Below are 55,926 nucleotides of genomic sequence, written 5' to 3'. Positions count from 1 at the left end.
GTCGGAGGTCGCCTGCGACGGATCGTCAGGTACCAGTGTCACCTGCTCCGGTTGGGTCTTTTCGCAAAGAACGAGGAAATCCTCGGTCGGATAACCTTCGATGTTGAATTCCGCGCCGGGAAAACTGTCGTCGATCAGGGCGCGCAGCACCGGCAGATCGGAAAAGCGGATATGGCGCTGATCCGGCCGCGGGTGTACAGTCAGCCCGCTTGCCCCCGCCGCCAGTGCAATATGCCCGAAATGCGCGACATCCGGCCATGGAAGATCGCGGCGGTTGCGTAACATGGCAATTGCGTTCAGATTGACAGAAAGTTTTGCGGGCATGGCATCGGGGCTCCGGTTCGGAATTGACATCCTGTTTCACGCAGGTTGAGGCCAATCGCAAGAAGGCCGGCGAATTTTTTATTATTGCGGGAACGAAAACAGGCAATACACGTTACGGTTCTGATGTAGCGTTTGGTATGAGGTCTTGATCGGAAAACATGTCCGTCTTGGGGGAACAAGCAACGGACACCTTTAAAAAGGCAGGCACACTGTCAAAGAGCGCGAAGGGGGAGACAATGCAGGATGGCCGTATGCCGTTCGAAAGTCACGGCGACGAGGACAAACCCAATCTAAGGATCAGCAGCTTTCTACCGGATATAAGCCTGCCCTCCTCCCTGCCCGCGGAACCCGTGCCCATCGCCGACATGGCCAATATCTTCGGGGTGACCCACCGGACGCTGCATTTTTACGAAGAAAAGGCGCTGCTGACTTCAAAGCGCATCGGCCAGATGCGGGTCTATACCCACCGCAATGTCCAGCGCATGGCCGTCATCAACGTCTGCCGCGAAGTGGGCATTTCCGTCGCCGCCATTACCGAGATCATGGAAAAATTCGTCCGTTCGCTCTCGCAGAGCGAGGCGGACGATATATTCCACGCCGCGCTGCGGCAGCGGAAGCGGGAATTGACAGCCGAGCTTTCCACCCTTCAGCGCCAGGCCCAGCAGATCGAGGAACTGCTGGTCGCCGACACGGATGCGGACGGCACGGATGGCGCGGAACGGGCCCCGGCAAAGGACATCGCCCTAACCGACACAGAACGAAAATGTCTGGAACTGATGGCGGAGGGTTACGCCCCGGTGAGGCTCGCCCGCGCCCTTGGTCTTTCAGGCAGCGATCTCAATGTTCTCGAGGCGAAGATCATCGGCAAGTTCAATGCCAGCAACCGCTTTCAGGCGGTCGCCAAGGCGGTTCTGCTCGGCGTCATCCGTGCATAGTCACGATCAACGAACGATTGTCAGTGTCTCCGCCGCACGGGTAATGGCGGTGTAAAGCCACCTCTCGCGCGAGTCCCGGAAAGCATAGCTCTCGTCGAAGAGAACCACATTGTTCCACTGCGAACCCTGCGCCTTGTGCACGGTCAGCGCATAGCCGAAATCGAACTCGTCATAACGCTTACGCGTGGACCACGGAATTTCCGTCTCCACATCCTCGAAAGCCGCCTTCAACAATTTGATTTTCGCAGCACCACGATCCATATCGTCGTCTTCGGGCCGGATCATCAGGTTGATGCCGGGCTTCACCGTCTCGCGCGATGAACTCATCACCTGCCAGAGCGAGCCGTTGAGCAGCCCCTTGGCCGGGTCGTTCCGGAGGCAAACCAGCTTGTCGCCGGATTGCGGGTAATCGGCGGTAAAACCCTTCAGCTCGCGAAGCCGCTGATTGTAACGGCGGCGGGTGCGGTTGGTACCGACCAGCACCTGATCGGCATCGAGAACCAGCGACTGCGTCACCTCGGATTTGGAAATCACCTGCGCGGTCCCGTAATCGCCGCGCATGATCTCCCGGCCCTCCCGCACATCCATGGCAAGATGGATGATGGGATTGTCCTTGGCCTGGCGATGGATTTCCGACAGCAGATAATCCGGCTCCTGCTCGGTAAAGAAGCCGCCGCCCGAAACCGGCGGCAACTGGCCGGGATCGCCAAGCACGAGGATCGGCGTGCCGAAGCTCATCAGGTCCTTGCCCAGCTGCTCATCCACCATCGAACATTCATCGATGATAATGAGCGCCGCCTTGGCGAGCGGGCTCTGGCGGTTGATGGAGAACATCGGCGCAATCGAAGTTTTGCCTGTTTCCTCGTCTTCCACCGTTTCTTCGCCGCGCGGGCGATAGATCAGCGAATGGATGGTGCGGGCATTGGTCGCCCCGCGTGAGCGCAGCACCTGCGCCGCCTTGCCGGTGAAGGCCGCAAACAGCACCTCGCCATCGACATTTTCCGCGAAATGCTTGGCAAGCGTCGTCTTGCCCGTTCCGGCATAACCGAACAGCCGGAAAACCGGCGTCCGGCCTTCCTTCAGCCAGCGGGAAACAGCCTTCAGCGCTTCGTCCTGTTGCGGTGAAAATAACATGCGCCCTCATCGCAGGATTCGAGCGTGGTGCGCAACAGAAAAAGAACGAAAGATGAATCGCCGTGTGAGAATGCGGCAATAAAACACGGCTGGTTTTTAAGCCGTGGTCGCTATCATCCCTCGTATGAAGATATTGATTCTCGGCGCAACAGGTTTCATCGGTTCGGAGGTTCTCAAAAGCCTGCACCTCCGCGGGCATGCCGTGACGGGGCTGGCGCGTTCAGTCACCCGCGCCCGCGACAAATGGCCTTTCGCCAACTGGATCTCAGCCGATCTTTCCAGGATGACGCACGCGACAGACTGGTCATCGCTCGTCCATGACCATGACGCCATTGTCAATTGCGCGGGCGCGCTGCAGGACGGCCTGTCGGATGACCTTGCCGCGACGCAGGAAAAGGCGATGCTGGCGCTTTATGAAGCAGCGGCGCAGGCGGGCGGCAGACGGATAATCCAGATATCGACCCGCACGGCGGGGGCCGCATCCGGCCTGCCCTTCCTCGCCACCAAACGCCGCGCCGATGAGGCGCTCGCCGCAAGCGGTCTGCCTCACGTCATTCTGCGCCCCGCGTTGGTGGTTGGGCGAAACGCGCACGGCGGTACGGCACTTGTGCGCGCGCTTGCAGGCTTTCCCTTCGTGGTGCCGCTCGTCAATGGACAAATCGCCGTCCGGACGGTCGCGGTGGAGGATGTGGCAAGCGTGGTATGCGCGGCGATCAAGGGCGAAATCCCGGCGGACAGCGATCTCGAACTCGCCGCGAAGGAAAGGCTGACGTTACAGGACGTGGTCGCCAGACACCGGCAATGGCTGGGCCTGCCCCGTGCTCCGGTCATAAATCTTCCCGCCGCCTTCATGCGCCCCGTCGGCCTTGTGGCGGATGCAGCAGGCAAACTCGGCTGGCGGTCGCCGCTGCGTTCGACCGCCATGACGGTCATGTCGGAAGGCATCGTGACGGAGAATGAAGCTGGACCGGCGATGGCCTCACTAAAGACCCTGGAACAGACGCTGGCCGCCCACCCTTCCGGTGTGCAGGACCTGTGGTTTGCCAGATTATATCTGCTGAAACCCCTGAACGTTCTCTGCCTGTCTTTATTCTGGCTGCTGTCCGGCCTCATACCGCTGCTGAATATCACTGGAGCAGCGGCGCATTTCCTCCCCTTTATGCCGCAGACGTCGGCCATCGCCCTCACACTCGCCACCTGCCTCATCGATATAGGCCTCGGCATCGCCGTTCTGTTGCGGCCGCTCGCCAGAAAGGCGCTTGTCGGCATGCTGCTGGTCAGCGCCGCTTATCTGGCCGGCGGCAGCCTGCTCGAACCGACCCTTTGGCTCGATCCACTCGGTCCTCTGGTCAAGGTTCTGCCTTCCATCGCCCTGACGCTCGTTGCCCTCGCCACCTTGGATGAACGCTGATGACGCTTGAGGAACTGCTGCGGCTTGCCCATGTCATCGGCGCGACGGTGCTGTTCGGCACTGGCGCCGGCATTGCCTTTTTCATGGTGATGGCACGGCGGACGGCCAGCCCGGCGCTGATCGCTCATGTCGCAGGCACTGTCGTCATCGCCGACACGGTCTTTACCGCCACCGCCGCGATCATCCAGCCTGTCACCGGATATTTTCTCGCGCGCATCATCGGCTGGCCGCTGACCGAAGGCTGGATCGCGCTTTCGCTTGCCCTTTATGTTTTCACCGGCATTTTCTGGCTGCCGGTGGTGTGGATACAGATCAGGCTGCGCGATATCGCCCGCGACTGCGCTGCCACCGGACAGGCCCTGCCCGCGCAATGGTTCCGCCTTTACCGCATCTGGTTCGCCTGCGGTTTTCCCGCCTTTTTCGCGGTTCTCGGCATCATCTGGCTCATGCTCAACAAGCCGGATATTCCCCTGTTCGGCTGATGCGGCTCAATTGACCGCCTGTCGCTCGACAAGCTGCGCCAGCTGCTCCGCAACCGTGTTCCAACCGTCGAAGAAGCCCATCTCCGCGTGCCTGTCGCGATCCTCAGGGTTGTTGTGCATGGCATAGGCCACATATTCCATGCCGTCGGGGTGATCGCGAAATGTCATCACGGCGGTGAGGAACGGCTGGGCGGAGGGGCGAAAACCCGCCGTCAGCGCATCGGTAAAAACCAGACGCTGCTCATGATCCACCGCCAGAAAACATCCTTTGACATGCGGACCGAAGGCCGTGCCGTCCTCGCTGTAGCGCGTTTCGAAGGCGCCGCCGGGATGAAGCTCCATGCGGTCGACCCGGCATTGGCCGGGATGCGGCACCCACCATTGTTCGAGGCTGGCCTTGTCCGTCCAGGCATTCCAGACGAGCCGGCGCGGCGCCCTGATGATGCGTGAAATCTTCAGGTCGAGATCGGGATTGAAAGTCTCGTTCATTGGTCATTCTCCCCTTTACTGGACATCCTGTCCTGTTGCGCCATGACGAATTGTTCGAGCCGGTCGGTGCGGCCTTCCCAGATGGCGCGTTGTTGCGACAACCAGCCATCGAGCATGGAGAACCTCTGTTTCTCCAGCGAGCAGAACCGGACGCGCCCCTGCTTGCGCGTCACGATCAGCCCCGCCTCTTCCAGCTGGCGGATATGTTTCATGAAGGATGGCAGGGCCATGTCGAAGGGTTCGGCCAGCATTCCGATACTCGCCTCCCCGCCGCCCAGCCGCAGGATCACCGCCCTGCGGGTCGGATCGGCAAGAGACTGGAAGATATCGTCGAGCGCGTCTGAATAGTTTTCCATAAGGCTAACTATCATATCGAAATAGTTAGCTCAATGGATAAGTTTAAAAATCGCGAAAATTCGTTGCCGCAGGGAATAATCCATCGGGTTGCGGTGTCTCTTGATGTGCTGGCGGCAGAGGCCGCCCGAACCAAGGAGGATATGTCCATGAAGATCCGCTTTATCGTTCCCGCCCTCGTTCTGGCTTTTGCCGGAACGGCCTATGCCGCCCCTATGGTCGAAACCGTCAAGACCGCCAAGGGCGATGTGCTGGCGGGCGAAAAAGGCATGACGCTCTACACTTTCAAGAACGACAAGAAGGGCGTATCCAATTGTTATGACAAATGCGCGGTGAACTGGCCGCCGTTTTTCGCAGCCGCCAGCGACAAGGCCGAGGGCGCCTATTCCCTCGTGAAGCGCAAGGACGGCAAGATGCAATGGGCGAAGGATGGCATGCCGCTTTATTACTGGGTCAAGGACACGAAAAAAGGCGACGCCACCGGCGACGGTATGAACGGTGTATGGGATGCCGCAAAACCCTGATGGCATGACGGATGAAAAGCGGGGGAACCATTCCCCCGCAGCCGGCAGCTTCGAAACGGAGATGCTGGCGCTGATGCCCATGCTGCGCCGTTATTCCCGCAGCCTTTCCCGTTCCGATGCCGATGGCGAAGACCTCTTGCAGGACTGCGTGGAAAAGGCGTTGGCCAATAAAAGGCAATGGCGCGGAACGGGTTTGAAATCATGGGCTTACACGATAATGACGAATCTTTATCGTAACCGCCACCGCGCCGAGAAACGCCACCCGTCCGAGAGCCTGGACGGCCATGAGAGCATCGCCGGCGCGGAGACGCTCTCCGACACGCTGGAGAACGACCGGCTGCATGGCGCACTCGCCCTTCTTTCGCCGGACATGCGCGCCGTGCTGATGCTGGTGACGGTGGAAGGCTACAGCTATCAGGAGGCGGCAGAGACATTGTCGATCCCGCTCGGCACCGTCATGTCCAGATTGTCCCGCGCCCGCGAAACCCTTCGCCAGCATCTGGCGGCGGATAATATCATTCCCCTGCGGAGACCAAGATGACACGGCTAGAGGCCATAACCGAAGACGATTTGCACGCCTATGTCGACGGACTTCTTTCCGACGATGACCGCGCGGCTGTCGAGGCCTGGCTGGCGGAAAGGCCGGAGGAGCAGGCCCGTGTGGAGGAATGGAGAAAACAGGCCGATATTCTGCGCAATGCCTTCGCCTCCTATGCCGCCGCACATCCGCATGACGCATCGATGCTCACCCCGCAAAAGAGGGACCGCGCATGGCGGGCAAAACCGGTTCTCCTGCAAACAGCGGCCGCCCTTTTGATATTCGTGGCGGGTGCTGCGGCGGGCAGGCTTCTGCCGCCGTCTTTTTCCACGCCGCAGGACGTGACCCTGGCGTCGCTGACCACGGATATTCCGGCGCAGGCGAAATCCGCCTATCTCATCTATGCTAGCGAGGTGCGCCATCCCGTCGAAGTCGGCGCGGGAGAACAGCAGCATCTCGCCACATGGCTCGGCAAGCGGCTCGGTTACCCCTTCACCATCCCCGATCTCTCAAAGATCGGATACGACCTCGTCGGCGGGCGTCTTATCCCCGTCAGCGGTAAACCGGGCGCGATGCTGATGTATCAGGACAAGACAGGCCGTCGGGTGACGGTGCTGATCGGCCACAACGAGGAAAACCGCACCACCAGCTTCCGCATGGCCAGCGCCGACGGCATCGAGACCTTCTACTGGATCGACAATGAACTGGGTTACGCCGTGTCCGCCGAGCTGACGCGCGACGAGGTGCAGGCAATCGCCGAGGAATGCTACCGGCAGTTCCCGACGTGAAGACCGTTATTTCAGCATCGGCCAGAGGCTGATGACGAGAAGTACGGCCATGGTGATATTGAACCATTTGAGCCGGACCGGCACCGCCAGCCATTCCCGTAATGCCGAGCCGAAACCCGCCCAGGTGGAAACGCTGGGAAGATTGACCGCGGCGAAGGCCACGCCAACGAGAAGGACGGTGAGGAAATATTGCCGCTCATCCGTATAGGTCGCCATTGCCGTCACCGCCATCACCCACGCCTTGGGATTGACCCACTGAAAAGCGGCCGCGGCAAGGAAACTCATCGGCTCCGCTGCGGCCGAACCCTCGCTCAGGCTGCGGGAGGTGCCGATCTTCCACGCGATCCAGACGAGATAGAGCCCGCCTGCGAATTTCAGCCCGGTGTAAAGCACGGGCACCGAATGCAACAACGCGCCGAGACCGAAGCCGACCCCGATCAGCAGCGACAGGAACCCCGCCCCGATGCCCAGCATATGCGGGATGGTGCGGCGGAAACCGAAATTCACGCCGGAAGCAAAAAGCATCATATTGTTCGGGCCGGGCGTGATGGATGTGGTGAAGGCAAACAGCACCAGCGCGACAAGAGTTTCGACAGTCATGGTTTCTCCTTGAGCCGAAATCCTATCCGCCGGGCCAACATCAGGCCACCCCGCCGGATTGATGGCCGAGGTCAATTTTTTTGATGGATCGATCCTCTCCATGCCGGCTTTGAGAAGTCGGAACAAAGTTCTATTGTCCGATCATCAACCGCTGGAGCGAACCCATGTATGACGATATTCCTTCCGTCACCCTGCCCTCCGGAAAAGAGGTTCCGGCCCTTGGCCTCGGCACCTGGAACATGGGGGAGACGAGATCATCCGCGCCGCAGGAGGTCGAAAGCATTCGCAAGGCGATCGATCTCGGCATGACGCTGATCGACACTGCGGAAATGTATGCGGATGGCAGATCGGAAGAGGTGGTCGGCGCGGCCATCGCCGGCCGTCGACAGGACGTGTTTCTGGTCAGCAAGGTCTACCCCTGGAACGCCAGCGAAAGAGGCACGACGGAGGCCTGCGAGCGCAGCCTTGCAAGGCTCGGCACCGACCATATCGACCTCTATCTGCTCCACTGGCGCGGCGAGCACCCGCTTGCGGAAACCGTGGCGGCTTTCGAAAGGCTGAAGAGCGACGGCAAGATCGGCGACTGGGGCGTCTCCAATTTCGACACCGACGACATGGAGGAGCTTTTCGCGGTTCCCGGCGGCAAGAACTGCGCCGCCAATCAGGTTCTCTACAATCTGTCCCGGCGTGGGCCGGAGTTTTCGCTGCTGCCCTGGTGCCAGGAGCGCGGCGTGCCGCTGATGGCCTATTCCCCCATCGAACAGGGCCGCATCTTGAAGAACCACGAACTCATCCGCATCGCCAAGGCCTATCAGGCGACACCGGCGCAACTGGCGCTCGCCTTTCTTCTTGAGAGGGACGGCGTCATCGCCATCCCGAAATCCGCCAGCGTTTCCCGCGTCGAGGAAAATCGAGGCGCGACCGATCTTGAAATAACCGAGGAAGACTGGGCGGCGCTGGATGCCGTCTTCCCGCCGCCAACGCGCAAGACCTCGCTGGAAATGCTGTGAGGTAACAGAGGGTTACGAAACACTTCGGAATCAATCGCTCAAGCGGTTGAATCGGAATATGAACGCCACGCCGAAAAGCAGGCCCGTTGTGCGGGGATGCGACACTAGGCATGGACCGCAAGAAACGGCGCGACAAGCCGCGCCGTCAGATCATGAGAACGCACCGCGCTTCATTACGGTATGCGGTGCTCATATTCCTCTTTCAGCCCCAGCCAGGTATCCCAGAAGGGTTCCGGCTCCTCTTCCTGAAGCCGGGCAGCGAGAATATCGAGGTGCACGTGCCAGCCGGCGCTGACATTGAGCTTGGTCGTGCGATCCGCAAGCCGGCGATGAACCAGCGTCAGAAGCACGTCCTTGCCCAGAGCCTGAAGCTCGATGGACACCTCCGCGCCCTCGCCCCAACTGAAGACAAGGCGGTGCGGCGGAACGACGGTGATGATGCGGGACGCCATCCTGTGCTCTTCGGAAAAGCCTTCCGGGCGACGGCCCGGCGGATCGGAAAGCTCATCGTTACGCCAGACGAGTTCGAACGGCGCATCGGGCGCAAGCCGCATTTCGCCGGAAGCCAGCCAGCGACGGCGAAGCTCGCTTTGTGTCAGATAGGCCCATACCCGCTCGATCGGCCCCGGCAGCAGCCGTTCGATCTTCAGGGTCGTCGGTTCGACAAGACGGCCATAGGCGTCAGGCATTGCGATATCAGCCATTGTCATTTCCTCCATCTGCAGGGATTTTTCCCTGATCATCCTCCCTGAGCATTTGCTCAAGAATATCGAGGCGGCTGCCCCAGAACTGTCGGTAGAAATCGAGCCATTCATGCGCCTCTGCCAAGGGTTCCGGCGCAAGACGGCAGACATGGATGCGCCCCCTCACCTCGCGGCGGATAAGCCCCGCATTTTCCAGCGCCTTGATATGTTTCGAGGCGGCGGCGAGCGATATGTCGAACGGCCGGGCCAACTGGCTCACCGTTCTCTCACCAAGGGAAAGATCGCGTAGCATCGTGCGTCGCGTGGCGTCGCCGAGGGCATGAAAGACAGTGTCGAGATGTGAAGCGGATAATTCAACCATATTGTTGAATATAGACTGTCGACCCAGAAAGTCAACCATATGGTTGAATATATGCCGATCCGGGCGAAGCCATAAAAAAACCCGCGGCGAACCGCGGGCTTATATTCCAGCATATGCTGCGGATATGGAGGTTACATCCCCTGCGGGCCGCGATTCATCGCCGCGATACCGGTGCGGCAAATCTCGATCAGGCCGAGCGGCTTGATGATCGCCACGAACTGGTCGATCTTCGACGACTTGCCGGTGATCTCGAAGATGAAATGCTCCACCGTCGCATCCACCACCTTGGCCTGAAACGCATCGGCAAGGCGCAGCGTCTCGGCACGGTCCTCGCCGGAACCGGCGACCTTGATAAGCGCCACTTCGCGCTCGATAGGCCGCTCCTGCCCCAGTTCGCGGGCGCGAACGGTGAGATCGAGAACCCGGTGCACCGGCACGATGCGCTCAAGCTGCGCCTTGATCTGCTCCAGCACGATGGGCGTGCCGCGCGTGACGATGGTGATGCGCGACAGATGCGCCTCATGTTCCGTTTCCGAAACCGTCAGGCTCTCGATGTTGTAGCCGCGGCCGGAGAACAGGCCGATGACCCGGGCGAGAACGCCCGGCTCGTTGCTGACGAGAACCGACAGCGTGTGATTTTCAACGGCGGCCGTTTCCTTCTGGATGAAATAGGCCGAGCCGGTGGGTTGTAGGTGTGCGTTCATGTCCTTTTCCTCTCCCGGCTCAGACTAGCTGACGGCCCTTGGCGTCAATGGCGTTGGCAACCGCTTCATCCGTCGCCTCATCCGGCAACAGCATCTCGTTATGAGCCTTACCAGACGGAATCATCGGGAAGCAATTGGCAAGATTGGCGACGCGGCAATCGAAGATGACCGGCTTCTTGACCGCGATCATTTCTGCAATCTTGTCGTCCAGTTCCTTTGGATCGTCGCAATACATGCCGACCGCGCCATAGGCTTCCGCCAGCTTGACGAAATCGGGCATGGCTTCCGTATAGGAGTTGGACAGGCGGTTGCCGTGCAGCAGCTGCTGCCATTGGCGCACCATGCCCATATACTGGTTGTTGAGGATGAAGATCTTCACCGGCAGACCGTACTGGATGGCGCAGGACATTTCCTGAATGCACATCTGGATCGAGGCGTCACCGGCAATATCGATGACCAGCGCGTCCGGATGCGCGACCTGAACGCCGATGGCCGCCGGCAGGCCGTAACCCATGGTGCCGAGACCGCCCGAGGTCATCCAGTGGTTCGGCTCCTCGAAACCGAAGAACTGCGCCGCCCACATCTGATGCTGGCCGACTTCGGTGGTGATATAGGTGTCGCGGCCCTTCGAGGCCTCATAAAGCCGCTGCAAGGCATATTGCGGCATGATGACATCGTTGGAATTCTTGTAGGCGAAGGAGTTGCGGGCGCGCCAGCGCTCGATCTGCGCCCACCAGTCGGCCGTCTGCGCCTTCTCAACCTTCTTCGGCAGAGCGCGCCACAGGCGAACCATATCTTCCAGAACATGGCTGACATCCCCGATGATCGGCACGTCGACGCGAACCGTCTTGTTGATCGAGGACGGATCGATATCGATATGGATCTTCTTCGAATTCGGCGAAAACGCATTGATGCGGCCGGTAATTCGGTCGTCGAAACGCGCGCCGACGCAGACCAGAACGTCGCAATCATGCATCGTCATATTGGCTTCGTAGGAACCGTGCATGCCCAGCATGCCGAGCCAGTTCTTGCCGGAAGCCGGATAGGCGCCGAGACCCATCAGCGTCGAGGTGATCGGGAAGCCGGTCAGCTCCACCAGTTCGCGCAGCAGCCGGGTTGCCTCCGGACCGGAATTGATGACGCCGCCGCCGGTATAGAAAACCGGCTTCTTCGCCTTCGACATCAGGTCGATGGCGGCATGAATGGCGTTCAGATCGCCCTGAACCTTCGGCTTGTAGCTCTCGTGCTGGGTGGCGGCGGAGGGCGGCGTATAGGTGCCGGTGGCGAACTGGATGTCCTTCGGAATATCGACGACGACAGGACCGGGACGACCCGTCTGCGCGATACGGAAGGCTTCATGGATGATGCCCGCCAGCTCGTTGACGTCCTTGACCAGCCAGTTGTGCTTGGTGCAGGGGCGCGTGATGCCGACGGTATCGCATTCCTGGAACGCGTCGGAACCGATGAGCGTGGTGGGGACCTGACCGGACAGGCAGACGAGCGGAATGGAATCCATCAGCGCATCCTGCAGCGGGGTGACCGCATTCGTCGCACCGGGTCCGGATGTGACGAGCATAACGCCAACTTTGCCGGTGGAGCGTGCATAACCTTCGGCCGCATGGCCAGCGCCCTGCTCGTGGCGCACGAGGATATGCTGGATGTCTTCCTGCTGGAAAATCTCGTCGTAGATCGGAAGAACGGCACCGCCCGGATAACCGAAGATGTGCTCGACGCCATTGTCCTTCAGCGCCTGCAGAACGATCTCCGCACCTGTCATGCGATTGCTGTTTTCCGTATTGTCCTTATCCGTCATTGCCTGTTTCCATCCCGCTTTGGCTTTGGATATCGAGGAGCCCGAGGGCCTGTTTGAAGACATAAAAAAAGGCCCCTAGAGGAGCCTCGTTCAGCGCATGGGTGCTTTCGCCGGATGGTTACACCATCCTGCCCATGCGCCGTCCCACCACGATAAGTACGTTAAGATTTTTCATGGGCCGGAGTGTTAGCCACAAAAGCCCCAGCCGTCAACGCATATTGCAGGAAAAAATCGCCGTCGCCTTCTTTTATTACCTGAAAGGCTGCTTGCGCGAAATTTTCGAACGCAGCCGATACACATGTTGTTAAGCATAATCTTTTAATATCGAGAACGCAGATACTGCCCGAACCACCGCGATCATCCGCATGTACCGGGAAAAAATGTGAGTAACGACACGTTTCATAGTGCGTCCCGCATGGACGAAAACGAACGGCGATCCGGCCAGCAGCCGGCGAACCGCATGCTGGGCCGCGTCATCGCCTGTAACGGTGCGCATGCCACCATCGCCGCCGAAACGGAACCCGGCACCACCGATGTCTCGCAACTCTGGTCCGTCGGACGCCTGATCTCCATCGAGATGGGTACGAGCCGTGTCGCAGCGCTGGTTTTTTCCATGCGAACCGGCGAGGACTACTGGGCGGCGGACAGGCCGAACAGGCTGCTGGTCGAGGTTGAACTGATTGGCGAAGTCTATCGCACCGAGGATGGCAGCGAGCGCTTTTCCACCGGCATCTCCCGTTACCCCTATCTGGGTGCGGTGGCGCATCGCATCCGCACCAGCGATCTTGCCAAGATTTACGACAGCGGCAAGCGCGACGCCTGCACGATCGGCAGGCTGACGCAGGACGATACGATCAACGCCACCATCAGCATTCCCCAGATGCTTTCCAAACATTTCGCCGTCGTCGGCTCGACGGGCGTGGGCAAGACCACCGCCGTCTCGCTGCTTCTGAACAAGGCGATCGAGACCGACCCGAAGCTGCGTGTCCTCATTCTCGATCCGCATAATGAATTCGCGGCCGCCTTTCCCGACCATTCGGTCGTCATCGACACGGATACGCTGGATCTTCCCTTCTGGCTGATGCGCCTTGAGGAATTTGCGGAAGTGATTTTCCGCGGCCGCAAACCCGTGCCGGAAGAAATGGATGTCCTTCGCGACCTCGTTCCGGAAGCGAAAAAGGCATTTCGCGGCACCGAGGGTTCCGCCGTGCGCCGCACCTCCGACAAGAGCGCGATCACGCCGGATACGCCGGTACCCTATCGCATGGCCGATCTCCTCGCCCTCATCGACGAGCGTATCGGCCGGCTGGAAGGGCGTGGCGAAAAACCCGCGCTGCGCTCGCTGAAAGGCCGCATCCTCTCGGCCATCAACGACACGCGCTATAATTTCATGTTCTCCAGCAATACGATCAGCGACACCATTCTGGAGACGGTCGCGCATATTTTCCGTATTCCCGGGGAAGGCAAGCCGATTTCGGTGTTCCAGCTTTCCGGCATCCCCTCCGAAGTGGTGAATTCGGTGGTCTCCGTCCTCTGCCGCATGTCCTTCGAACTGGCGGTGCTGGCGCGCGGCTCGCTGCATATGCTTGTCGTCTGCGAGGAAGCGCACCGTTATGTGCCCGCCGACCCCGAGCGCGGCTTTTTCCCCACCCGGCAATCCATTGCCCAGATCGCCAAGGAGGGCCGCAAATACGGCATTTCGCTCGGCGTCATCAGCCAGCGGCCAAGCGAACTGGACCAGACCATCCTGTCGCAATGCTCGACCGTTTTCGCCATGCGGCTGTCGAACGAGATCGACCAGAAGATCATTCTCTCCGCCGTACCGAACGCATCGACCTCGACCACCAGCTTTCTGTCTTCCATCGGCAATGGCGAGGCCATCGCCTTCGGCGAGGCCGTCAATGTACCGATGCGCATGCGTTTCGACCGCGTGGCCACCGCCAAATTGCCGAAGGCGAGCGGCACCATCAGCCATACGAACCATGAAACCCCGGACACGGTCGATCTGAACAACATCGTCACCCGCATGCGCGCCACGGCCAAGCCTGTCATCACCGGCTTCCAGCAAAGCGTCGAAGCAGCCTTTTCCGATCTGCCGGAGCCGGCAGCCGCACCACGGGAGACAGACGATATCGACCGCTGGAAGCGGGAACTGGGAACGGCCGCACCGGAGGGATACGAGCCGTACCGCCCGGACATGCTGCCCGGCCGCACACTCTCCGCATCGCCAAATCCGGCGGCACCCGATGCGGCCTCCGGCGCCGTCAACGAATTGCGCAAGGCGAGTTTCCAGATGCAGGCACAGAATGGCCCACCGCCCGGCGATGCACGTCCTTCGCTCCGCGAAAGCCTGCTGAAGAAACCGCTCGGCAGTCTCTACCGGAAAGACTGATGGGCGCTCTCACGGCTGGATACGTGTCCAGTCGTCCCCCATCTGGTTGCGAAACCAGGTCATCTGCCGTTTGGCATATTGACGTGTCGCGGCCGCCGATTTTTCGATCACCTCCGCCTCGCCGATGCGCCCGGCCAGCATATCGGCAATCTGGGCAACGCCGATCGCCTTCATTGCGGTGGCATCGGATGCGAGGTTGAGCGCGAGAAGCGCCTGCACCTCCTCCACTGCCCCGCTATCCATCATCATCTCGAAACGCCGGTTGATGCGGTCATGCAGCACCGGCCTTTCCGGCAGGACGACGAATTTTTGCGCGCGCTCGGGATCGACGATCATCGGGCCGCTGGCGCGCTGAAAATCCCGGATCGACTTTCCGGTCGCCTTGAGCACCTCCAGCGCCCGGACGATACGCTGGCCGTCTCCCGGCTGCAGCATATCCGCCATGGCCGAATCGTGCCGTGCGAGTTCGGCATGGAGCGCAGCCGCCCCCTCCCCGATCAGCCGGGCGCGCAGCCCATCGCGGATGTCATCGGGAATGGCGGGCATATCGGAAAGCCCACCCGTCAGCGCCTTGAAATAAAGCCCCGTACCGCCGACGATGACGGGCAAACGCCCCTGCCCGCGCAAATCCGCAAGCAGGGCGGAAATCTCCCGCAGCCATTCGCCGGTTGAGTAGAGGCTGCTCGCCGGCACATGGCCGTAGAGAAGATGCGGCACGCCCTCCATCTCGTCTTCGGACGGCCGCGCGGTCAGCACCCGCAGCGTGTCGTAAACCTGCATGCTGTCGGCATTGATGACGACGCCGTCCCGCTCCCGCGCCAGACGAAGCGCAAGCGCGGACTTGCCGCTTGCCGTCGGGCCGGTTATCAGGATCGCATCAAAATTCTCATCAAGGTTTTTCATCATGGCTCTCGTTGCCACGCTTATCGCCAATCCGTCAAATCCTGTTCTGACACCGGCCCTCGGCGAGGCGGCCGCAAAGGCCGTCAACGCATCGGGCCTTTATTGGCTGGCCGATGGCATCGCCTGCGATATCGCCCTGCCTTCCGGCACCGCAGCCGAGCAGGCTCGCAGTGCCATTGCAGCCGAGCTTGTCGGAAAACCGATCGATATCGTCATCCAGGAACAGGATCAGCGCCGGAAGAAACTGCTGATCGCCGATATGGATTCGACCATGATCGGCCAGGAATGCATTGACGAGCTGGCCGCCGAAGTCGGGCTGAAGGAAAAAGTTTCCGCTATTACCGCCCGCGCCATGAATGGCGAGATCGCCTTCGAACCTGCATTGCGGGAACGTGTGGCGCTGCTGAAGGGCCTGCCTGTCTCGGTTATCGACGATGTCATCGAAAAGCGCATCACGCTTACCCCCGGCGGCAGGGAGTTGATCGCCACCATGAAGGCCAAGGGCTATTATACCGCCCTCGTTTCCGGCGGCTTCACCGTCTTCACCGGCCGTGTCGCCGCCATGCTGGGTTTCGATGAGGACCGCGCCAATCTGCTCGGCGAAGCCAATGGCGAACTTGACGGCACCGTTGCCGAACCCATCCTTGGCAAGCAGGCCAAGGTGGATGCGCTGAACGATATTGCCGCAAAGCTCGGCATCTCGCCGGAAGAGGCGATGGCGGTCGGCGATGGCGCCAACGATCTCGGCATGCTGCATCTCGCCGGCGCCGGCGTTGCCCTGCACGCCAAGCCGGCAGTGGCCGCCGAGGCGCAGATGCGCATCGACCATGGCGACCTGACCGCGCTTCTTTACATCCAGGGCTATCGCAAGACGGATTTTGTCACTCCATGATCATCCGAGAGACGCCACGACTCATTCTGCGCGAGTGGAAGGAGAGCGACCGTGACCTGTTCCGCGAAATCAACGCCGACGAAAAGGTCATGGAGTTTTTCCCCTTCCGCCGCAGCCATGCGGAAGCGGACGCCGTGCTGGAAACCATCAACGGCATGATCCGCGGCAGCGGCTATGGCTTTTATGCCATGGAGCTGCGTGAAACCTGCGAAGTCATGGGCTTCTGCGGTATCTCCCCGGTCATGAACCTCGATCCCCCCTTCCCGGTCGGCACCATGGAGATCGGCTGGCGGCTCGCCACCCGCTTCTGGGGGAATGGCTATGTCACGGAAGCGGCGCAGTCGCTGCTCGTCATGGCCTTCGATGAAAAGGAGACGCCGGAAATCGTCTCCTTCGCCGTCCACAACAACCACCGTTCGACGGCGGTGATGGAGCGCATCGGCCTGAAGCGCGATCCTTCCCGCGACTTCGACCATCCGCGCGTGCCGGAAGACACGCATCCGCATCTGCGGCCGCACGTCACCTATGCGCTGACGCTGGAAGAATGGCGGGCGCGATAAGAGACCTGCCCGCCAGTTCCCAAGGTCATTTCACCGCGGCATTGCCGCCATCGGCGAACAGAGCGGCACCGGCAACGAAGCTCGCCATGGGGCTCGCGAGGAAAAGCGCTGCCCGCGCAATTTCCGGCGGCTCAGCGATACGTTTCATCGCGTGCAGGCCGGCGGCCCATTCCTTCTGGGCGTCGTCTCCCGCAGCAGCTGTATCGACCCCGCCGGGCAGTAGCGCATTGGCGCGAATGCCTTTGACCGCATAATCGGCGGTAATGCCTTTCACCAGCCCCATCAACCCCGCCTTGGCCGCGCCATAAGCCGCCATGCCCGGTATGCCGGCGCTGGTGCCGACAAAGCTCGAGGTGAAGACGATGGAACCGCCACCCCGCATCAACATCGGCGGAATCTGGTAACGCGCGCCCAGAAAGGCGGAGGTGAGATTGACATTGAGCGCATGATCCCATTCCGCAGTCGAAATCTCCGCCAGCGGTTTCATGGCTCCCACCGCTCCGGCATTGTTGACGGCAATATCGAGGCCACCGAAGACGCTTATGGCCGCATCCGCCAACCGGGCATGGGTTTCGGCAATACCGGCATCGCCGGCAACCGTGTGGACGCAACCGCCGGCCTCACGAATGTCTGCGGCAACCTCATGCAGGGCCTTTTCGCCGCGCGCATTGATGACAACGGCCGCACCTTCGGCGGCAAACAGCATCGCCGTCGCCCGGCCGATGCCGGATGACGCGCCGGTGATGATGGCAACCTTGTTTTCGAGTAATTTCATATTCTTGGCCTCCGTTCGATGGAGACCAAGAATTAGAGAGCAGCCGGGATCACAACCACCCGATTCCTGCCTGACCGGGCGGAAAACGCCTTATTCCAGCGGCAGCGCCACGACGCGCAGATTACCCTGCGCATCGGCCACCATCATATGCGCATTCTTGCGGCCCTCGGACTTCAGGCCGTTGACGCGCACCAGCACGTCACCCGGAACCTCCATGAAATCCTGCCCGACCTCGACGATGATATCGCCGGCCTTCATGCCCTTCTGCTCGGCGGGCGAGCCCGGATCGACGCTCGCCACCAGCACGCCTTCGACGCTTTCGGCAATGCCCTTTTCGGTGCGCAACTCGTTGCTCAGCACCACGAGGTTCATGCCGAGCACGCTTTGCGGCGCCTCGCGCACTTCCGGCGTCTGGTCCTGCGCCTGATCGTCGGCGCCGCCATCATCTTCCGGGGCAACCACACCGCCATCGCCGTCTTCACTCTGCTGATCTTCGGCCGAGGCCTTTTCGTCGGTCGTATCCTGCAATTGCCCGAGCTTGACCTTGACGGTTTCCTCCTTGCCGTCACGCAGGATCACCACATCGACCTCCTTGCCGACCGGGCTTTCCGCCACGATCCGCAAGAGGTCGCGCATTTCATGAATATCCTTGCCGTCGAATTTCAGCACGACATCGCCGGCTTGAATCGGGCCGTTCTCCACCGGTCCGCCCTTGGCGACGCCGGAGATCAGCGCACCTTTGGCGCTGTCCATGCCGAGGCTTGCCGCCACATCGTCGGTGACGGGCTGAACACGAACGCCGAGCCAGCCCCGGCGCGTCTCGCCGAACTCGATGAGCTGCTGGACGATATTCTGGGCAAGCTCCGTCGGCACGGCGAAACCGATGCCGATCGAACCGCCGCTCGGGGAAATGATCGCCGTATTGATGCCGATAACCTCACCCTTCATGTTGAAGAGCGGACCGCCGGAATTGCCCTTGTTGATGGCCGCATCCGTCTGGATGAAATTATCATAGGGACCGGCATTGATGTTACGCCCGCGCGCGGAAATGACACCCACCGTCAGCGAGCCGCCAAGCCCGAAGGGGTTGCCGATGGCCATCACCCAGTCGCCGATGCGCATGCTGCGCGAATCGCCGAACTTGACGGCCTTCAGCGGCGTTTTCGGTTCCACCTTCAGCACCGAAAGGTCGGTCTTGGTATCCGTGCCGACCAGCGTCGCCTTGAGCTTCGAGCCGTTCGGGAAAATCACCTCGATAGCGTCGGCACCCTCGATGACGTGGTTGTTGGTGACAACGTAGCCGGCCGGATCGATGACGAAACCCGAACCCAGCGAACTCACCTTTTCGCCACCCTCGGGCTTCTGGCTGTCGAAATAATCCTTGAAGAATTCCTGAAAGGGCGAGCCCTCCGGCAAACGCGGCGGAACCGGGCCCTTGCCGTCGGTCTTGACGTTCTGCGACGTGGAAATATTCACCACCGCATCGAGAAGCGGCTCGGCGAGATCGGCCACCGATTCCGGCCCATGGCTCTGCGCTCTCGCAGCAACCGGTGCCGTCAGGCTACCTGCCACAAGCGCGATGCCCGCGACTGCGGCGATGCTGCTGCGAAAAGGCGAAAGAAGGGTCACGGCCATAAGCGTCCTCGCGTTTCAAATAGTCTTGCCCTGCATATATCGGCAAAGCATAAGGCGGAATGATGAAGTGTAAAAATACCTTTTCGTGAACAGGCGGGGGACGCCTTGCCCTTAGCCACAGCATTGGCACGAAAACGGACCAAAAAGAAAGGGCCGGTAAAACCGGCCCCTCCAAAATCATTTCTTCCGCTATCAGTTCGCCGGCGCTGGCGCAGGGGCAGCCGGAGCGGCAGGGGCCGCACCGTCGATATTGTTGAAATAACGAAAGAAGGTCGAGTCCGGGGACAGAACCAGCGTCGTGCCGTTGCCGTTCAGCGCATTGGCATAGGCCGACATGGAGCGATAGAACTCAAAGAAGTTCGGATCGCGCTGGAAAGCCTCACCGAACACCTTGTTGCGCTCCGCATCGCCTTCACCGCGCAGAACTTCGGACTGACGGCGGGCGTCGGATTCCAGCTCGACGACCTGACGGTCGGCGATGGCGCGGCGGCGCTGCGCCTCTTCGTTACCGCGGGCGCGGATCAGTTCGGCCTCGGCCAGACGTTCCGACTTCATGCGCTCGAAGGTCTGCTGCGAGACTTCCTGCGTCAGGTCGGTACGGCGGATGCGGACGTCGACGATGCTGATGCCGAGCGACTCCGCATCGGGACGCAGATCGTCACGCACTTCCTGCATCATCGATGCACGTGCGTCCGAAAGCGCCGATTCGAAGCCGCGCAGACCGTAGACCCGGCGCAGCGAGGCGTCGAGACGGGTACGCAGACGCGATTCCGCCGACATCTGGTCACCTGAGACCGTCTGCCGGAAGCGGCGCGCATCCGTGATGCGATAGACCACGAAGGCATCGACCTCGTAGAACTTGCCGCCGGAAACCTGAACGCGAATATTGTCGTGATCGAAGCGCAGCGCCCGGTTCTCGATATATTGCACCCGGTCGGCATCCATGAAGGCGAAGGGCAGCTTGAAATAGAGGCCCGGCGCGGTTTTCACATCCTGGATTTCACCGAAGCGGACAACGATGGCCTGCTGGCGCTCGTTGACGACGAAGATCGACGAGTAACCGAGGAAAAGCACGACGGCGAGGCCGACGAGAATGGCAGAAAGACGGTTACCCATATCAGTTGCCTCCCTGCTGTGCTGCGCCCGGATTGTTGCGCATGATCTCGTTCAGAGGCAGATAAGGCACCACGCCCTGTTTTTCGTCGATGATGATCTTGTTGGAACCCTTCAGGACCTGCTCCATCGTTTCCAGGAACATGCGCTGGCGGGTCACGTCCGGCGCGGTGCGATACTGGTCATAGATGGAGACGAAGCGCTGCGCCTCACCCTGCGCCTCGTTAACGACGCGCGACTTGTACGCATTCGCTTCTTCGAGGATCTGCGCGGCCTGACCGCGAGCGGCGCCGAGCTTCTGGTTGGCGTACTGGTTGGCTTCCTGAACGAAGCGGTCTTCGTCCTGTTCTGCACGCTGCACTTCGTCGAAGGCATCGGCCACTTCGCGCGGCGGCGCCGCATCTTCGATGGCCACGGCATTGATGGAAATGCCGGCGCCATAACCATCCATGGTGGACTGGATGATGGTGCGCACATCCGCCGCAATCGCCTGACGGTTATCGCGGAAAATGTCCTGTGCCGGACGACGGCCGACGACTTCGCGCATGGCGCTTTCGGAAACCTGCTGCAGGGTTTCGGCCGGGCTGTCGACGTTGAAGAGATAGGATTTCGGATCGGAAACCGTATAGAGCACCGAGAACTGCACGTTGACGATGTTCTGGTCGCCGGTCAGCATCACGCCGCTAGACGAAGACGATGAGGCGCGCGAGCCGATATTCTGCTGCTGCTCGGTGACCTTGACGATTTCAACCGTCTCGATCGGCCACAGATGGAAATGCAGACCGGGCATCGAGATTTCGTCCTTCGGGCGGCCGAAACGCAGTTCCACGCCGCGCTCGTCCGGCTGGACGGTATAGATGGACTGGATGCCGAGGAAAACCAGCACGACGAGAACCACGATGGCAACTGCGCCGCCGTTGAAGCCGCCGGGCAGCACATTCTTGAAACGGTCCTGGCTGCGCCGGATGATCTCTTCCAGATCGGGCGGGCCGCCATTGCCGCCGCCACCGCCGCGAGGCCGGTTAGGCCCCTGCCCCCATGGGCCGCCACCGCCGCCCTGGTTGTTTCCTCCACCGCCGCCGCCCCAAGGGCCGCCGCCGCCATTCTGATTGCTCCAGGGCATCAATACCTCTTTATAAAAGCCTCTCCCGGTTCCGTTCGAAAGCGATTGCTCGCGTGCGGCGGGAATATCGACCCGTTATAGGAAGGAGAAGCGTTCGTTTCAACGCAGAGGTGGTAACTAAATACCCAATCAGGGTAAATAGTTCACTTTGACGCGGCTCTTCGCACATAAGTGGTAAACAGAACCGGATAATTGTCCTTTTCCCCTGCGGGAGCAGGGATTTCCTCGGTTTTCTCAAAAACGGCAGGATCGATTTCCGGAAAAAAAGTGTCGCCATCGAGCTTTACCGCGACATGGGTGACGGAAAGTTGATCGGCGAAGGGCATGGCCTGACAGTAAATCTCGCCGCCACCGGCCGCAAAAAGTGGTCCCTACGCCTTCAATTGGTCAATAAGATCGAGCTGCGCTTGTTCAATAGAGCGCTCCTCTTTTATGAAATCGTCTGACGCATAGTCGTCCCATCGACGATCAAACATCGAGTTGCTTTTCTTAAATTCCTCAATGAAGCGCATACGATGCTCAGGTTTACGGCGCACCAAATATGATATGCGAAAAGAATGATCATCCACCTCCGACTTAGGAAACTCCTTCTCGTATTTGAACATCCACTCGGTGGTATCGAAATCATAGTCAAACTTCGCGTCGCCGTTTATTGGGCCCGTGTTTACATCTGTTAAAAAGATCTTGTTAATATACTTATCAAAAATACCATATATATTCTCGCCGCCAATAACAAAGAATTGCTTCTTTCCCATGCAAATCGAGTAAAAATCTGCAAGCAAAAGTGCGGTTTCAGGGTTTTGAGCCCACTTCACATTCTCAGTGTCAGGAAGCTGCTCACGAGATAGAACGATATTCACCCGACGGGGCAGTGGTCGACCGAGAGACTCGAAAGTTTTTCTTCCCATTATTATGGCATGATCCAAGGTCAAGGCCTTGAAGTTTTTCAAGTCAGTGCCGAGCCGCCACGGCAATCTGTTTTCTATGCCGATAATCCGGTCTGGATAGCTTCTGGCCACCACGGAAACCGCGGAGGGCATCTTCGCTCTTTTTTTATTCGACACGAATTTACTTTCTGACTTTCAATGTCCGATATTTTTATCAGACCACCGGCGCCTGTGTGTCAGAATTGTCATCTTATGACAACACTCACTTACAGTGATAAACAAAACGACTGCGAGTCGCATCTTCATACCGCGATCGGCGCCTTGATGCTTGAATCGGCCTCGTAGTTTTCCAGCGTAAAGTCTTCGAACTTAAAGGCGAAAAGGTCCTTCACATCCGGGTTGAGGCGCATCGTCGGCAGGGCCTTGGGCGAGCGGGTCATCTGCAGCTTCGCCTGCTCGAAATGATTGGCATAGATATGCGCATCGCCGAGCGTATGGACGAAATCGCCCGGCTTCAGGCCGGTGACCTGCGCCACCATCAGCGTCAGAAGCGCATAGGAGGCGATGTTGAACGGCACGCCGAGGAAAATGTCGGCCGAGCGCTGATAGAGCTGGCAGGACAGCTTTCCATCGGAAACATAGAACTGGAACAGGCAATGGCATGGCGGCAGCGCCATCTCGTCCACCAGCGCCGGGTTCCAGGCCGAAACGATGTGACGGCGGGAATTCGGATTGGTTTTCAGGCTCTCGATCAAAAGCGCGATCTGATCGACATGGCGACCGTCCGGCGCGGGCCAGGACCGCCACTGCGCACCATAGACCGGGCCGAGATCGCCGTTCTCGTCGGCCCACTCATCCCAGATGGAAACGCCGTTTTCCTTGAGATAGGCGATATTGGTATCGCCCTTAAGGAACCACAGCAGTTCATGAATGATGGAGCGCAGATGCAGCTTCTTGGTGGTGAGAACCGGAAAACCTTCGGAAAGGTCGAAACGCATCTGGTAACCGAACACCGAGCGCGTGCCCGTACCGGTGCGGTCTCCGCGGTCGGAGCCGGTTTCCATCACATGCCGGAGAAGATCGAGATATTGTTTCATGCGTTCTGCCGCCGATTCCCTGATATCAGGGCAATATAATAGCACAGGGCGGCAGAACCAATCATCTAATGCGGGCTTATCCCCGTTAAATCAAAGCGACTGGAGTTTGCCCAGTTCCTTGGCGACCAGATAATAAAAGGTCACGCGCGATTTGGAGCGGTCCGCAGCCATGGCCTTGGCAACGGCATCGATTGCCTGATCGGCCGTGCCGTCGGTCACGCCGAGCTTCTTGCCGCACCAGCTCGCCTTCACACGCGCAAGCTCTTCCGGATCGGAAGCGGACACCAGCGAGGAATCCCGGTTGCGCAGGGCGATGCCGAGATGCTTGACGATCTTGCCGACCACCGCTTCGTCGGCTGCTGCGTCGTATTTCTTCACATCTGCGAGATAGTCAGTCATGTCCACTCCTTCGTGTGTCCCCGGCCCGGTGTTGCTTCTGGTGACCGGTTGCATGGACAATGGGACAGCAATCCCTCGTCGTCAAGAATTGTCTAAAGTGCGGGCCGCAATCACGAAACCTTTTCATGGAATTGTCATCACCCCCCTTTTCTCAGGCGGTCGAAACGCCTATATGAGCCTTGCCGGGGCAACCCGGCTATGGCGATAAACGGTCGGTGTAATAAACCTATTGGACCCGGGGGCGGTACCCGGCGCCTCCACCAAAAACCGGCGGACTTTCATGAAACGAAGGCCGGCTTTTGATGGGGGCGAAATAGGATCGACAAGGGCGTAAAGATCGAACTTTTGCTCGGCATGATACCGCCGTTATCGGGTCACAAGTGTAGTTGCAAACGACAACAACGCTAAGGAATATGCTCTCGCTGCCTAATGGCGGTGCGGGAATTCCGCTCTAAAGTCCTCACGGTTAGCCCCGTGAGGCGGGGTTCGGAGGTACCTGGCAACAGAAACCTCCACCTTCTCCATTTTGCCTGAATTGGTTATATGATAGCTGACTCGCAATAGGCATCGGCTTTTCCGTTGCTGCCGTTCAGGACATTGCGTATACTTAGTCAACGCGTGAGCGTCAGGATCGGAAATGATCCCGGCTCAAGGATTACGCGAAGATTCAAAGTGTTACAGCGTCCTTGGCGCGCAAGCCGCGCCGTGCATTAAAAGACGTTCGAATAAGGGAAAGACAGGACCGCATGGGGCAGGATCATATCCGTTACGACATTCTCGCACAGGATGCCCTTCGCGGCGTTATTCGTAAGGTTTTAGGTGAAGTGGCCGCAACCGGCCGTCTGCCCGGCGACCACCACTTTTTCATCACCTTTCTGACCGGCGCGCCGGGTGTGCGGATTTCCCAGCACCTCAAGGCGAAATATGCCGAGCAGATGACCATCGTTATCCAGCATCAGTTCTGGGACCTGAAAGTAACCGAAACCGGCTTCGAAATCGGCCTGTCCTTCTCGGATACCCCGGAAAAGCTGGTGATCCCTTATAACGCCATTCGCGGTTTCTACGATCCTTCCGTCAATTTCGAGCTCGAATTCGACGTGCCTCTGGCCGAAGAGGAAGAAATCGAAGACGCAGAGATCACCGCTTATCCCGTTTCCCATGAGGCCAAGCCCGCTGCCGCTTCCGAGACGCCCAAATCCGGAGAGGAAAAGAAGGAAGGCTCGGTCGTTTCGCTGGATGCCTTCCGCAAGAAGCAATAACGGCTTTTACGCAGCGCTTACGAAACCCGAGGAGACATATCCCCATGGCGGCCGATATCGTCAATCTGCGTCAGTTTCGCAAACAGAAAGCCCGTAGCGAAAAAGAAAAGCAGGCGGAGCAGAACCGCCTGTCCTTTGGCCGCACCAAGACCGAAAAAAATCTCACCTCGGCCCTGAACGAAAAGGCCGAAAAGGCGCTCGATCAAGGGCGGCTCGAAAAAAACGATGACGGGGCCGGCAAAGACTGACAGGCCGGCCGGACGCCGCTGATTTCGGGACTATCGGAAAAGAATCGCAAACAGGGACTTGCCGGGGAGACATGATTCAGACCTCCAACCGGTTTCACCGGAGACCGATCTGATGATCCGCAAGCACTCCGCGACGTTGCACGGCCACCGCACTAGCATTTCACTCGAGGACGCATTCTGGGACGAGCTGAAAACCATTGCGGAAAGACGCAAGATCAGTTTCGCGGCCCTGCTTGCCGAAATAGACGACAACCGCTCCGCCGACAGCAATCTGTCCTCGTCACTGCGGGTTTATGTGCTGAACTGGCTGAAAACCCGCTGAGGTTTTCCGGCGTGAGTAAAGATACGCAATCGGTCACGGCCTGTGGATGCCTCTGTCCGCATTTGTCCCTCCGGACTACAAAAATTACTGCCAAAAACTCGTAACGCCGTGAAAGCATTCATTAAACATTGGCGGCCTAGTCTGCGCTGCAAGGCATTTCCCGTATTGCGTAGCCTTGCTTTCAAATACTGTTCCCCGACCTATCACATCCACCGCGAAGCGTTCCCGGGTTTCCGCCGTTAGGGAACGAGTTTATCATGAGATTCTCGACTCATGCTCGAGGATGATGCAACGTTCCGGGACAGGTTTCCCCACTTTCGCAATATGAAGACCGATCAGCCCTCCCCTACCCGCAAGCTCACGGCGTCGCGGGAGCATTTTCCGGCGCCAGTTGCCGGATGGCATTTTCCGTCGGAGGCACCACCAGAACCGGCGCGGACTGCCGCTCGGGCGTCGGCTGTTGCCCCTGTTCCTGCTGTTGCTGTTGCTGCTGTTGCTGCTGCAACCGCTCCTGCTGTTCCTTTTCCTGACGCAGACGTTCTTCGGCCGCAGCCTTCAAACGCGCCTCTTCTTCGGCCTTGGCCTTGGCTTCCGCCTCCGCCCGTTCCTTCTCGGCCTGCCGCTCGGCCGCCTGCGAGCGATAAAGGGCCACTTCGCGGCGCAGACGCTGCTTTTCGAGAACGCTGGCCTGCATAGCCTCCACCCGGCGACGCTCCTTTTCGAAAGCCCGGAGCGACAGGTAGTTGCTGAGCGCCGAAACGTCGGTCGTCAAAGCCGGCGCCGCAAGCGGGCCGTTATAATTCAGGCGCACCGAAGGCTCGGCCCCCGCAACCGTTTCGGTGCCGGGATTGAACAGGAGATCGAGGTCGCCATTCACCGTCGAAGCCGCAAGATCGACCGTTGCATCGGCCGTCAGCGTTACCGGATCGATCCCCGCACGCAAATTCTTGAAATGAAGCGCGCCGCCATTCAGCGAGAACGGCAAGGTCACATCGCCGAGGCCAATTTCACCCTGCCACAGGCTCTGGTCCACCAGCGGCCGCACCTTGGGCGCGTCGATCGGCTGCTGCAAGCCGTCCGCCGCCTGCAGGATCGGCGGCAGAGTGCCGGGATTGAGCCCCTTCAGCACCAGCCCACCGACCCGGATTTCACCCGAACCGCCTGCCGATTTCAGCATTTGACCGACGCTCTTGCCGGTCGATTCGGCCGTCAGGTCGATGGCGACCCGGCCCGCCGCGACCGGCCCGTTGGCATTCGCCCACAGGATCGGCTCCGGATTGGCGTCGGCGACCGCGATCTTGGTGCGGAAAATGCCCGCCCCCTCGCCCGTCGACATGGCGAGCCGTCCCGTCAGCTTGCCGCCCATGAAGGTGCCGGCAACATCGTCGAGCGACAGGCTGCCCGCATCATGCGTGACCTTGGCCGAAACACCCGTGACCGTGCCGAAAGGGCCGGCCTCGAAGCTTTCCGCTTTCAAGGCAAGCGAAGCCTTGAGCTGCGGGAAGGCGGCCATGGCCAGAGGCTTGGCGTTGAGCGCCCCGGCTTCCGGATCGATTACCGGCCCATAGATCGCATCACCCAGCCAGGCGAGATCGGCGGTTCTGACCGCAAGATCGCCGGTGACGGGATAGGGCGCGGCGCGCTGGAAGGTCAGATTGCCCGAGAACGGATTTCCGCCCGCCTGCCCGCCTATCGAGGAAAGCGCGATCTTTTGCCCATCCACCGCCACTTTCGCGTTGGCCTTCAACGCCATGCCCCCGCCAAGCTGCGGCAGGCCAACGGCGTTCATGATGAGATAGGGCTCGATGTCGGCGCTTTCGAGCGCCACGTCGGCGCTGCCCTCACCGAAATTGGCGGACGAAACGGCAAAGGAACCGTTCATCGAAAAATGCGTGCGCTCCGTCGAGAAGCGCAGTTCCGTCTGGGCGGGCGAGCCGAGCGTGCCGTTGAGCTTGATGGACAAAAGCCCCTCGCCATCCGCATCGAAGGGCAGCGGATCGAGCCCCGCCTGCCCGAACAGGATGGCCGTCGACTGGTTTTTCAGAACCGCTTCCAGCGACATGGCGGTATCATCGGTGATCGACAGGAAATCCGGCATTTTGGCCACAGCCGACAGCCGGCTGCCATTGACGGTACCGGAAACGGCGACATTGGCGCCGCCATTTTCGCTATTGACGGAAACGTCCATTGCCAGGTCGGAATTGGCGTACCACGGCGCACTCGCCGCCAGACGGCTGAGGAATGGATGGTTCGGCAACTTCTGCTGCAGCATGGTGAAGAACGGCTGCATATCCGCCGCATGCAGGTTCACCGTGCCCTTGCCCGCATATTTCAGCAGCGAACCCTGCAGCTCACCCCTTGCCCTGACTTCCGCACCGGCGATGTCTCCGGCCGTCATGTTCTCCAGCGAGAGAACGCCGCCTGCCATGGTGAAGGCGGTCTCGACATGATTGGCGGTCACACCGGCCATGTTGAACCGGTCGGCCTTGAATTTCGCGGTAATGCGGTGGTCGAGCACGGAACTGCCGACCTGATCGCCAAGCGCCAGACTGCCGAGCGCCTTCAGCGCATCGAGATCAATTTCATTGCCGGCAAGATCGATGGAAAGATTGGAAGTCTTGCCGTCGGAGCGCCGCTCCAGCTCACCCTTCAGAGACGCATCGCCGACTGCAAGCTCCAGATTGTCGAAGCGCTGGTTGAGCGTCGTCAGCGAGACATCGGCGGAAAAACCGGCGGCATTGAGCTGGCGGATCGCCGGATCGACGGAACCGGAAAGCCAGTTCGCCAGACCCGAGGGCTGATTGGAAGCGAGAAGCAGATTGCCGTTGAAGGCAGGGCCGCCGAGAAGCGTCAGCGACCCCTTGGCTTCGAGCTGCGTCCGGCCCGGCAGGGTCGCAACCGCATTCACCACCTGCCAGCCGCTGCCCTCAGGGCGCACGTCCAGCCTGATGTCGCGAATGGTCGTGTCATCGGAAACGAGCGCCGGAAGGCTGATGCTGGCTTTGCCCGGCACTGGCGGCACCGGAATGCGGGCCACCATGGCCGCAAAGGCCTCGATACGCTGACGCACCGAGGCGGTGGGCTGGCGCGAGGTCTTGCCAGACTGCACGACGGGCGGCGCAAAGCGAGCGACATCGATCTGCTGGCCATCGGCCGTCAGCAGGAATTCCGGCTTGGCGCCGGTATCGAGCGTTGCTTCCCCTGTCACGACATAGGGATTTTCGCTGCCGCCGAGTTCCATGCGGTAGCTCGGGATACGCACGCTTTCATTGGTGAGTTCAAAGCTGCCGCGGGTGCGGGGCGAGGAAAACAGCGATTGTCCGGCCTGCTGCTTCTGCTTTTCGTCCTCACGGAAACTGAAGGAGAAAGAACCGCTATAGGCCGGCTTTCCCGCCGTTGCGGCAATTGCGCCATCGAGATCGACCTCGACCGGGTGTTCGTCCGGCACCAGCCGCATCCTCAGCCCCATGCGGCCGGCGGCATAATCCGGCTCGCTGCTGGAGAGCGAGAAGGAGCCCGGATGTCCGTCGACGGCGGCGCGTCCCTCCGCCTTCCATGGCCCGGCCAGCGAATTGGCAGACATGTCGGCATTGAGACCGGTCACGACACGGTTGCGGCCGGATTGCTCATCGATGAATTCGATCTGCCCGCCTTCGATCTGTACGCTTTCCAGAACCACGGTGCGGGCGGGAATTTCCGCCCGGCTGCCACGCATCCAGTCCAGCGTGCCGTCCTTCAGCAGCCTTATCTTGGCCTTGGGTTCCTCGATGCGCATGTCAAAGATACGCGCCTCGCCCGAGAGGAAAGGCGCAAGCTCGGCATCCATGGAAAAACGCGCGACCTGAATGAGCGGCGATCCATCCGCATCCGTTCCGGCGCGCACATCATGCAATGTTACCGAAGGAAAAGGCAGGATACGGGCTTCGACGCGGCCATGCACCACCACCTTTTTGCCGAGAATACGGCTTGCCTGATCCTCGAAATCGCGGCGGAAATCCGTCCAGTCGACGAAATAGGGAATAAGCAGCGCCGAAAACAGCACCACGGCCAGCAGTCCGCCCAGAAAAACCAGAATACGTCCGAGCACTGACCTGCATCTCCCTTCGCGAACGCTGCAAACCTATTCTTTTCTGCCTTAACGGCAAGCAGCCTTTTGTACCAATCAAATATGAGAATGATCAGACAAGCCGGAACAACTTGCCCGGATTGAAGATGTTATCGGGATCGAGCGACGTTTTGATGGCGCGCATGAGATCCAGTGCATTGCCGGCCTCTTCGGCGAGGAAACTCATCTTGCCCTGGCCGATGCCGTGTTCACCGGTGCAGGTGCCGTCCATGGCGATGGCGCGGCGGTTGAGACGGGCGACGAAGGCTTCGGTTTTCGCCACACTTTCCGCGTCCTTGCCATCGAACAGAATAAGGACGTGGAAGTTCCCGTCGCCCGCATGGCCGACGATGGGTGCCAGAAATCCGTTTTCCTGAATATCCCGCTGCGTTTCCACCACGCAATCCGCGAGCCGCGAAATCGGCACGCAGACATCGGTGGAAAGCCCGTCGAGATGCGGCGCGAGCGCGCGAGAAGCCCAATAGGCATCGTGCCGCGCTTTCCAGAGCTTGTTGCGCTCGGCAGCGTCGCTCGTCCAGCGGAAATCGACGCCGCCGCATTCGGCGGCGATTTCGGCGAACTGCTGCGATTGCAGCGCCGCCGTTTCCTCGGTGCCGTGGAATTCCACGAAGAGTGTCGGCTTCTCGGCGTAGTTCAGGCCGGAATAGGCATTGCAGGCCCGCACCTGCACTTCGTCCAGCAATTCGATGCGGGCGACCGGAACCCCCATCTGGATCGTCATGATGACGGCATCGCAGGCCGCCTTGATGCTGTCGAAGGTGCAGACCCCGCCGGCGATTTTTTCAGGAATACCCTGCAAGCGCAGCGTAACGGAGGTAATGACACCCAGCGTTCCCTCTGCACCGACGAAAAGCCGCGTCAGATCGTAACCCGCAGACGACTTGCGGGCGCGGCGGGCGGTGCGGATTTCCTCGCCATTGGCAACGACGGCGGTGACGGCCAGCACATTGTCCTTCATGGTGCCGTAACGCACGGCATTGGTGCCGGAGGCCCGCGTCGAGGCCATGCCGCCGATGGAGGCATTGGCGCCGGGATCGATGGGGAAGAACAGGCCGGTATCGCGCAGATAGACATTCAGGTCCTCGCGCGTCACGCCCGGCTCCACCGTCACGTCAAGATCTTCGGCATTCACCTCAATGATGCGATTCATCCGGCTGAAATCGATGCAGATTCCGCCGTTCGGCGCATTCACCTGCCCTTCCAGCGAAGAGCCAGTTCCGAAAGGAATGACCGGCACCTTATATTGCGCGCAGACCTTTACCACCGCCTTCACATCATCGGCGCTCTCGGCAAAAACGACGCCGTCAGGCGCCTGCAGCGTCAGATAAGTGGTGGTGTGGCCATGCTGTTCGCGGAACGCCTGTCCGGTCTGGAGCCTGTCGCCGAGCTGCTGCTTCAGCACCGCGAGTGCCGACGCGATGCCCTCTTCGTTCCGCTTTCCCGCCACCACATCTTTCAGCGCCATCGTCCGTCTCCACCGCAACATCTGCCCGTAAAGGATTCGATCCGTTACGAAATTCCGTCAGGTGGTATGGGATAAGGTTAACGCTTTGTCCAGCATCGCGATTGCGCCAAACACTGTTTGGCGGCAACCGTTTTTATTCCGCCGCAAGCAGCGGCTTGTCCTCTTCCAGCGCCTTGCGGCGGGCGGCAAGTTCAAGCTCGCGGTGAAGACGGATTTCCTCATCCGCCTGCGGTTTGGCGAAGCGGGCGATCAGCAGGTAGGAGACCGGCGTGATGTAAAGCGTCACCAGCGTCGCAAAACCGAGGCCGCCGACGATGACCCAGCCGAGCGCGATGCGCGCTTCCGCGCCAGCACCCTGCGCCAACACCAGCGGAACACCGCCGAGAATGGTCGCAATCATCGTCATCATGACAGGGCGCAGGCGAATGCTGGTGGCCTTTTCAATGGCTTCCCGCACGGTTGCGCCCTGATCGCGCAGATGATTGGCGAATTCGACGATGAGAATACCGTTCTTCGCCATAACCCCGACGAGCAACACAAGCCCGATCTGGCTATAGACGTTGAGGCTTGAACCGGTAACGAGCAGCGCGATGACCGCGCAGGCAAGGCCGAGCGGCACCGTCGTCATGATGATGACCGAACTCAAGACGCTTTCGAACTGCGCAGCCAGCACGAGGAAGATGATGGCGATGGCAAAACCGAAGGTCAGCAACATGCCGCTCGAATTTTCCTCCAGCGTCGCCGCTTCGCCGAGCGGCAGGAGACGGGCGCCTGACGGCATGACGGATTGCGAGAGCTCATTCACCTTCTGCAGGGCCTCGCCCAGCGAAACGCCGTCCTTGAGATTGGCGGTAAAGCCGACGGAGGGAAGCTGCTGCTCGCGGTTGAGCTGCGGCGCAACCGCATTTTCCTTCAGGGTGGCGATGACCGACATCGGCACGATCTTGCCGTCGCCCGTCTTCAGGAAGACGTTTTCCAGATCGGTCGGATCGTTGATCGGCCGGGTGGAGGACAGGAGCCGCACCGGGATCGCATCGCCATCCACGAAGACGTCGACAATCGAGCGCCCTTCCAGCAGCGACTGCATGGCGCGCGACAGGCCGGTGATATCGATGCCGAGATCCGACGCACGCTCGCGGTCGATGGAGACGGAGATTTGCGCCTGATTGGGTTCATTGTCGAAACGCGGCGTATCGAACAGGCCGCTTTCCTCCATGGAAAGCAGTAATTTCTGCGTCGCCTCGGTCAGCGCGGCATAGTTGCTGCCAACCATCGCCATCTGCAATCCGTTGCCGGCACCGCGAATTCGGAGGCTGTTCGGCTGCATTGCATTGCCGCGCAGCGCCGGCACCCTGTTGGCGGCGGAGGTGACATCGGCGGCAATCTGGTTCTGCGTGCGCTCACGATCTGCCCAGGGCGCAAGCGTCAGCACCATGAAACCGGTATTGGACGAGCCGTTCATGCCGGTGATGGAGTAAATATTGCGGATTTCACCGCTGTCGCGCAGCGGCTGCAGGTTTTCTTCGATCCGCTGCAACTGGTCGCGGGTATATTCGAGGCTGACGCCCTGCGGCGCGGTGACCCGCATCATGATCGAGGCGCGGTCCTCGCGCGGCGTCAACTCGTTCTGGATCATGCCGAAGGCGATCCACGACAGGCCGGAAAAGATCAGCGCCACGACGATGACGATCAGCGGATTGTTGAGGCAGGCGGAAAGTGTCGTTTTGTAGGTGGAGGCAAAGACATTGCCGAACCAGGCAAGCGGCCCCGTCGGCTCCTTCAACCCCTCCTTCAGCATACGCGAGGCGAGCATCGGGCAGAGCGTCAGCGCCACGATGGAGGACAAGCCCACCGCGAAGGCCAGCACGAAACCGAATTCGCGGAACAGACCGCCAAGCTGGCCCGGCAGGAAGGAGAGCGGAATGAACACGGCGGCAAGCGTCGCCGTCGTCGCGATGACCGCGAAAAAGACTTCCTGCGTGCCGAGAACGGCAGCGGCCCGCGGCCCCATGCCTTCCGCCCGGCGGCGCACGATATTTTCCAGCACCACGATGGCGTCATCGACCACGAGGCCCGTCGCCAGAACGATGGCAAGCAGCGTCAGAATATTGACCGAGAAGCCGACCATATAGATAGCGACAATGGTGCCGATAAGCGCCACCGGCATGGTGATTGCCGGAATGAGGGTCGCACGCCAGTCGCGCAGGAAGAGATAAAGCACGACGACGACGATGATCGCCGAGAGACCGAGCGCCAGCTCGACCTCATGCAGCGCGCCTTCGATGAAGACGGCATCGTCACTGGTCACGACGATACGCGTACCTTCGGGCAGATTGGCCGACATGGCGTCGACGGCCGCCTTCACGCCGGTCGAGATACTGAGCGTGTTCGACTGCGCCTGACGGATGACGCCGAGACCGACACCCTGCACGCCGTTGGAGCGCAGCGAGGTGGATTCATCATCCGCGCCCAGCATGACGGTCGCGACGTCCCTGAGGCGGATATTGTTCTTGATCAGGAGATTGGAGAAATCCTCGGGCTTCGTCAGGCTGGCGGTGGCGCGCACGACGATGTCCTGCGTCGTGCTTTTCAGCGACCCCGCCGGCACGTCGAGGGCTGCGCTGGCAAGCGCGTTCGAAACATCGGTCACCGTCAAACCGCGGCTGGCGAGCGCCGCCTGATTGAGATCGACCCGGAAAACCTTTTCCTGATCGCCGTAAAGCTCCACATCGGCCACGCCGTCGACGGCAGCCAGACGGTCGATGATCTCGTCATCCACCAGCTTGGTCAGGTCTTCCATGCTGAGCGTGGAGGAGGTGACGGCAAGGCGCATGATCGGCTGGCTGTCGGAATCTGCCTTGATGATCTGCGGTTCGTCGGCATCGTCAGGCAGCTGATTGGTGACGCGGCCGATGGCGTCGCGCACATCGTTGGCGGCAACCGCCAGATCGACATTGTCGCCGAATTCCAGCGTCACGCGGCTGGTGCCGAATTGCGAGTTGGACGAGATGGACTTGACGCCGCTGACCCGCGCCACCGCACCTTCGATGGTCTGCGTCACTTCCTGATCGATGGTTTCGGGCGCCGCCCCCTCATAGGTGGTCCTGACGCTGATCGTCGGCCGGTCGACGTCAGGCAGTTCACGCACTTCAACGCCCACCAGCGCTGCAAGGCCGGCAACGACCAGCAGCGTGTTGAGAACCGCCGCCAGAATCGGCCGGCGCACGAACAATGCCGTAAAGGCGAGCTTGGAATCCTGCCCGGAGGGTGGCTGCGTCGTCATTGGCTGGCAACCTCTTCAGGCTTCGGCTGGTTGCCAACGCGGACCGCGCCGCCTTCCCTCACACGCTGAAGGCCCTCGATCACGACAGGTTCGCCATCCGCCAGCTCCGCCTTGACGAGAACGGCATCGGGATTGCGCTGCACGATCTGCACCCGCACTTTGTTCGATTTATTGTCGGCCACGCGCCAGACGTAAGAGCCTTCCGCATCCCACTGCACGGCCAGTGGATCGACCGAGGCATAGGTTTCCCCGGCAAAACGCATGGTCACGCCGAAGGACATGCCCGCCCTCAGCTCGTCCTTCTCATTGCCGAATTTCGCCCGGATACGGATCGTGCGGCTTGCCTCATCGACGCGGTTGTCGACGGCCTCGATCTCGCCCTTGAAGGTCTCACCCGGCCGGGAAATGGACGTCGCCTCCACCGGCATGCCGACCTTGATCGCGGTTGCGAACCGCTCGGGGGCCCAGAAATTGACGAGAATTTCCGAACGGTCATCGATGCTGACGATGGTTGACTGCGTGGTGACGTTATCGCCAATATTGGCGGCGACGATACCCGCCACACCCTCTATCGGCGCAACGATGTCGCGCCGCTTGAGATTGAGTTCGGCCGTGCTCAGCGCAAGCTTGGCGGCTTCCTCGGCAATCTGCGCATCCAGCACATCGAGGCGGGAAACGGATTTCAGGTTCTTGTAGGAATTGGATTTTTCAACGGCGCTGCGCAGCGCCACCTGTGCCTTGTCGCGCTCGATCACCTGCTCTTCATCGTCGAGCCGCGCCAGCACCTGCCCCTTCACGACGCGTGCACCGGACGACGTGCGAATTTCGGAAAGCGTGCCGGAAGCCTGCGGCATGACGACAACCGACTGGATCGCCTCGCCATTACCGATTGCGTTCAGCCGGTCATTGACCGTGCCTTTCTTCACCGGGGCCGTCACCACCAGTGTGGCGTTGCCGTTGCGGCGCGCACCGCCGGCGTTTTGACCCGAACCGGGCGTAGCGGCGGCAACCTCGACGGCGCTGGCAGGCGTTTTGCCAAGCCCCATGCTGGCGAGCACATTGCGGGCTTCGGGCGAATAGAAGCCCCAGAGACAGAGCCCCGCTCCCACCACGGCAACACTGACACCCACCTGTTTCCAGACCCGCATATATTTCTCCGGTTGATCCGCGCAGCATAAAGCATTCCCGAAAACCTGCGTTCCGGGACAGATGCAGTATTCCTGCTTGGCTGAGGCAAGGCAACGCACAAATCCGTTCCTTACGTAATTGTAATTTGGGCGCAATTGCCGCCAGAAGCAGCCAATCCGCAATCCATCCGTGCATTCCTGTCGCAAATATCCGCCATTGGGCTAATCTGCGCCCTCGATACGCCATAACCGGAGGAAGCCATGAGCACCGTGACGAAGACCGAAAACCCGGAAACCGACCCGCGCGTCAAGGCGGTGTTCGATGACATCCGCGCCACCCGCAAATCGGATTTCATCAACAATATGTGGCTCTACCTCGCCTTCGATGCCGATCTGCTTGAAAAGACATGGGGTGAGGTCAAGGCGGTGATGGCGACACCTTCGGCGCTCGATCCCGTGGTGAAGGAAATGCTCTATATCGCCGTTTCCGTCACCAATGGCTGCTCCTATTGCGCCCATTCCCACACGGCAGCAGCAAAAGCCAAGGGCATGACCACCGAACAACATGCCGATTTGCTGCGCGTCATCGCGCTTGCCGCCAAGACCAACCAGCTTGCGGTGGCGTTGCAAGTGCCCGTTGACGCCGCTTTCGACGCCGACAGGCAGACATGAAACGAAAAAATGCCTTGGAATGGGCGTTTTGACGGTTGATACCGGAATAAAAGCAGAACACGGTTCTGGCCTTTATATCCCGAATCACTACATTGGGCCGCATGAGCAACAGTTTTGACGATATGCCGTTCTTCGATGAGGAACCCGCCGCACCGCGCAGGGCAACGAACAATGCCGGTGCGGAAAGCGGCGGCGGGCTTGGCATTGCCGCCCGCGCCATGGCGGCGCGCGATCAGACGCGTGCTGCGCCCGACTATCTTTCCGGCCTCAACCCGGAACAGCGCGAGGCAGTAGAAACGCTGGACGGACCCGTTCTCGTGCTCGCCGGCGCCGGCACCGGCAAGACCCGCGTTCTGACCACCCGCATCGCCCATATTCTTGCCACCGGCCGCGCCTATCCGAGCCAGATTCTTGCCGTGACCTTTACCAACAAGGCTGCCCGCGAGATGAAGGAACGTATCGGCGTTCTCGTCGGCGGCGCTGTCGAGGGCATGCCGTGGCTCGGCACCTTCCACTCCATCGGCGTCAAGCTGCTGCGCCGCCACGCCGAACTCGTCGGCCTGAAATCGGACTTCACCATTCTCGATACGGATGACGTGGTGCGGCTGATCAAGCAGCTCATTCAGGCCGAAGGGCTGGACGACAAGCGCTGGCCGGCAAAGCAGTTCGCCGGCATGATCGACGGCTGGAAGAATAAGGGCCTGACGCCGCCGGACATTCCGGAGGGCGACAGCCGCGCTTTCGCCAATGGCAAGGGCCGCGAACTTTACTCCGCCTATCAGAACCGCCTGAAAACGCTGAACGCCTGCGATTTCGGCGACCTTCTGATGCATCCCATCAGCATCTTCCGCCGCCACACCGATATTCTGAAGGAGTATCACCAGAAGTTTCGTTACATTCTGGTGGACGAATATCAGGACACCAATACGGCGCAATATATGTGGCTGAGGCTGCTTGCCCAACGCGCCAAGGGCGAACCGCAGAATGTCTGTTGCGTGGGTGACGACGACCAGTCGATCTATGGCTGGCGCGGTGCGGAAGTGGACAATATCCTCCGCTTCGACAAGGATTTCCCCGGCGCCAAGGTCATCAAGCTCGAGCGCAACTACCGCTCCACCGAGCATATTCTCGGCGCGGCCGGCCATCTGATCGCCCATAATGAGGGTCGTCTCGGCAAGACGCTCTTCACCGAACGCAGCAGCCCGGATGACGAAAAGGTCGTGGTGCATGCCGCCTGGGATTCCGAGGAGGAAGCCCGTGCGGTCGGCGAGGAGATCGAACAGCTCCAGCGCAAGAACCATAATCTGAACGACATGGCGATCCTCGTCCGCGCCTCCTTCCAGATGCGCGAGTTCGAAGACCGTTTCGTGACGCTTGGCCTCAATTACCGCGTCATCGGCGGCCCGCGCTTTTATGAGCGCCTCGAAATCCGCGACGCCATGGCCTATTTCCGCCTTGTCTGCCAGCCGGCTGACGATCTCGCCTTTGAGCGGATCGTCAATACGCCGAAGCGCGGTCTTGGCGATACGACGATCCGTAACCTGCACGACTATGCCCGCGCCCGCGATATTCCGATGCTGGCAGCGGCCGCCGACATCATCGAGACCGACGAGCTGAAACCGAAGGCGCGCAAGGCGCTGTTCGATGTGGTACAGGATTTCCGCCGCTGGCAGGGCCTCTTGGAAAACACCGAGCACACCACGCTTGCCGAGCAGATTCTCGACGAAAGCGGCTATACCGCCATGTGGCAGGCCGACAAGACGGCCGAAGCGCCCGGACGGCTTGAGAACCTGAAGGAACTCATCCGCTCGATGGAGGCCTTCGAGAGCATGCGCGGATTCCTCGAGCACGTCGCCCTCGTCATGGATGCAGAGCAGAACGAAAATCTCGATGCCGTCTCCATCATGACGCTGCATTCCGCCAAGGGTCTGGAATTCGACACCGTCTTCCTGCCCGGCTGGGAAGAAGGCCTGTTCCCGCACCAGCGGGCGCTGGACGAAGGCGGGCGCTCCGGTCTGGAAGAAGAACGCCGTCTCGCTTACGTTGGCATCACCCGCGCCAAGAAGCTCTGCCATATCTGGTTCGTGTCGAACCGGCGCATTCACGGGCTGTGGCAATCCACCCTGCCCTCGCGTTTCCTCGATGAATTGCCGCCCGCCCATGTGGATGTCGCGGCATCCGACAGCAGTTACGGCGGTTATGGCGGACGCGGCGGCTACGGCCAGTCGCGTTTCGACAAGGCCGATCCTTTCACCAACAACTATTCGACCCCCGGCTGGAAGCGCGCGCAGCAGAACCGCAGCGACGCCACCCGTGACAATTGGGGCACCCGCTCCGGCCATGCGGTGGAACGCATCGGCTATGGCGAAAGCGGCCCGCGCACCCGCACGATCGACGGCGAACTGGTGGCGAAATCCGTCGCCGACACGCCATCGAAATTCTTTGTTGGCGACCGCGTCTTCCACCTCAAATTTGGCAATGGCAACATCTCTGCCATCGAAGGAAACAAGCTGACGATCGACTTCGATCGCGCCGGGCAGAAGCGTGTGCTGGACGGATTTGTGGAAAAGGTCTGATTCGGCAACCATGAGTGCCTGAAGGGTGCTTTTTCCGTAGCCCGCGTCATGCCGTTGCAATAAAGGAGTTGCAATGGGGAAGTGGAACAGGCGAGGACAGGTTTGCATATATTACCGAAAAGCCAGCGCAGGCTCGCCGTTTTCCTGATCAATATGGACAGCGCCACCAAACGCCTCGCGGATATGACCGCGCGCCTCGATGCCATGGGGCTCAAGGCGGAGCGTGTCCCCGGCGTCAATGGCAGGGAACTGAATTACCCCATCCCGGAATTCAGCGAGATTTCCTACATGCTCATGCATGGCCGCCGTACCTCGCCGCCGGAAATCGGCTGCTATCTCAGCCATGTCGCCTGCGCCAATAAATTCATGGCGGGCGATGCCGATATCGCGCTCATCCTCGAGGATGACGTAGTCTTCGACGATGATTTTCTCAACGCCATCGACGAAGCGGTGCTGAATGGCGGCGACTGGGATTTGCTGCGGCTCACGACCGTCAGCAATGGCCGCAAATTCCCGTTCCGCCAGCTTTCCAATGGTCGTTCGCTCGCCATTGCCATCACGCGGGAAAAAGGATCGGGAGCCTATCTCGTCAACCGCCGCGCCGGAAAATGGATATCGAAGCTGATCCCCATGCGGCTCGCTTATGACATCGCATTCGATCTGGAATATCTCGCAGGGCTGAAGGCGTCCTTCCTCTACCCGCTCTGCGCCACGCAGGATGCGGATGGGGAAAGCCAGATCCAGAACAATCTGCGCATCTACCGCCTGCCGCGCTGGCGCTATTTCACGGTTCTGCCCTATCGCGCCTATCTTGAAACCAGCCGGTTCCTGCTGCGCAGCATTCGCTTCGCCGTCGCCAAAGTGCACGTTGCGATGGAGCGCGGCAAGGGCAAGACCGCCCCAGCCGGTCGTTGATCGATCCGTCTTATACTTCGCCGGGCGTGAAGCCGACGAGGTAGACCGCCGCGATCACGGCTGCGAGAATGAAAATAGAAATGACGAAAATCGTCATCCGGTTCAATGGTTTGCGCGTCGTCTTCTTCATGGTGGAATAATGCGTGGCCGCATCGCTTGTTCCGCAACGCACAGGATAATGTCGTCTAAAACCGTGAGCCGGCGCAATTCGATTCCGCTTCAGGCACATATGGGCTAAAGCTCGTCTCCATCTTCAGCTTTCCGGCCCGCCATGACAGACACGACGCATCCACGCCTCAACCCGCTGCATCTTGCCGCCGCCTTCGCCAGCGGCTGCCTTCTGACATTGATGGTGCATTTTAACGGTCAGCTTGCCCATTACGGCAATGCGCTGTTTTCCTCGTGGACGGCGCATGGCACCGGCACGGTGGCGGCGCTGATCTATCTCGCCATCATGCGCCCGAAGAAAGAAGTGGGCGCGGCGGAAAAACCGAAAGCGCCGCTTTGGGCCTATTGCGGCGGGGTCGTGGGTGCGGCCATCGTCATCCTCACCTCCACCGCCGTCAATTCGCCGCTGGCGCTTTCCGGCACCATTGCGCTCGGGCTTGGCGGACAGGTGATCTTCAGCCTCCTGGCGGATCTTTTCGGCCTCTTCGGCCTGCCCAAAAGAAAGCCGGACCTGCGGGACATGGCGGCTGTGGCGCTCATTCTCTGCGGCAGCGCACTCATCATCCTTGTCGGGAGAACGGCATGATCGTCTGGATCGCCATGGCCTTTACCGGCGGCGTCTTCGTGGCGCTGAGCCGCCAGATCAACGGCCGCCTCAGCCTCTCCAACTCACCGCTCATCGCATCGTTCTGGAACCACATTGTCGGTTTTGCCGTACTGACGGTCATTGGCCTCATCGTCGGCGGCCTCATTCCGCCGGGCGCCGCCGATGCGCCCTGGCTTGCCTTTATCGGCGGGCCGATCGGCGTCGTCTTCATCGCTTCGGGAAGCTGGCTCATTCCGCGCATCGGTGCGGTCAATACCGCCCTTCTGGTCATCAGCGGCCAGATGGTTTCAGGCGTGGTTCTCGATCTTTTCGGCGATCATCCGCCGAAACTCTGGGCAAGCGCACTCGGCATTCTGCTTATCCTCGCCGGCATGGTGCTGACACAGCGGCGCGGTCGCTAGAGCATTTCCAGCAAAAGTGCGCAGCGGTTTTACATCAGGAAAATGCGGAAAGCTCAGGAATCGCTGCCGCGCGAAAACATGCCGAGCAGGGTCTTGCCACCGCTTTTACCGCCGCTGCTTGCAAGTGTCGGCCGGTTGCCGTTCAACTTCGGCACCACCACCATGCGCTTGACTTCGCCGCGCTTGAAGGCCGCAAGGAAGCGCGGGTAATCCCGAAATACCACGCAGCCATTCGATTCACCGCGTTTCGCCAGCATGTAGGTATGCGCCAGAAGACCGTCGCGGCCGTGCGGGTTGACGCCGTTTTCGGGCGTCAGGCGAATGGCCTCGACGCCATGGAACCGCGCCTCGCGCATCGTCAGACGATAGCTGGAAGGCGGCGTCGAACCGCGCATTCTCACATGCACGTAATCGGGATTGTCGCGCATCTTGCCGATGCCGGAATGCGCTTCGAGCTTCTCGCCATTTGGCATGTGCACCACGCCGGAGGAAATATCGTAGATCGCCGTGCCATTGCCGCGATCCGGCCACGGAACCGCATCCATCTTGCTCGGCTCGCGCATCGGATTGTCAGGCTTTGCAAAGGCGAGCATGGCGCCGGTGCTCTGCTTCGGCGGCGCAGGGGCGCGAAGGGGAACCGGCGCATCGAAAGCCGGCGCCGAAGCGACGGCCGGAACATGGTCCTCGGTCTTGGACGATGTCGCGGGACGCGGTGACGGCTCAACCGTCTGAGCCGTCGCCACCTCGGGACGGAAGCTCGGCAGCGGCACATCGTCGGGCAGCAGGCTGCTTGCCTCTTCCTCGATCTGCGGCCGTGCCAGCGCCACTTCAAATGCCGGATGCTGCGGAACCGCGCTCTGATAGGCAACCTCGGAGGTGCGACCCAGCGCCGAATCGACGATCGCCGACGGCTTGAGCGCGGCAAGCTGCTTCACGGTCGCCTGCCCCTTGGCATTGGCAGCCGCGCCGAAGCGCTCACTGAATTCCTTCGCGCCGATCTCGGGCATGATGCCGGCGAGGCGAACCGCCTTCTGCTGGCCATGGCTGTGGTCGCTCAGGCGAGAAAACTTACGCACGTGAATATCCCGCGCGGCCGCGTGGGCAATTGCCGTCTCAGTGGAAGCGAATCGCGTCACCAGTGTCTTTTCAAACTGCCCGACACCATGCGAAGCGGCGGCCATGCTGTGCAGCGAGGCAAAGGCGGCGAAGGCGAAAAGGCCGGCAAAGGCGCCGCCGCCGAGAAGGGCGGACATTCGGCCGAACGCAAAGGATTTGCCTCTCTTGACGGAAGACGAACCGGCAAGGCCGGCGCCATTATAGGCCGCAGCAGAAAACGCCATGATACTCGTTACTCGAACCGTTCACGCACACCCGGCCGACGCCGGAGGGATTTAGGGACATCCGAAGGGCGGGCAAACACCACGCCGGTTTCGGAACTGACTGGTTCGAAGCATGACGAATTATGGTAACCAAAGTGTTTACGAGTCCCTGCAAAAATAATTCGTTAAGGTCTGCGCATTGTAAGGCGAAGGCAAAACAATGACTTGCGCGGGTACTGCGTGCATCCGCACTGCATCTTCCCGGGAAATGCCCCTCAAAGGGGCGTCATCGGCCTAAAAAATTTCCGTCGCCGCATTGTCAGGTAAATTCCGACTTGGCCGGAAATTTGCTGCAAATGCGGCAGGACTGCGACAGGGCAAGCCCCCTGCCCGAAACACCCGTGCCTGCCGGAGAGGTCGAAAGGGGCTTGATCCGTTAAAGCCGGCTTGGCATCCTGCCCTGAAAAGGGAGGCACATCATGAAGGCGCTGCTGCTCATCGATATCCAGAACGGTTTTTGCCCGGGCGGCAATCTGGCCGTTGCCGATGGCGACATGATCGTGCCCATCGCCAATGCCCTGATCGACAATGGCGGCTACGATCTCATCGTCGCCTCGCAGGACTGGCACCCGGAAAATCACGGCAGCTTCGCCTCCCAGCATCCCGGCAAGAAACCCTTCGACATGGGCGAACTCTCCGGCAAACCGCAGATGATGTGGCCGGACCATTGCGTGCAGGGCACGCCGGATGCGGAATTTCATCCCGACCTCAAGACGGACGCCTTCGATTATATTCAGCAGAAGGGCGAAAACCCCGCCGTCGACAGCTATTCCGCCTTTCGCGACAATGATCAGGGCGCGACGACGGGACTGGCCGACTATCTGAGCCGTCAGGGTGTCACGCAACTCGACGTCTGCGGCCTTGCCACCGATTATTGCGTCAGTTTCTCGGTGCTCGATGCCCTCGACATGCTGCCCGGTGTGAATGTCCGTTTCATCGAAGATGCCAGCCGTGGCATCGATCCGCAGGACATCAAGGCCGCGATTGCGACGATGCGGGAAAAAGGCGCGGCCATTCTCAAAAGCCGCGACATCTTGCGGGACTAGTTTAGCGCGGCTTCGGCTTCTCCAGCACGTCGATATCGCCTGCTGCATCCTCAAGGCGCCTCAGGATCGCAGCATGCGCATCCCTGAGCCCTTCATTATAAAAAACATGCCCCAGCTCCTCGGCCAGAAAATCCACGAAGATTTCCGCCTGCAGATGGCCGATCTCGGCTTCGGTCTCCCGGGCAAGATAGTCCCGGATACGTGCGGCCAGGGCGGCCTTTTCCTGCTTTTCCAGCATCGATCTTCCAACGTCTGACTATTGAGGGGTACGGGAGGACGGCGGTGAAACCGTCCGTCCGGCACCGGCCATATGGGGCGTTACCGTAACGGAAGCTTCAAGGGAATCAATCGATCCATTCATGCAATTCGTTTGCCAGCCGGGCGGGACGGCGATAGAGCGGCGGGCAAGGAGTTTCCAGAAATGTTCAATGCAGATTTTCGCGAGGGATTGAAGAGCGGTTTCCCGATCGCCCTCTCCGCCGCCCCCTTCGGTGCGCTGTTCGGCGCGGTCGCAGTCGATAATGGGCTCAGCGTCACCGAGGCCACGATCATGAGCGGCACCGTCTATGCGGGCGCGAGCCAACTCGTGGGTATCGAATTGTTCGGCCAGAAGGTTGCCCCCTGGCTGATCGTTCTATCCGTTTTCGCCGTCAATTTCCGCCATATCCTCTATTCGGCCGCCATTGCCCGGATGATCTCGAACTGGTCTTTCCTGCAAAAAGCCGCGGGCTTCTTTGTGCTGGTCGATCCGCAATTCGCCGAATCGGTCAGGAAATACGAAAATACCGGCACGGTCGGCTTTTCCTGGTACATGGGCTTTGCAGCGCCGGTCTACGTGCTGTGGCTGGCCATGACCATTCTCGGCGCATCGCTCGGCAATATGGTCGGCGATCCAAAAGCCATCGGTCTCGATGTACTGCTGCCGATCTATTTCATGGGCATGGTCTTGAGCTTCCGCCAGCGGGAGAATTTCTACCCTGTCATGCTGGCAAGCGCGGTCGGCGCAACGGTCGCCTATCACATCGTCGGCTCGCCGTGGCATGTCAGCCTCGGCGCCGTCGCCGGAATTCTCGTTGCGGTCATCTATCCGCCGAAGCCGAATTCTGAAAGCGGGGTGGAAACGCCATGAGCGACATGCTGCACGCCGATACGCTGATCCTGATCGCGCTCGCCGCCATCGCCACCTATCTGACCCGCATCGGCGGTTATGTGCTGATGACGCGGATGAAATCCATCCCGCCGCGCATGGAGGCGGGACTGAACGCCGTTCCCGTGGCGGTTTTGACCACGCTTGTCGCACCCGCCTTTTTCGAAGGCGGATACGAGGTGAAGATCGGCATGGTGGCCGCCCTTCTGGTCTGCCTGCGCTTTCCCGGCCTGACGATGCTCGCCGTCGGCTGGGCCATCGTCATCGCCATCAGGCATTTCGGGCTGCTCTAAGCGACCCGCTCCAATGGCTTCGTCGCGGCAACAAGCCATGCCTTAACCTCCTCGTCGGTGATCAAGGGAGAAAGCTTCTCCAGAACCCCGGCGTGATAGGCGTTCAGCCAGTCCAGTTCTTCATCGGTCAGGAGAGCGGCGACGACCAGCCTGCGGTCGATGGGGCACCAGGTCAGCGTTTCGAAGGAGAACATCGGCTGGTCGCCGCCGGCCACCTCTTCCGCCTCGCGTACATAGATGAGGTTCTCGATGCGGATGCCGAAAGCGCCGGGCCGGTAATAACCCGGCTCGTTGGACAGGATCATGCCGGGCAGAAGCTCCTGCGTCGAAAGCCGCGAAATACGCTGCGGCCCCTCATGCACCGAAAGATAGGAGCCGACGCCGTGGCCGGTGCCATGGGCGTAATCCGCTCCCGCCTTCCAGAGCGCGATGCGCGCCAGCGGATCGAGATCGCAACCGCGCGCTCCCTTCGGAAATCGTGCGGTGCTGATGCCGATCATGCCCTTCAGCACCAGTGTGAAGAAACGCTTCTGCTCTTCCGGCACCGTGCCGATTGCAACGGTACGGGTAATATCCGTGGTGCCGTTGACATATTGCGCGCCGGAATCGACGAGGAACATCTCGCCGTCCGCAAGTGTGCGGTCGGTATCGGTGCTGACGCGATAATGGATGATGGCGGCATGTTCGCCGGCGCCTGAAATCGTATCGAAAGACACGTCCTTGAGCGGGTTTTGCAGCCCCTGCCCCACCTTGAACCGAGCGGCCTCCAGCGCCTTGACGGCGGCGATTTCGGTGACGCTGCCCGGTTGCTGGCGGTCCAGCCAGCAGAGATATTCGACCATGGCCGCGCCGTCCTGCACATGAGCGGCTGCCGAGCCGGCAAGCTCCGCCTTGTTCTTGCGCGCGCGCGGCAGGCGAACGGGATCGGCCTCCTCGATAAGCGAGCCGCCCGCCGCCGTGATTGCGCCGGTCAGCGCCACCGGAGTCAGATCCGCATCCACCATGACGCGGCCCTTGGCGCTGGCAATGGCATGCAGACGGTCAGCGATCTTCGACGGCGGCAATTGTGTCGCGAGTTGCGCCAGATAGGCCTCGGTCTCGATGCCGGTCTTACGCTTGTCGAGAAAAATATCCGCCCTGCCATCGGCGTAGATGATGGCGCGGGCGAGCGGATGCGGCGTATGCGGCACGTCATTGCCGCGAACATTGAAAATCCAGGCGATGGAGGATGGATCGGTAACCAGCAGGGCATCCGCGCCTTTTACCGAGACCGTCTCCGCCAGCGAGGCGATCTTTTCCTTCGCCAGCCTGCCGGTAAAGGCCTCTGGCTGGATAACGACGGGTTCCAGCGGCTCGGAGGGACGGTCCTGCCACAGGGCATCGAGCGGGTTCTTTTCCAGTAGAACGACCGAACCGCCCTTGCCGGCAAGCACCTTTTCCAGCCGCTTCAACTCCGCGCCGGTGTGCAGCCATGGATCGATGCCGAGCCGGAAACCCTGTGGAGCATGTTCGGCCAGCCAGACGGAGGGCGGCGCGCCAACCAGATCGCCGCCGCTGAAGACCGATTGATCGACCTGCGACTTAAGCTGCGTCGTATAACGGCCATCGACGAAAACCACCGCCTCCGTGCGCGTCACCAGCGCAATGCCGGCGGAACCGGTAAAGCCCGTCAGCCAGGACAGGCGCTCGGCGCACTCCGGCACATATTCCCCCTGATATTCATCGGCGCGCGGCACCAGAAAACCGTCGATACCAAGGGCATCGAAACCGGCGCGCAGCGCCTCGACGCGGGCCTTGCCAAATTGCGGCGCAGATTTGTTTTCGAAGGTCTGGAACATGGGCGTCTTTCGGGAACTGTCATGGAGAAAAGCTGCAAGGTGCGCCGTCAAATCATTGGCGCGTAACGACAATGCCACGCGGACAAAGCCGGTTTCAAGCCATATATGACAGACCGGATTGCGACGATAAATTGTGCACATTTTGCGAAATAAGTAATACTCAAGGCAAAGTGACATGCGATAAATGCATATCTACCCTGAGATATCCCCTCTAACTAAACAAAAACACATCGCTTATCTTCAGATCAACACAGCGAGAGAGACACTCTCCTGGCAAACAAGGATTTGAAGCAATGGCAAAATCTTTCCTCCGCACCGCCTTCGATCGCGTCGTTGAAGCACGCGAGCGTCAGGTCAGCCGCCATGTCAACGCAGCCCTTCTGAACCTCGACGACAAGTCGCTGGAAGCGCTCGGCATGAACCGCGCCGATCTGCGTCGCAAGGCAAACTCCAGCTACGTATTCTGATGACGTCCGGCGCGGCGATCCTCCCTCCACCGCGCCGAACAGGAATACGTCGACCCGCTTGAGCAAGCTCCTCCCATGCTCGCGGGTTTCCAGGCGGCGCGAAAGCGCCGCCTTTTCTTTTGCCCGAAAGGGATGTTGCCGCTGGTTCAGTCTTTACGCAGATGCAGCGTGACCCAGCCGTTGCGCCAGATGGTGCGGACATGGGAAAGCCGGGCGCCATTATAGGCGGAAAGCACCTTCCAGCGCTGTGACGCCAAAATGCCGGACAGGATGACGGTGCCGCCGGGCGCCAGATGCGTGACGAGCTGCGGCGCCATCTTGATGAGCGGCCGGGCCAGAATATTGGCGATGATGAGATCGAACGGACCATGCTTGCGGAAGGCGTCCGAGTGGAAGCCCGGCGCGGTCTCCAGCGCCATCCCGGAGACGATGCCGTTCAGCCGCACATTCTCCTTCGCCACCTTGACGGCGATGGGGTCGATATCTGTCGCCAGCACGGGAATGGGGCGCATCTTGCGCACCGCAATTGCCAGAACGCCGCTGCCGGTGCCAAGATCGAGTGCGTTGCGCACGGTGCGCGCCCGCAGAACCTCCTCAATCATCTCAAGGCAGCCGGCCGTCGTGCCGTGATGGCCGGTGCCGAAAGCCTGTCCGGCCTCGATTTCGATTGCCAGATCGTTCGCCCGCACCTTGTCGCGATCATGCGCCCCATGAACGATGAAACGCCCTGCCCTGACCGGTTTCAGCCCCTCGAGCGACTTTGCGATCCAGTCGACATCCGGAACGGTCTCCTTCTCGATGACGAGATCGGGAAAGGCCGGAGCAAGCAGGGCGCTGACACGCTCGCGGAACTCTTCCTCCTGCTCGGCCATCAGATAGACCGAGGCTTCCCAGATATCGCGCTTCTCATCCACCTCGGTCGTGGCAATCGCGACATCCTCCTCGCCGAAATAGTCCGACATGAGATCGAGGATTTCACCCGCCTGAATTTCGGTCGTGGTGACGTAAAGTCGGATTTCGCTCACGGCGGGCTGCTTTCTCTGGATGAGGTTATTGTTCTTGCCTTTGCCACAAAACCTCGGCCAGTCCAATAAGCCCCGCGCAATTATGCCGCCTCTATCAGCCCTTCAGAAGATTCTGAAGCTTCTGCTCGGCAACTTCCGGGTTTTCGCCATAAGCAATGGTGCCGGAAAAACGGCCATTGGCATCGAGCAGGATGACGGACGCCGTGTGATCCATGGTGTAATCGCCATTCGGATCCTTCTCGTCCACCGGCACCTTCTTGGCATAGATGCGGTAGCCCTTCAGCGTTTCGGCAATCTTGTCCGCCGGGCCGGTGATGCCGGTGATGCGCTTCGAGACGTTCGAGACATATTGCTGCATGATCTCAGGCGTATCGCGCTCGGGATCGACGGAGACGAAATAGGCCTGCAGCTTGTCGCCGGCCGGGTCCACCTTCTCCATCCAGCCGTTCAGCTCGAAAAGGGTTGTCGGGCAGACTTCCGGGCAATGGGTGAAACCGAAGAACAGCGCTGTCGGCTTGCCCTGAAAGGCCTTTTCGGTGATCGGCTGGCCGTTTTGCGCCGTGAGTTGGAAGGGCACGCCATAGGCCGTCTCCACCATTTCATTACGCGTCTTCGTCATTTCGATCGTCAACCAGCTGACGACACCGGCGAGAACGAGCACGACGGCCCACAATACGATGCGAATATTCCTCATTGTCCAATCCTACCCCGAAAGCCGGCGGCATATCGCAGGCTTTGGCTGACAGATAACGAAAGGCGACGGGGACGGCAAATCAACTGGGCGTATTTGCGGGAACCGCGCTGATTTGTCACAAATCCGCAGCCGGAAAACCCGTCACAGGCACCAGGCGATGCCGCTCTGCACCGTGGACAGGAAAATATCCGTGCCGTGCCGCACCCAGCCGTCAAAGGCAAGAAGCACGATGGCAAGCGAGGCCACAGCGGCAAGACTAGCCAGAATAAACTTCAGCGGATGGGAAACGAGTGCGTTCATACGCCCATCATAACCTGTTTGTGTGAGCGCGAAAACCGCCAAAATACTGGGTTTTGCCGGCGGGGCAGCAGCAATTGTTAGGGAAAGTTTAAAATCTTGCTGTGCATTATGACCATAGCGGTTTTTAAGCCTCGACATGATGTCTCCCGGTCCATTCTCCGGCCACCGCATAAAGCTCAATCCTGCGCGGGCCTGTTAGAGAGCCATCAGAGGAAACCTGCCGTCATGTCCAACGCCATCAAGCAATCCGGCGCATATCTCGAAATCGTTTCCTTCCATCTGGGCGATCAGGAATTCTGCATCGACATCATGGCGATCCGCGAAATCCGCGGCTGGGCGCCGGTTACCCCGATGCCGCACACCCCGCCTTATGTTCTCGGCCTCATCAACCTGCGCGGCGCCGTCATTCCCGTCATCGACATGGCCGGCCGCCTCGGCATGAAGATGACCGAACCGTCCGAACGCTCCGCCATCATCGTCACCGATATCGGCGGCAAGCTGGTCGGCCTCCTGGTGGAACAGGTCTCCGACATGATGACCATCCGCTCCGAAGACCTGCAGCCCGCGCCCGATATCATTCCGGAAGAACAGCGCAGCTTCTGCCGCGGCATCGTGGCGCTGGAAAAGAGCATGGTCTGCTTCCTCAACCTCGACACCGTCATTGCGGACGAGCTGGCACGCGAAGCGGCCTGATCAAGGCATAACGCAATTGAGGGGGGCAGGCCTTACGGCTTGCCCTTTTGCCATGTGACCTGCTGGTTATAAAGCGGCACCGTGGAGATCGCCATCTTTGCCGAGCCGTCGGTCAGTTCCCGCGCATGCACCAGATAGATCAGCGTGTCATTGGCCTTGTCATAAACGCGGCTGACGACGAGCTTCTTCCAGACCAGCGACATGCCCTGCCGGAACACCTCTTCCCCGCCCTTTGAGAGATCGATATCGCCGATCTCCACCGGCCCCGTCTGGCTGCAGGAAATGGCATTGTTGGAAGGGTCTTCAAACCAGTTGCCGTTCTTCAGCCGGTCGATGACGCCGCGCTCGAAATAGGTAACGTGGCAGGTGACACCCTTGATCTTCGGATCGGCGATCGCCTCGATAACGATATCATTGCCGATCCAGTCGACCCCGACTTCACCCACGACCTGCGAATGCGCCGCTGTCACCGGAAGCAATGCCAGAAAGCCCGCAAACAAACCCGACAGAGTTTTCATCGTCATCGCATCTTCTCCGTTACGCTGCTTCAAACATAAGTGCGCGGAACGGTTACGCAACCCGGGAGACGGCGCGTTTTTTCATGCTGCAGGGCTGGTAACCGGTGGAGGTGAGACGCCCCGCGACCATGCCGATCTTTTCCGGCAGATCGCGGATATGGGCAACGCGCAACGCCTTGGCCGCTGCAATCGACGCGGCCGCGCAGACGACAGCATCTTCCGCTGCATTGTGGTGCACGAAACGCAGCTGGAGGTGATGGGCGATGACATTCAGCTTGTGCGACGCCAGATTGGGCCAGACATGCCGGGCGATCTTGACGCTGCACAGATAGGAAAGGTCTGGATAGGACTGCCGGTATTTGTCGAAGGACGCGCGCATGACGCTGAAATCGAAGGCGGCATTATGGGCGATCATGGTGGCGCCGTGGAAGTCGTCGATGAACTCCTCCATCACCTCGGGAAATTCCGGCGCATCTTCGACATCGGCCGGGCGGATGCCATGCACGGCGATGTTGAAGGGCGAAAACCGCATGTCCTTCGGCCGGATCAGCCGTTCCTCGACGCGAACGATCTCGCCGCCCTCTATCCATGCAAGCCCGACGGAGCAGGCGCTGCCCCGTTCCTCATTGGCGGTCTCGAAATCGATGGCGATGGTTTTCAAGAGTGATTCCCGTTGTTTCATTCCGGCATAGACCGGATTGACGTCAAAGAGAACCAGCCTCGGCAGAACCCGCTTCCGAAAGCATCCAGTCGATGAGCTTCACCAGATCGGGATTGTCCAGCATGCGCCGCGGATAAACGAGGAAATAGGCGAGCGTGCTGGCCATGTCCTTACCGAAGGGCGCAATCAATGCGCCCTCCGCAATTTCGCGGGAAACCAGCGAACGCCGGGTCAGCGCAATGCCGTGCCCGGCCTTGGCCGCATCCAGCGCGCCATTGCTGTCGATGAAGACAGTGCCACCGGAGGCATCCACGTCCGATGCTCCCGCCGCCTCCAGCCAACGCCGCCATTCATTGCGGTTTTCATCGTGCAGAAGCGGAATGGATTTGAGATCCCCCGCCTCCTGAAGCGGCCCATATTTCTCCAGAAGCTGCGGTGAACAGACCGGTAGGGTGCTGTCATCGATGAAGCGGATGCTCTCCAGCCCTTCATACCGACCGAAACCGTGTCGCACCGCCAGATCGACGTCGTCCCTTGAAAAATCCACCAGCCGGTTCGTCACGCTGATGCGGACATCCACCTGCGGGTGTTGCTGCTGGAAGGCAGGCAATCGCGGCATCAACCATTGAACGGCGAAAGTGGGCGTGCAGCTCAGCGTCAGAACCGTGATCTCGGAGCGCGCCGTCAGTTCCGCCGTCGCCTCGCGCATCATCCGGAAGGCGGTACGAAGCGCGCCGTAATAACGCTCCCCCTCACGCGTCAGCTGTATGCTGCGCGGCTTGCGGAAAAACAATTGCACGCCAAGCCGCGCCTCCAGCTCCCGGATTTGCAGGCTGACGGCACCGGGCGTGACATTCAACTCATTGGAAGCAAGCGTGACGCTGCGATACCGCGCTGCGGCCTCGAAGGCCTGCAACCCTTTCAGAGACGGAAGTTCGGCTGCCATGATTTAGCTCATCTCAATTATCGAACGAGAAACAATCGTTTGAAAACACCATAAAACAGGAAGTAAATAGACACAACAAGACCTGAAACGCAGTGAGAACCACCCATCCCCAGATTGAGCAAAACTCAACCGATATCGGGTGGATGGCGGCGAGCCGGCCTGCGATCATGTCGATACTCATGCTTTGGGAGATGACGATGGCGATACAGAAACAGATGGATGCCGGTGAATGGGCCATGCTCGTCGCGCTTTCGCTTCTGTGGGGCGGATCGTTCTTTTTCATCGGTGTCGCCGTCAAGGAACTGCCGCCCGTCACCATCGTCACGCTGCGCGTCAGCCTGGCGGCAATCGCGCTTCTCATCGTCTGCCGCATAATGGGCCTTCGCCTGCCGCGTGAATGGGCGGTGTGGCGCGCCTTTTTCGGCATGGGCCTGCTCAACAACATCATCCCCTTCTGCCTGATCGTCTGGGGCCAGACCCATATTGCCAGCGGACTAGCCTCGATCCTCAATGCCACCACGCCCCTCTTCACCGTCATCGTCGCCCATTTTCTCACCGCTGACGAGAAGATGACCGGCAACAAGCTCACCGGCGTGCTGATCGGCTTTGCCGGCGTGGCGACCATGATCGGCCCGGCCGCCTTCACCGGCTCATCCGGCCTCTGGGGCCAGATCGCCATTCTCGGCGCGGCCATCTCCTATTCTTTCGCGGGCATATTCGGCCGCCGTTTCAAGGCCATGGGCGTACCGCCGCTGATGACCGCCACCGGCCAGATCTCCTCCTCGGCACTGATGCTCATCCCGGCCGCCCTTCTTATCGATAAACCATGGACGCTCGCCATGCCGGGCCTCGGAACCTGGGGCGCGCTTGTCGGCATCGCCCTCTTGTCGACGGCGCTCGCCTACCTGATCTTCTTCCGCATCCTCGCCAGCGCCGGCGCCACCAACCTTGCCCTCGTCACCTTCCTCATTCCCGTCAGCGCCATCCTGCTCGGTTCGCTGCTCCTCGGCGAGCAGCTGGAGATGAAGCACTTCGCCGGCATGGCGATGATCGCCGCCGGTCTTGCGGCGATCGACGGCAGGCTGCCGGCAAAACTCAGAAGCCTGCTGCGCAACGCACCCGCTTGACAGGGCCATGCGGCAAAAGCATTCTGCGCGCATGATCGCAACGAAACAGAACACCACCCGTCGCCATACCATCACCGGCCACCCGGCAGGCAGAGGTATGTCGTCGCGTTAAGCGATCCATTTCCACCCTGCCACCAGAGCAGGGTTCGCAAACCTGCTCCCATACGCCCAAGGAGACAGGCATGCAGAACATGAAATTTGCCGATAATGAAGATTTGCAATTCAGCTTGAACGAAGTCGTCTTGCGTGCGGCGCGTCTGGACGATGCCGAAGCCCTGACCGAAATGTTCAACCTGCCCGGCGTCCGTCACGGCACGCTCCGACAGCCGTTTCAGTCCGTTGAAAAAACGCGAAAATCGATGGAAAACCGCGGCCCGAACGATATCGCCATCGTTGGCGAGTGGCGTGGAAAGATCGTTGCCAATGCTGGACTGTTTCGCAGGGCGGGAAGGCAGTCCCACATCGCCGATCTGGTGATCAGTGTTCACGACGATTTTGCGGGCAAGGGCGTCGGATCATATATTCTCGGGGCGTTGATCGACACGGCCGACAATTGGCACGATATACGCCGCATCGAACTGAACGTCTTCACCGATAATCTCCCTGCAATCCGGCTTTACGAGAAATTCGGTTTCGAACGCGAAGGCACCCTGCGCAACGACGCCTATCGTGACGGAAAATACGTCGATGCCCACGTGATGGCGCGTCTTCGATAGTTCCGGTCAGTTGTCCAGGTGGTCCGCAAACACTTCCCGAATGGTCCGGCGCGACCATTCGGCCATTTTGTCGTTACGCCCGCGCTCCGCATCCAGCACGATCAATGCCTTCCACAGCGCCCAGCCACGCCCGCGCTGCCATGTCGCCTCATCCAGATCCAGCGCCCGGCGAAAAACGGCGCGGCTTTCCGCATCGAGCACGTTCCACGCGAGGATGAGATCGGAAGACGGATCGCCGACGCCGGAACTGCCGAAATCGATGACGGCCGAAAGCCGGCCGTCCTTCACCAGCAGATTGCCCTCGGCAATGTCTCCATGCACCCACACTCCCTGCTTCCGCCAATGGCTCGAAAGTGCAAGCTGCCATATCTCCATGGCCAGCGCCTGATCCACCTCATCGGCAAGCCGCACCGCCGAAGCCTTCGCCTCCCCGTCATAGACCGAAAGCGAGCCGCCGCGATGGAAGTTATGTGCGCCTGCGGGCGGGCCATCCGAAGCATCCACCCCGTGCAATGCTCTTAAAAACGCGGCAACATCGACGGCGATGGTTGAAAGATCAACGCGATCCAGACCCCGGGCGAGCGGTTCGCCCTCAAGCCAGCGATAGACGGACCAGCGGAACGGATAACCCTGTCCCGGCTGCCCGAGCGCCAATGGCGCAGGAATCGGAAAAGGCAGGAGCGGCGCAAGCGCCGGCAGCCAACGATGCTCCTTCTCCACCTGCGCAACATACCGGGCGGCACTTGGCATGCGGATCAGCATCTCATCGCCAAGACGGAAGCTGCGATTGTCCCAGCCGCTCAGCTCCACCGGCCGGATATTTAACCCCGCCCATTGCGGAAACTGGCTGCCCACCAGCGCACGGACCTGCTCTGTGCTGACGACAATGCGGTCATCCATGCTGTGGTCTCCGTGTCAGTCGCAAAGCTCTAGCGGCAGAGATCAACATGCCATGACCGTGTATGTATCAGCCGCCGATCAAGGCCAGCCACTCGTCCTCGTCCATAGTCTGCACGCCCAGTTCCGTCGCCTTGGCAAGCTTGGAACCCGCCCCCGGTCCCGCCACCAGAATATCGGTCTTTTTGGAAACCGAGCCGGCCACTTTCGCGCCGAGGCTTTCGGCACGCGCCTTGGCCTCGTCACGGGTAAATTTCTCCAGAGAGCCGGTAAACACCACCGTCTTGCCCGCCACCGGACTGCCATCGGTCGAGGGCTTCTCGGCTTCCTTCGGGCGAAGCTCCCGTATCAGCCGGTCGATGACATCGAGATTGCGCGGCTCCTTGTAGAATTCGACGATGGCGCGGGCCACCACTTCGCCGATGCCGTCGATGCTGTTGAGTTCGGCCCAGGCATCGCTCGCCGGATCGGCCGCCGCCTTCATGCTCTCTTCGAAATGTTCGTAAGTGCCATAGGAGCGCGCCAGAAGCTTCGCCGTGGTCTCGCCCACATGGCGGATGCCGAGCGCGAAGATCAGCCGGTGCAGATCGATCTCGCGGCGGGCATCGATGGCGTCGAACAGCTTTCTAACGCTGACCTTGCCGAAGCCGTCGATATTCTCGAGTCTGGTCAGTTGCGAGGCTTCCTGCCGCGCCTTGAGGGTGAAAATCTCAGGCGCAGTCTTGATCGAAAGCGCCGGATCATCACTTTCGAAAAAGAAATCGATCTGTTTGGTGCCAAGCCCTTCGATATCGAAGGCATTGCGCGAAACGAAATGTTTGAGATGCTCCACCGCCTGCGCCCGACAGACGAAACCGCCCGTGCAACGCGTGACCGAATCGAGCTTGCCGGTTTTCTCATTACGCTCCCGCACCGCATGGCTGCCGCAGACCGGACATTTTTCCGGAAAGGCATATTTCACTGCCTCGGCCGGGCGCTTTTCCAGAAGCACATCCAGCACCTGCGGAATGACGTCACCGGCGCGCTGCACGATCACCGTGTCGCCGATACGGATATCGTGGTC

At 60.3% G+C, this 55,926-nt stretch carries 57 protein-coding genes, 1 other RNA gene and 1 pseudogene (2 of these 59 running past the window's edge); 26 read left to right on the top strand and 33 right to left on the bottom strand.

Going from position 1 to position 55,926, the window contains the following annotated elements; all coding sequences use genetic code 11:
- Positions 1–324, bottom strand: partial view of a pyridoxine 5'-phosphate synthase gene (locus tag PH605_RS14465; protein WP_142845306.1) — the beginning only. 432 nt of this gene lie to the left of the window's left edge; 324 of the gene's 756 nt are visible here — the first part of the coding sequence; its start codon is at positions 322–324; its stop codon lies off the left edge, out of view.
- A gap of 236 nt (positions 325–560) precedes the next feature.
- Here PH605_RS14465 and PH605_RS14460 point away from each other — a divergent pair, with 236 nt between their 5' ends.
- Positions 561–1,259 carry a MerR family transcriptional regulator gene (locus PH605_RS14460; RefSeq protein ID WP_065655854.1) on the top strand — a complete coding sequence of 233 codons (699 nt, stop codon included), beginning with the start codon at positions 561–563 and terminating at the stop codon, positions 1,257–1,259.
- Between the two features lie 6 nt (positions 1,260–1,265).
- Here PH605_RS14460 and PH605_RS14455 read toward each other — a convergent pair whose 3' ends face one another.
- Positions 1,266–2,393 (bottom strand): ATP-dependent DNA helicase, encoded by a 1,128-nt coding sequence (locus PH605_RS14455; RefSeq protein ID WP_059756749.1) that lies wholly within the window; start codon positions 2,391–2,393, stop codon positions 1,266–1,268.
- Between the two features lie 124 nt (positions 2,394–2,517).
- On the opposite strand from PH605_RS14455, the gene PH605_RS14450 reads away from it, so the two are divergent.
- Both PH605_RS14450 and PH605_RS14445 read left to right on the top strand, forming a co-directional pair.
- Positions 2,518–3,804 carry an SDR family oxidoreductase gene (locus PH605_RS14450; protein WP_142845305.1) on the top strand — a complete coding sequence of 429 codons (1,287 nt, stop codon included), beginning with the start codon at positions 2,518–2,520 and terminating at the stop codon, positions 3,802–3,804.
- The gene (locus tag PH605_RS14445) at positions 3,804–4,286 is read left to right on the top strand and encodes a DUF2269 family protein (protein WP_065655853.1); all 483 of its coding nucleotides are present in this window, start codon (positions 3,804–3,806) and stop codon (positions 4,284–4,286) included. Before PH605_RS14450 ends, PH605_RS14445 begins: the two co-directional genes overlap by 1 nt.
- Positions 4,287–4,292: 6 nt before the next feature.
- Here PH605_RS14445 and PH605_RS14440 read toward each other — a convergent pair whose 3' ends face one another.
- Both PH605_RS14440 and PH605_RS14435 read right to left on the bottom strand, forming a co-directional pair.
- The gene (locus tag PH605_RS14440; protein WP_142845304.1) at positions 4,293–4,775 is read right to left on the bottom strand and encodes an SRPBCC family protein; all 483 of its coding nucleotides are present in this window, start codon (positions 4,773–4,775) and stop codon (positions 4,293–4,295) included.
- A complete protein-coding gene (locus tag PH605_RS14435; RefSeq protein ID WP_161987906.1) occupies positions 4,772–5,131 on the bottom strand; it encodes an ArsR/SmtB family transcription factor in 360 nt (119 codons plus the stop codon). The genes PH605_RS14440 and PH605_RS14435 overlap by 4 nt, the downstream gene beginning before the upstream one ends.
- 141 nt (positions 5,132–5,272) lie before the next feature.
- On the opposite strand from PH605_RS14435, the gene PH605_RS14430 reads away from it, so the two are divergent.
- The 3 genes from PH605_RS14430 to PH605_RS14420 are packed head-to-tail and all read left to right on the top strand — an operon-like array spanning position 5,273 to position 6,979.
- Positions 5,273–5,653, top strand: coding sequence for a COG4315 family predicted lipoprotein (locus PH605_RS14430; protein ID WP_078051963.1), 381 nt, complete (start codon positions 5,273–5,275; stop codon positions 5,651–5,653).
- Entirely contained in the window at positions 5,637–6,194 is a 558-nt protein-coding gene (locus tag PH605_RS14425; protein WP_020810224.1) for an RNA polymerase sigma factor, read from the top strand. The genes PH605_RS14430 and PH605_RS14425 overlap by 17 nt, the downstream gene beginning before the upstream one ends.
- Complete coding sequence (locus tag PH605_RS14420) at positions 6,191–6,979, top strand: anti-sigma factor family protein (RefSeq protein ID WP_080856547.1); 789 nt, start codon at positions 6,191–6,193, stop codon at positions 6,977–6,979. The genes PH605_RS14425 and PH605_RS14420 overlap by 4 nt, the downstream gene beginning before the upstream one ends.
- Positions 6,980–6,985: 6 nt before the next feature.
- On the opposite strand, the gene PH605_RS14415 is transcribed toward PH605_RS14420, so the two are convergent.
- Positions 6,986–7,579, bottom strand: a complete 594-nt coding sequence (locus PH605_RS14415) for a LysE family translocator (protein ID WP_142845302.1) — start codon at positions 7,577–7,579, stop codon at positions 6,986–6,988.
- Between the two features lie 164 nt (positions 7,580–7,743).
- Between PH605_RS14415 and PH605_RS14410 the strand changes: the two genes are divergently transcribed.
- On the top strand, positions 7,744–8,589 hold the full coding sequence (locus tag PH605_RS14410) for an aldo/keto reductase (RefSeq protein ID WP_078051877.1): 846 nt from the start codon (positions 7,744–7,746) through the stop codon (positions 8,587–8,589).
- Positions 8,590–8,762: 173 nt separating this feature from the next.
- Here the strand turns inward: PH605_RS14410 and PH605_RS14405 are convergent, their stop codons facing one another.
- From PH605_RS14405 to PH605_RS14390, 4 genes are all read right to left on the bottom strand, one after another.
- Positions 8,763–9,293, bottom strand: a complete 531-nt coding sequence (locus PH605_RS14405) for an SRPBCC family protein (protein ID WP_059756730.1) — start codon at positions 9,291–9,293, stop codon at positions 8,763–8,765.
- Positions 9,286–9,654 (bottom strand): ArsR/SmtB family transcription factor, encoded by a 369-nt coding sequence (locus PH605_RS14400; RefSeq protein ID WP_031233868.1) that lies wholly within the window; start codon positions 9,652–9,654, stop codon positions 9,286–9,288. The genes PH605_RS14405 and PH605_RS14400 overlap by 8 nt, the downstream gene beginning before the upstream one ends.
- Positions 9,655–9,785: 131 nt before the next feature.
- Positions 9,786–10,358: an acetolactate synthase small subunit gene (gene ilvN, locus PH605_RS14395; RefSeq protein WP_003522378.1), complete on the bottom strand. Its 573-nt coding sequence runs from the start codon at positions 10,356–10,358 to the stop codon at positions 9,786–9,788.
- Between the two features lie 19 nt (positions 10,359–10,377).
- Positions 10,378–12,171, bottom strand: a complete 1,794-nt coding sequence (locus PH605_RS14390; protein WP_035239227.1) for an acetolactate synthase 3 large subunit — start codon at positions 12,169–12,171, stop codon at positions 10,378–10,380.
- 382 nt (positions 12,172–12,553) lie between these two features.
- Here PH605_RS14390 and PH605_RS14385 point away from each other — a divergent pair, with 382 nt between their 5' ends.
- Positions 12,554–14,563, top strand: coding sequence for an ATP-binding protein (locus PH605_RS14385; protein WP_142845301.1), 2,010 nt, complete (start codon positions 12,554–12,556; stop codon positions 14,561–14,563).
- Positions 14,564–14,572: 9 nt separating this feature from the next.
- On the opposite strand, the gene miaA is transcribed toward PH605_RS14385, so the two are convergent.
- Positions 14,573–15,469, bottom strand: a complete 897-nt coding sequence (gene miaA, locus PH605_RS14380; RefSeq protein WP_142845300.1) for a tRNA (adenosine(37)-N6)-dimethylallyltransferase MiaA — start codon at positions 15,467–15,469, stop codon at positions 14,573–14,575.
- On the opposite strand from miaA, the gene serB reads away from it, so the two are divergent.
- Together serB and PH605_RS14370 are read left to right on the top strand one after the other, a co-directional pair.
- Positions 15,468–16,358 (top strand): phosphoserine phosphatase SerB, encoded by an 891-nt coding sequence (gene serB / locus PH605_RS14375; RefSeq protein ID WP_142845299.1) that lies wholly within the window; start codon positions 15,468–15,470, stop codon positions 16,356–16,358. The two genes, miaA and serB, sit on opposite strands and share 2 nt — an antisense overlap.
- A complete protein-coding gene (locus tag PH605_RS14370; protein ID WP_142845298.1) occupies positions 16,355–16,918 on the top strand; it encodes a GNAT family N-acetyltransferase in 564 nt (187 codons plus the stop codon). The genes serB and PH605_RS14370 overlap by 4 nt, the downstream gene beginning before the upstream one ends.
- Before the next feature lie 25 nt (positions 16,919–16,943).
- Here the strand turns inward: PH605_RS14370 and PH605_RS14365 are convergent, their stop codons facing one another.
- The 8 genes and pseudogenes from PH605_RS14365 to PH605_RS14330 all read right to left on the bottom strand — a co-directional run bounded on the left by PH605_RS14365 (position 16,944) and on the right by PH605_RS14330 (position 23,947).
- Complete coding sequence (locus PH605_RS14365) at positions 16,944–17,693, bottom strand: SDR family oxidoreductase (RefSeq protein ID WP_142845297.1); 750 nt, start codon at positions 17,691–17,693, stop codon at positions 16,944–16,946.
- Between the two features lie 90 nt (positions 17,694–17,783).
- Positions 17,784–19,328, bottom strand: a complete 1,545-nt coding sequence (locus PH605_RS14360; protein ID WP_142845296.1) for a Do family serine endopeptidase — start codon at positions 19,326–19,328, stop codon at positions 17,784–17,786.
- A 192-nt stretch (positions 19,329–19,520) separates the two neighbouring features.
- On the bottom strand, positions 19,521–20,444 hold the full coding sequence (hflC, locus tag PH605_RS14355) for a protease modulator HflC (protein ID WP_020812048.1): 924 nt from the start codon (positions 20,442–20,444) through the stop codon (positions 19,521–19,523).
- A gap of 1 nt (position 20,445) precedes the next feature.
- Positions 20,446–21,564, bottom strand: coding sequence for an FtsH protease activity modulator HflK (hflK, locus tag PH605_RS14350; RefSeq protein ID WP_003522368.1), 1,119 nt, complete (start codon positions 21,562–21,564; stop codon positions 20,446–20,448).
- Between the two features lie 143 nt (positions 21,565–21,707).
- Positions 21,708–21,929: pseudogene (locus tag PH605_RS14345) on the bottom strand (dihydrofolate reductase); the annotation flags it as partial.
- 6 nt (positions 21,930–21,935) lie between these two features.
- Positions 21,936–22,628, bottom strand: coding sequence for a dihydrofolate reductase (locus PH605_RS14340; protein ID WP_142845295.1), 693 nt, complete (start codon positions 22,626–22,628; stop codon positions 21,936–21,938).
- A 125-nt stretch (positions 22,629–22,753) separates the two neighbouring features.
- Positions 22,754–23,548 carry a thymidylate synthase gene (locus tag PH605_RS14335; protein WP_142845294.1) on the bottom strand — a complete coding sequence of 265 codons (795 nt, stop codon included), beginning with the start codon at positions 23,546–23,548 and terminating at the stop codon, positions 22,754–22,756.
- Positions 23,549–23,638: 90 nt separating this feature from the next.
- Positions 23,639–23,947, bottom strand: coding sequence for a DUF2853 family protein (locus PH605_RS14330; RefSeq protein ID WP_003522365.1), 309 nt, complete (start codon positions 23,945–23,947; stop codon positions 23,639–23,641).
- A 142-nt stretch (positions 23,948–24,089) separates the two neighbouring features.
- Between PH605_RS14330 and ssrA the strand changes: the two genes are divergently transcribed.
- The 4 genes from ssrA (at position 24,090) to PH605_RS14310 (ending at position 25,776) form a co-directional block, all read left to right on the top strand.
- Positions 24,090–24,464, top strand: a transfer-messenger RNA (tmRNA) gene (gene ssrA / locus PH605_RS14325).
- 229 nt (positions 24,465–24,693) lie between these two features.
- Complete coding sequence (locus tag PH605_RS14320; protein WP_020812051.1) at positions 24,694–25,206, top strand: SspB family protein; 513 nt, start codon at positions 24,694–24,696, stop codon at positions 25,204–25,206.
- A gap of 44 nt (positions 25,207–25,250) precedes the next feature.
- Entirely contained in the window at positions 25,251–25,454 is a 204-nt protein-coding gene (locus PH605_RS14315) for a DUF4169 family protein (protein WP_065655837.1), read from the top strand.
- Between the two features lie 112 nt (positions 25,455–25,566).
- Positions 25,567–25,776, top strand: a complete 210-nt coding sequence (locus PH605_RS14310) for a ribbon-helix-helix domain-containing protein (protein ID WP_003522362.1) — start codon at positions 25,567–25,569, stop codon at positions 25,774–25,776.
- A 358-nt stretch (positions 25,777–26,134) separates the two neighbouring features.
- Here PH605_RS14310 and PH605_RS14305 read toward each other — a convergent pair whose 3' ends face one another.
- The 4 genes from PH605_RS14305 to PH605_RS14290 form a co-directional block, all read right to left on the bottom strand.
- On the bottom strand, positions 26,135–29,863 hold the full coding sequence (locus PH605_RS14305) for an AsmA family protein (RefSeq protein ID WP_142845293.1): 3,729 nt from the start codon (positions 29,861–29,863) through the stop codon (positions 26,135–26,137).
- Positions 29,864–29,954: 91 nt separating this feature from the next.
- Complete coding sequence (locus PH605_RS14300; protein ID WP_125145609.1) at positions 29,955–31,367, bottom strand: FAD-binding oxidoreductase; 1,413 nt, start codon at positions 31,365–31,367, stop codon at positions 29,955–29,957.
- Positions 31,368–31,500: 133 nt separating this feature from the next.
- On the bottom strand, positions 31,501–34,650 hold the full coding sequence (locus PH605_RS14295; protein ID WP_142845292.1) for an efflux RND transporter permease subunit: 3,150 nt from the start codon (positions 34,648–34,650) through the stop codon (positions 31,501–31,503).
- The gene (locus PH605_RS14290; protein WP_078051867.1) at positions 34,647–35,798 is read right to left on the bottom strand and encodes an efflux RND transporter periplasmic adaptor subunit; all 1,152 of its coding nucleotides are present in this window, start codon (positions 35,796–35,798) and stop codon (positions 34,647–34,649) included. The genes PH605_RS14295 and PH605_RS14290 overlap by 4 nt, the downstream gene beginning before the upstream one ends.
- Before the next feature lie 240 nt (positions 35,799–36,038).
- On the opposite strand from PH605_RS14290, the gene PH605_RS14285 reads away from it, so the two are divergent.
- The 5 genes from PH605_RS14285 (at position 36,039) to PH605_RS14265 (ending at position 41,116) form a co-directional block, all read left to right on the top strand.
- A complete protein-coding gene (locus tag PH605_RS14285) occupies positions 36,039–36,449 on the top strand; it encodes a carboxymuconolactone decarboxylase family protein (protein ID WP_065655832.1) in 411 nt (136 codons plus the stop codon).
- Between the two features lie 101 nt (positions 36,450–36,550).
- Positions 36,551–39,025: an ATP-dependent helicase gene (locus tag PH605_RS14280; protein WP_137452984.1), complete on the top strand. Its 2,475-nt coding sequence runs from the start codon at positions 36,551–36,553 to the stop codon at positions 39,023–39,025.
- A gap of 102 nt (positions 39,026–39,127) precedes the next feature.
- Entirely contained in the window at positions 39,128–39,940 is an 813-nt protein-coding gene (locus PH605_RS14275) for a glycosyltransferase family 25 protein (protein ID WP_142845291.1), read from the top strand.
- Positions 39,941–40,211: 271 nt separating this feature from the next.
- Positions 40,212–40,694 carry a DMT family transporter gene (locus PH605_RS14270; protein ID WP_065655829.1) on the top strand — a complete coding sequence of 161 codons (483 nt, stop codon included), beginning with the start codon at positions 40,212–40,214 and terminating at the stop codon, positions 40,692–40,694.
- Complete coding sequence (locus PH605_RS14265; protein ID WP_078051864.1) at positions 40,691–41,116, top strand: DMT family transporter; 426 nt, start codon at positions 40,691–40,693, stop codon at positions 41,114–41,116. The genes PH605_RS14270 and PH605_RS14265 overlap by 4 nt, the downstream gene beginning before the upstream one ends.
- Positions 41,117–41,169: 53 nt before the next feature.
- Here the strand turns inward: PH605_RS14265 and PH605_RS14260 are convergent, their stop codons facing one another.
- Entirely contained in the window at positions 41,170–42,456 is a 1,287-nt protein-coding gene (locus tag PH605_RS14260; RefSeq protein WP_142845290.1) for a DUF2778 domain-containing protein, read from the bottom strand.
- Positions 42,457–42,914: 458 nt separating this feature from the next.
- On the opposite strand from PH605_RS14260, the gene pncA reads away from it, so the two are divergent.
- Positions 42,915–43,541 carry a bifunctional nicotinamidase/pyrazinamidase gene (gene pncA / locus PH605_RS14255; RefSeq protein ID WP_142845289.1) on the top strand — a complete coding sequence of 209 codons (627 nt, stop codon included), beginning with the start codon at positions 42,915–42,917 and terminating at the stop codon, positions 43,539–43,541.
- A gap of 1 nt (position 43,542) precedes the next feature.
- On the opposite strand, the gene PH605_RS14250 is transcribed toward pncA, so the two are convergent.
- The gene (locus PH605_RS14250) at positions 43,543–43,779 is read right to left on the bottom strand and encodes a DUF2164 domain-containing protein (protein WP_003522348.1); all 237 of its coding nucleotides are present in this window, start codon (positions 43,777–43,779) and stop codon (positions 43,543–43,545) included.
- A gap of 183 nt (positions 43,780–43,962) precedes the next feature.
- Here PH605_RS14250 and PH605_RS14245 point away from each other — a divergent pair, with 183 nt between their 5' ends.
- Together PH605_RS14245 and PH605_RS14240 are read left to right on the top strand one after the other, a co-directional pair.
- Positions 43,963–44,670: an AzlC family ABC transporter permease gene (locus tag PH605_RS14245; RefSeq protein ID WP_065655825.1), complete on the top strand. Its 708-nt coding sequence runs from the start codon at positions 43,963–43,965 to the stop codon at positions 44,668–44,670.
- A complete protein-coding gene (locus PH605_RS14240) occupies positions 44,667–44,981 on the top strand; it encodes an AzlD family protein (RefSeq protein WP_004430802.1) in 315 nt (104 codons plus the stop codon). The genes PH605_RS14245 and PH605_RS14240 overlap by 4 nt, the downstream gene beginning before the upstream one ends.
- Here PH605_RS14240 and PH605_RS14235 read toward each other — a convergent pair.
- The gene (locus tag PH605_RS14235) at positions 44,978–46,819 is read right to left on the bottom strand and encodes an aminopeptidase P family protein (RefSeq protein ID WP_142845288.1); all 1,842 of its coding nucleotides are present in this window, start codon (positions 46,817–46,819) and stop codon (positions 44,978–44,980) included. The genes PH605_RS14240 and PH605_RS14235 overlap by 4 nt on opposite strands.
- Positions 46,820–47,112: 293 nt before the next feature.
- Between PH605_RS14235 and PH605_RS14230 the strand changes: the two genes are divergently transcribed.
- Positions 47,113–47,286, top strand: a complete 174-nt coding sequence (locus tag PH605_RS14230) for a hypothetical protein (protein WP_020009313.1) — start codon at positions 47,113–47,115, stop codon at positions 47,284–47,286.
- Positions 47,287–47,432: 146 nt separating this feature from the next.
- Here PH605_RS14230 and PH605_RS14225 read toward each other — a convergent pair whose 3' ends face one another.
- From PH605_RS14225 to PH605_RS14215, 3 genes are all read right to left on the bottom strand, one after another.
- Positions 47,433–48,311, bottom strand: a complete 879-nt coding sequence (locus tag PH605_RS14225) for a 50S ribosomal protein L11 methyltransferase (protein ID WP_065655958.1) — start codon at positions 48,309–48,311, stop codon at positions 47,433–47,435.
- Between the two features lie 94 nt (positions 48,312–48,405).
- Entirely contained in the window at positions 48,406–49,005 is a 600-nt protein-coding gene (gene sco, locus PH605_RS14220; RefSeq protein WP_003522341.1) for a cytochrome oxidase assembly protein Sco, read from the bottom strand.
- A gap of 141 nt (positions 49,006–49,146) precedes the next feature.
- Positions 49,147–49,443: a hypothetical protein gene (locus PH605_RS14215; protein WP_236780873.1), complete on the bottom strand. Its 297-nt coding sequence runs from the start codon at positions 49,441–49,443 to the stop codon at positions 49,147–49,149.
- Between the two features lie 87 nt (positions 49,444–49,530).
- On the opposite strand from PH605_RS14215, the gene PH605_RS14210 reads away from it, so the two are divergent.
- Positions 49,531–49,998, top strand: a complete 468-nt coding sequence (locus PH605_RS14210) for a chemotaxis protein CheW (protein ID WP_003522339.1) — start codon at positions 49,531–49,533, stop codon at positions 49,996–49,998.
- Positions 49,999–50,030: 32 nt separating this feature from the next.
- Here PH605_RS14210 and PH605_RS14205 read toward each other — a convergent pair whose 3' ends face one another.
- Genes PH605_RS14205 through gcvA form a run of 3 tightly spaced genes read right to left on the bottom strand, consistent with a single transcriptional unit; the run spans position 50,031 to position 52,123 of the window.
- Positions 50,031–50,522 (bottom strand): CreA family protein, encoded by a 492-nt coding sequence (locus tag PH605_RS14205; protein ID WP_035220532.1) that lies wholly within the window; start codon positions 50,520–50,522, stop codon positions 50,031–50,033.
- A 46-nt stretch (positions 50,523–50,568) separates the two neighbouring features.
- Entirely contained in the window at positions 50,569–51,177 is a 609-nt protein-coding gene (locus PH605_RS14200; RefSeq protein ID WP_003522337.1) for a 3'-5' exonuclease, read from the bottom strand.
- Between the two features lie 43 nt (positions 51,178–51,220).
- Positions 51,221–52,123 (bottom strand): transcriptional regulator GcvA, encoded by a 903-nt coding sequence (gene gcvA / locus PH605_RS14195; RefSeq protein WP_142845287.1) that lies wholly within the window; start codon positions 52,121–52,123, stop codon positions 51,221–51,223.
- Positions 52,124–52,320: 197 nt separating this feature from the next.
- On the opposite strand from gcvA, the gene PH605_RS14190 reads away from it, so the two are divergent.
- Entirely contained in the window at positions 52,321–53,250 is a 930-nt protein-coding gene (locus PH605_RS14190) for a DMT family transporter (RefSeq protein ID WP_161987905.1), read from the top strand.
- A 182-nt stretch (positions 53,251–53,432) separates the two neighbouring features.
- Positions 53,433–53,966, top strand: a complete 534-nt coding sequence (locus PH605_RS14185; RefSeq protein ID WP_142845286.1) for a GNAT family N-acetyltransferase — start codon at positions 53,433–53,435, stop codon at positions 53,964–53,966.
- 6 nt (positions 53,967–53,972) lie between these two features.
- On the opposite strand, the gene PH605_RS14180 is transcribed toward PH605_RS14185, so the two are convergent.
- Together PH605_RS14180 and ligA are read right to left on the bottom strand one after the other, a co-directional pair.
- Positions 53,973–54,866, bottom strand: coding sequence for an aminoglycoside phosphotransferase family protein (locus PH605_RS14180; RefSeq protein WP_142845285.1), 894 nt, complete (start codon positions 54,864–54,866; stop codon positions 53,973–53,975).
- 67 nt (positions 54,867–54,933) lie between these two features.
- A protein-coding gene (gene ligA, locus PH605_RS14175; RefSeq protein ID WP_142845284.1) for an NAD-dependent DNA ligase LigA crosses the window boundary here: on the bottom strand, positions 54,934–55,926 show its 3' portion. It continues 1,182 nt past the right edge of the window; 993 of the gene's 2,175 nt are visible here — the last part of the coding sequence; the start codon falls outside the window, past its right edge — the gene reads right to left on this strand; it ends in the stop codon at positions 54,934–54,936.

The sequence above is a fragment of the Agrobacterium sp. CFBP 3001 genome (genome assembly GCF_027871605.1).
In the GTDB taxonomy this organism is placed as follows: domain Bacteria; phylum Pseudomonadota; class Alphaproteobacteria; order Rhizobiales; family Rhizobiaceae; genus Agrobacterium; species Agrobacterium leguminum.
Note: the sequence above shows the minus strand (reverse complement) of the source record. Positions and strands in the feature narration are given on the sequence as shown.

Bases quoted from the DNA above. Each gene is read 5' to 3' on its own strand.
- PH605_RS14460 (WP_065655854.1), top strand. From the start codon at position 561: ATGCAGGATGGCCGTATGCCGTTCGAAAGTCACGGCGACGAGGACAAA.
- PH605_RS14455 (WP_059756749.1), bottom strand. From the start codon at position 2,393: ATGTTATTTTCACCGCAACAGGACGAAGCGCTGAAGGCTGTTTCCCGC.
- PH605_RS14450 (WP_142845305.1), top strand. From the start codon at position 2,518: ATGAAGATATTGATTCTCGGCGCAACAGGTTTCATCGGTTCGGAGGTT.
- PH605_RS14445 (WP_065655853.1), top strand. From the start codon at position 3,804: ATGACGCTTGAGGAACTGCTGCGGCTTGCCCATGTCATCGGCGCGACG.
- PH605_RS14440 (WP_142845304.1), bottom strand. From the start codon at position 4,775: ATGAACGAGACTTTCAATCCCGATCTCGACCTGAAGATTTCACGCATC.
- PH605_RS14435 (WP_161987906.1), bottom strand. From the start codon at position 5,131: ATGGAAAACTATTCAGACGCGCTCGACGATATCTTCCAGTCTCTTGCC.
- PH605_RS14430 (WP_078051963.1), top strand. From the start codon at position 5,273: ATGTCCATGAAGATCCGCTTTATCGTTCCCGCCCTCGTTCTGGCTTTT.
- PH605_RS14425 (WP_020810224.1), top strand. From the start codon at position 5,637: ATGCCGCAAAACCCTGATGGCATGACGGATGAAAAGCGGGGGAACCAT.
- PH605_RS14420 (WP_080856547.1), top strand. From the start codon at position 6,191: ATGACACGGCTAGAGGCCATAACCGAAGACGATTTGCACGCCTATGTC.
- PH605_RS14415 (WP_142845302.1), bottom strand. From the start codon at position 7,579: ATGACTGTCGAAACTCTTGTCGCGCTGGTGCTGTTTGCCTTCACCACA.
- PH605_RS14410 (WP_078051877.1), top strand. From the start codon at position 7,744: ATGTATGACGATATTCCTTCCGTCACCCTGCCCTCCGGAAAAGAGGTT.
- PH605_RS14405 (WP_059756730.1), bottom strand. From the start codon at position 9,293: ATGGCTGATATCGCAATGCCTGACGCCTATGGCCGTCTTGTCGAACCG.
- PH605_RS14400 (WP_031233868.1), bottom strand. From the start codon at position 9,654: ATGGTTGAATTATCCGCTTCACATCTCGACACTGTCTTTCATGCCCTC.
- ilvN (WP_003522378.1), bottom strand. From the start codon at position 10,358: ATGAACGCACACCTACAACCCACCGGCTCGGCCTATTTCATCCAGAAG.
- PH605_RS14390 (WP_035239227.1), bottom strand. From the start codon at position 12,171: ATGACGGATAAGGACAATACGGAAAACAGCAATCGCATGACAGGTGCG.
- serB (WP_142845299.1), top strand. From the start codon at position 15,468: ATGGCTCTCGTTGCCACGCTTATCGCCAATCCGTCAAATCCTGTTCTG.
- miaA (WP_142845300.1), bottom strand. From the start codon at position 15,469: ATGATGAAAAACCTTGATGAGAATTTTGATGCGATCCTGATAACCGGC.
- PH605_RS14370 (WP_142845298.1), top strand. From the start codon at position 16,355: ATGATCATCCGAGAGACGCCACGACTCATTCTGCGCGAGTGGAAGGAG.
- PH605_RS14365 (WP_142845297.1), bottom strand. From the start codon at position 17,693: ATGAAATTACTCGAAAACAAGGTTGCCATCATCACCGGCGCGTCATCC.
- PH605_RS14360 (WP_142845296.1), bottom strand. From the start codon at position 19,328: ATGGCCGTGACCCTTCTTTCGCCTTTTCGCAGCAGCATCGCCGCAGTC.
- hflC (WP_020812048.1), bottom strand. From the start codon at position 20,444: ATGGGTAACCGTCTTTCTGCCATTCTCGTCGGCCTCGCCGTCGTGCTT.
- hflK (WP_003522368.1), bottom strand. From the start codon at position 21,564: ATGCCCTGGAGCAATCAGAATGGCGGCGGCGGCCCTTGGGGCGGCGGC.
- PH605_RS14335 (WP_142845294.1), bottom strand. From the start codon at position 23,548: ATGAAACAATATCTCGATCTTCTCCGGCATGTGATGGAAACCGGCTCC.
- PH605_RS14330 (WP_003522365.1), bottom strand. From the start codon at position 23,947: ATGACTGACTATCTCGCAGATGTGAAGAAATACGACGCAGCAGCCGAC.
- PH605_RS14320 (WP_020812051.1), top strand. From the start codon at position 24,694: ATGGGGCAGGATCATATCCGTTACGACATTCTCGCACAGGATGCCCTT.
- PH605_RS14315 (WP_065655837.1), top strand. From the start codon at position 25,251: ATGGCGGCCGATATCGTCAATCTGCGTCAGTTTCGCAAACAGAAAGCC.
- PH605_RS14310 (WP_003522362.1), top strand. From the start codon at position 25,567: ATGATCCGCAAGCACTCCGCGACGTTGCACGGCCACCGCACTAGCATT.
- PH605_RS14300 (WP_125145609.1), bottom strand. From the start codon at position 31,367: ATGGCGCTGAAAGATGTGGTGGCGGGAAAGCGGAACGAAGAGGGCATC.
- PH605_RS14295 (WP_142845292.1), bottom strand. From the start codon at position 34,650: ATGACGACGCAGCCACCCTCCGGGCAGGATTCCAAGCTCGCCTTTACG.
- PH605_RS14290 (WP_078051867.1), bottom strand. From the start codon at position 35,798: ATGCGGGTCTGGAAACAGGTGGGTGTCAGTGTTGCCGTGGTGGGAGCG.
- PH605_RS14285 (WP_065655832.1), top strand. From the start codon at position 36,039: ATGAGCACCGTGACGAAGACCGAAAACCCGGAAACCGACCCGCGCGTC.
- PH605_RS14280 (WP_137452984.1), top strand. From the start codon at position 36,551: ATGAGCAACAGTTTTGACGATATGCCGTTCTTCGATGAGGAACCCGCC.
- PH605_RS14270 (WP_065655829.1), top strand. From the start codon at position 40,212: ATGACAGACACGACGCATCCACGCCTCAACCCGCTGCATCTTGCCGCC.
- PH605_RS14265 (WP_078051864.1), top strand. From the start codon at position 40,691: ATGATCGTCTGGATCGCCATGGCCTTTACCGGCGGCGTCTTCGTGGCG.
- PH605_RS14260 (WP_142845290.1), bottom strand. From the start codon at position 42,456: ATGGCGTTTTCTGCTGCGGCCTATAATGGCGCCGGCCTTGCCGGTTCG.
- pncA (WP_142845289.1), top strand. From the start codon at position 42,915: ATGAAGGCGCTGCTGCTCATCGATATCCAGAACGGTTTTTGCCCGGGC.
- PH605_RS14250 (WP_003522348.1), bottom strand. From the start codon at position 43,779: ATGCTGGAAAAGCAGGAAAAGGCCGCCCTGGCCGCACGTATCCGGGAC.
- PH605_RS14245 (WP_065655825.1), top strand. From the start codon at position 43,963: ATGTTCAATGCAGATTTTCGCGAGGGATTGAAGAGCGGTTTCCCGATC.
- PH605_RS14240 (WP_004430802.1), top strand. From the start codon at position 44,667: ATGAGCGACATGCTGCACGCCGATACGCTGATCCTGATCGCGCTCGCC.
- PH605_RS14235 (WP_142845288.1), bottom strand. From the start codon at position 46,819: ATGTTCCAGACCTTCGAAAACAAATCTGCGCCGCAATTTGGCAAGGCC.
- PH605_RS14230 (WP_020009313.1), top strand. From the start codon at position 47,113: ATGGCAAAATCTTTCCTCCGCACCGCCTTCGATCGCGTCGTTGAAGCA.
- sco (WP_003522341.1), bottom strand. From the start codon at position 49,005: ATGAGGAATATTCGCATCGTATTGTGGGCCGTCGTGCTCGTTCTCGCC.
- PH605_RS14215 (WP_236780873.1), bottom strand. From the start codon at position 49,443: ATGTCGAGGCTTAAAAACCGCTATGGTCATAATGCACAGCAAGATTTT.
- PH605_RS14210 (WP_003522339.1), top strand. From the start codon at position 49,531: ATGTCCAACGCCATCAAGCAATCCGGCGCATATCTCGAAATCGTTTCC.
- PH605_RS14205 (WP_035220532.1), bottom strand. From the start codon at position 50,522: ATGACGATGAAAACTCTGTCGGGTTTGTTTGCGGGCTTTCTGGCATTG.
- gcvA (WP_142845287.1), bottom strand. From the start codon at position 52,123: ATGGCAGCCGAACTTCCGTCTCTGAAAGGGTTGCAGGCCTTCGAGGCC.
- PH605_RS14190 (WP_161987905.1), top strand. From the start codon at position 52,321: ATGGCGATACAGAAACAGATGGATGCCGGTGAATGGGCCATGCTCGTC.
- PH605_RS14185 (WP_142845286.1), top strand. From the start codon at position 53,433: ATGCAGAACATGAAATTTGCCGATAATGAAGATTTGCAATTCAGCTTG.
- PH605_RS14180 (WP_142845285.1), bottom strand. From the start codon at position 54,866: ATGGATGACCGCATTGTCGTCAGCACAGAGCAGGTCCGTGCGCTGGTG.